At 44.2% G+C, this 50,838-nt stretch carries 43 protein-coding genes, 1 pseudogene and 1 other annotated feature; of the genes and pseudogenes, 32 read left to right on the top strand and 12 right to left on the bottom strand.

Annotated features, from left to right (window positions below):
* The first annotated feature begins 77 nt into the window (after window positions 1–77).
* The 18 genes from ACWJJX_RS14700 to ACWJJX_RS14615 all read left to right on the top strand — a co-directional run bounded on the left by ACWJJX_RS14700 (window position 78) and on the right by ACWJJX_RS14615 (window position 23,666).
* A complete protein-coding gene (locus tag ACWJJX_RS14700) occupies window positions 78–4,313 on the top strand; it encodes an amino acid adenylation domain-containing protein (RefSeq protein ID WP_454023081.1) in 4,236 nt (1,411 codons plus the stop codon).
* A gap of 37 nt (window positions 4,314–4,350) precedes the next feature.
* Complete coding sequence (locus tag ACWJJX_RS14695; RefSeq protein WP_454023078.1) at window positions 4,351–7,113, top strand: beta-ketoacyl synthase N-terminal-like domain-containing protein; 2,763 nt, start codon at window positions 4,351–4,353, stop codon at window positions 7,111–7,113.
* Window positions 7,114–7,122: 9 nt separating this feature from the next.
* Window positions 7,123–8,235, top strand: a complete 1,113-nt coding sequence (locus ACWJJX_RS14690) for an ArsR/SmtB family transcription factor (RefSeq protein WP_454023077.1) — start codon at window positions 7,123–7,125, stop codon at window positions 8,233–8,235.
* A 6-nt stretch (window positions 8,236–8,241) separates the two neighbouring features.
* On the top strand, window positions 8,242–9,891 hold the full coding sequence (locus ACWJJX_RS14685; RefSeq protein WP_044053545.1) for an AMP-binding protein: 1,650 nt from the start codon (window positions 8,242–8,244) through the stop codon (window positions 9,889–9,891).
* Between the two features lie 130 nt (window positions 9,892–10,021).
* On the top strand, window positions 10,022–10,294 hold the full coding sequence (locus ACWJJX_RS14680) for a YtzC family protein (protein ID WP_003152272.1): 273 nt from the start codon (window positions 10,022–10,024) through the stop codon (window positions 10,292–10,294).
* 346 nt (window positions 10,295–10,640) lie between these two features.
* Entirely contained in the window at window positions 10,641–11,033 is a 393-nt protein-coding gene (ytrA, locus tag ACWJJX_RS14675; protein ID WP_003152275.1) for a GntR family transcriptional regulator YtrA, read from the top strand.
* Window positions 11,026–11,904, top strand: a complete 879-nt coding sequence (locus ACWJJX_RS14670; RefSeq protein ID WP_003152276.1) for an ABC transporter ATP-binding protein — start codon at window positions 11,026–11,028, stop codon at window positions 11,902–11,904. The genes ytrA and ACWJJX_RS14670 overlap by 8 nt, the downstream gene beginning before the upstream one ends.
* Window positions 11,898–12,884: an ABC transporter permease subunit gene (locus tag ACWJJX_RS14665; protein WP_454023076.1), complete on the top strand. Its 987-nt coding sequence runs from the start codon at window positions 11,898–11,900 to the stop codon at window positions 12,882–12,884. The genes ACWJJX_RS14670 and ACWJJX_RS14665 overlap by 7 nt, the downstream gene beginning before the upstream one ends.
* 15 nt (window positions 12,885–12,899) lie before the next feature.
* Window positions 12,900–13,886 (top strand): ABC transporter permease, encoded by a 987-nt coding sequence (locus tag ACWJJX_RS14660; RefSeq protein WP_454023075.1) that lies wholly within the window; start codon window positions 12,900–12,902, stop codon window positions 13,884–13,886.
* A gap of 36 nt (window positions 13,887–13,922) precedes the next feature.
* A complete protein-coding gene (locus ACWJJX_RS14655) occupies window positions 13,923–14,906 on the top strand; it encodes an ABC transporter permease (RefSeq protein ID WP_454023074.1) in 984 nt (327 codons plus the stop codon).
* Between the two features lie 15 nt (window positions 14,907–14,921).
* Entirely contained in the window at window positions 14,922–15,617 is a 696-nt protein-coding gene (locus ACWJJX_RS14650) for an ABC transporter ATP-binding protein (RefSeq protein ID WP_003152281.1), read from the top strand.
* On the top strand, window positions 15,607–16,917 hold the full coding sequence (locus ACWJJX_RS14645; RefSeq protein ID WP_003152283.1) for an ABC transporter permease: 1,311 nt from the start codon (window positions 15,607–15,609) through the stop codon (window positions 16,915–16,917). The genes ACWJJX_RS14650 and ACWJJX_RS14645 overlap by 11 nt, the downstream gene beginning before the upstream one ends.
* 63 nt (window positions 16,918–16,980) lie before the next feature.
* A complete protein-coding gene (locus ACWJJX_RS14640; RefSeq protein ID WP_014305616.1) occupies window positions 16,981–17,676 on the top strand; it encodes a response regulator transcription factor in 696 nt (231 codons plus the stop codon).
* Window positions 17,669–18,673: a sensor histidine kinase gene (locus ACWJJX_RS14635; protein ID WP_071391470.1), complete on the top strand. Its 1,005-nt coding sequence runs from the start codon at window positions 17,669–17,671 to the stop codon at window positions 18,671–18,673. Before ACWJJX_RS14640 ends, ACWJJX_RS14635 begins: the two co-directional genes overlap by 8 nt.
* A gap of 102 nt (window positions 18,674–18,775) precedes the next feature.
* On the top strand, window positions 18,776–19,531 hold the full coding sequence (locus ACWJJX_RS14630; RefSeq protein ID WP_015387828.1) for an ABC transporter ATP-binding protein: 756 nt from the start codon (window positions 18,776–18,778) through the stop codon (window positions 19,529–19,531).
* Complete coding sequence (locus ACWJJX_RS14625) at window positions 19,528–21,468, top strand: FtsX-like permease family protein (protein ID WP_015418041.1); 1,941 nt, start codon at window positions 19,528–19,530, stop codon at window positions 21,466–21,468. Before ACWJJX_RS14630 ends, ACWJJX_RS14625 begins: the two co-directional genes overlap by 4 nt.
* A 107-nt stretch (window positions 21,469–21,575) precedes the next feature.
* Window positions 21,576–22,286 (top strand): YwaF family protein, encoded by a 711-nt coding sequence (locus ACWJJX_RS14620; protein WP_278071249.1) that lies wholly within the window; start codon window positions 21,576–21,578, stop codon window positions 22,284–22,286.
* Between the two features lie 195 nt (window positions 22,287–22,481).
* Window positions 22,482–23,666, top strand: coding sequence for an MDR family MFS transporter (locus ACWJJX_RS14615; RefSeq protein WP_014305612.1), 1,185 nt, complete (start codon window positions 22,482–22,484; stop codon window positions 23,664–23,666).
* A gap of 40 nt (window positions 23,667–23,706) precedes the next feature.
* Here ACWJJX_RS14615 and ACWJJX_RS14610 read toward each other — a convergent pair whose 3' ends face one another.
* Window positions 23,707–24,492, bottom strand: a complete 786-nt coding sequence (locus ACWJJX_RS14610; RefSeq protein ID WP_156735674.1) for an STAS domain-containing protein — start codon at window positions 24,490–24,492, stop codon at window positions 23,707–23,709.
* Between the two features lie 389 nt (window positions 24,493–24,881).
* Between ACWJJX_RS14610 and ACWJJX_RS14605 the strand changes: the two genes are divergently transcribed.
* From ACWJJX_RS14605 to ACWJJX_RS14590, 4 genes are all read left to right on the top strand, one after another.
* Window positions 24,882–25,217 (top strand): DUF4257 domain-containing protein, encoded by a 336-nt coding sequence (locus ACWJJX_RS14605; protein ID WP_015418038.1) that lies wholly within the window; start codon window positions 24,882–24,884, stop codon window positions 25,215–25,217.
* A 102-nt stretch (window positions 25,218–25,319) separates the two neighbouring features.
* Window positions 25,320–25,533, top strand: a binding site (T-box leader).
* 109 nt (window positions 25,534–25,642) lie between these two features.
* Window positions 25,643–28,057, top strand: coding sequence for a leucine--tRNA ligase (leuS, locus tag ACWJJX_RS14600; RefSeq protein ID WP_003152297.1), 2,415 nt, complete (start codon window positions 25,643–25,645; stop codon window positions 28,055–28,057).
* A 117-nt stretch (window positions 28,058–28,174) separates the two neighbouring features.
* On the top strand, window positions 28,175–28,486 hold the full coding sequence (locus tag ACWJJX_RS14595) for a rhodanese-like domain-containing protein (RefSeq protein ID WP_003152299.1): 312 nt from the start codon (window positions 28,175–28,177) through the stop codon (window positions 28,484–28,486).
* Window positions 28,487–28,570: 84 nt separating this feature from the next.
* The gene (locus ACWJJX_RS14590; protein WP_236823031.1) at window positions 28,571–29,047 is read left to right on the top strand and encodes a GNAT family N-acetyltransferase; all 477 of its coding nucleotides are present in this window, start codon (window positions 28,571–28,573) and stop codon (window positions 29,045–29,047) included.
* A gap of 36 nt (window positions 29,048–29,083) precedes the next feature.
* Here the strand turns inward: ACWJJX_RS14590 and melA are convergent, their stop codons facing one another.
* Genes melA through ACWJJX_RS14565 form a run of 5 tightly spaced genes read right to left on the bottom strand, consistent with a single transcriptional unit; the run spans window position 29,084 to window position 34,478 of the window.
* Window positions 29,084–30,382 carry an alpha-galactosidase MelA gene (gene melA, locus ACWJJX_RS14585; protein WP_454023073.1) on the bottom strand — a complete coding sequence of 433 codons (1,299 nt, stop codon included), beginning with the start codon at window positions 30,380–30,382 and terminating at the stop codon, window positions 29,084–29,086.
* 22 nt (window positions 30,383–30,404) lie between these two features.
* A complete protein-coding gene (locus tag ACWJJX_RS14580; protein WP_003152305.1) occupies window positions 30,405–31,226 on the bottom strand; it encodes a carbohydrate ABC transporter permease in 822 nt (273 codons plus the stop codon).
* Window positions 31,223–32,137, bottom strand: coding sequence for a carbohydrate ABC transporter permease (locus tag ACWJJX_RS14575; protein ID WP_454023072.1), 915 nt, complete (start codon window positions 32,135–32,137; stop codon window positions 31,223–31,225). Before ACWJJX_RS14575 ends, ACWJJX_RS14580 begins: the two co-directional genes overlap by 4 nt.
* The gene (locus ACWJJX_RS14570; protein ID WP_167860358.1) at window positions 32,134–33,411 is read right to left on the bottom strand and encodes an ABC transporter substrate-binding protein; all 1,278 of its coding nucleotides are present in this window, start codon (window positions 33,409–33,411) and stop codon (window positions 32,134–32,136) included. The genes ACWJJX_RS14575 and ACWJJX_RS14570 overlap by 4 nt, the downstream gene beginning before the upstream one ends.
* A 41-nt stretch (window positions 33,412–33,452) precedes the next feature.
* Window positions 33,453–34,478 (bottom strand): LacI family DNA-binding transcriptional regulator, encoded by a 1,026-nt coding sequence (locus tag ACWJJX_RS14565; protein ID WP_454023071.1) that lies wholly within the window; start codon window positions 34,476–34,478, stop codon window positions 33,453–33,455.
* 200 nt (window positions 34,479–34,678) lie between these two features.
* On the opposite strand from ACWJJX_RS14565, the gene ACWJJX_RS14560 reads away from it, so the two are divergent.
* Window positions 34,679–34,861, top strand: a complete 183-nt coding sequence (locus ACWJJX_RS14560; RefSeq protein WP_003152309.1) for a sporulation protein Cse60 — start codon at window positions 34,679–34,681, stop codon at window positions 34,859–34,861.
* A gap of 35 nt (window positions 34,862–34,896) precedes the next feature.
* Here ACWJJX_RS14560 and opuD read toward each other — a convergent pair.
* Window positions 34,897–36,433: pseudogene (gene opuD, locus ACWJJX_RS14555) on the bottom strand (glycine betaine transporter OpuD).
* Window positions 36,434–36,609: 176 nt separating this feature from the next.
* The gene (locus ACWJJX_RS14550) at window positions 36,610–37,875 is read right to left on the bottom strand and encodes a BaiN/RdsA family NAD(P)/FAD-dependent oxidoreductase (RefSeq protein ID WP_003152311.1); all 1,266 of its coding nucleotides are present in this window, start codon (window positions 37,873–37,875) and stop codon (window positions 36,610–36,612) included.
* A gap of 207 nt (window positions 37,876–38,082) precedes the next feature.
* Between ACWJJX_RS14550 and ACWJJX_RS14545 the strand changes: the two genes are divergently transcribed.
* Window positions 38,083–39,720, top strand: a complete 1,638-nt coding sequence (locus ACWJJX_RS14545; RefSeq protein ID WP_003152313.1) for a putative polysaccharide biosynthesis protein — start codon at window positions 38,083–38,085, stop codon at window positions 39,718–39,720.
* A gap of 56 nt (window positions 39,721–39,776) precedes the next feature.
* Window positions 39,777–40,496: a pseudouridine synthase gene (locus tag ACWJJX_RS14540; protein ID WP_454023070.1), complete on the top strand. Its 720-nt coding sequence runs from the start codon at window positions 39,777–39,779 to the stop codon at window positions 40,494–40,496.
* A gap of 127 nt (window positions 40,497–40,623) precedes the next feature.
* Here the strand turns inward: ACWJJX_RS14540 and ACWJJX_RS14535 are convergent, their stop codons facing one another.
* A complete protein-coding gene (locus tag ACWJJX_RS14535; protein WP_003152337.1) occupies window positions 40,624–40,845 on the bottom strand; it encodes a DeoR family transcriptional regulator in 222 nt (73 codons plus the stop codon).
* 279 nt (window positions 40,846–41,124) lie between these two features.
* On the opposite strand from ACWJJX_RS14535, the gene ACWJJX_RS14530 reads away from it, so the two are divergent.
* Window positions 41,125–41,829 (top strand): ABC transporter ATP-binding protein, encoded by a 705-nt coding sequence (locus tag ACWJJX_RS14530; protein ID WP_014418670.1) that lies wholly within the window; start codon window positions 41,125–41,127, stop codon window positions 41,827–41,829.
* Window positions 41,826–42,986, top strand: a complete 1,161-nt coding sequence (locus ACWJJX_RS14525; RefSeq protein WP_454023069.1) for an ABC transporter permease — start codon at window positions 41,826–41,828, stop codon at window positions 42,984–42,986. Before ACWJJX_RS14530 ends, ACWJJX_RS14525 begins: the two co-directional genes overlap by 4 nt.
* 32 nt (window positions 42,987–43,018) lie before the next feature.
* Here the strand turns inward: ACWJJX_RS14525 and ACWJJX_RS14520 are convergent, their stop codons facing one another.
* Window positions 43,019–44,323 (bottom strand): NCS2 family permease, encoded by a 1,305-nt coding sequence (locus tag ACWJJX_RS14520; protein ID WP_070082232.1) that lies wholly within the window; start codon window positions 44,321–44,323, stop codon window positions 43,019–43,021.
* Window positions 44,324–44,418: 95 nt separating this feature from the next.
* Here ACWJJX_RS14520 and pepV point away from each other — a divergent pair, with 95 nt between their 5' ends.
* Entirely contained in the window at window positions 44,419–45,810 is a 1,392-nt protein-coding gene (gene pepV, locus ACWJJX_RS14515) for a dipeptidase PepV (RefSeq protein ID WP_017418396.1), read from the top strand.
* Window positions 45,811–45,847: 37 nt separating this feature from the next.
* On the opposite strand, the gene cysK is transcribed toward pepV, so the two are convergent.
* The gene (gene cysK, locus ACWJJX_RS14510; RefSeq protein WP_454023068.1) at window positions 45,848–46,819 is read right to left on the bottom strand and encodes a cysteine synthase A; all 972 of its coding nucleotides are present in this window, start codon (window positions 46,817–46,819) and stop codon (window positions 45,848–45,850) included.
* 89 nt (window positions 46,820–46,908) lie between these two features.
* On the opposite strand from cysK, the gene thpR reads away from it, so the two are divergent.
* The 4 genes from thpR (at window position 46,909) to ACWJJX_RS14490 (ending at window position 50,469) form a co-directional block, all read left to right on the top strand.
* Complete coding sequence (gene thpR / locus ACWJJX_RS14505; protein ID WP_012118221.1) at window positions 46,909–47,460, top strand: RNA 2',3'-cyclic phosphodiesterase; 552 nt, start codon at window positions 46,909–46,911, stop codon at window positions 47,458–47,460.
* Between the two features lie 26 nt (window positions 47,461–47,486).
* Complete coding sequence (locus ACWJJX_RS14500; protein ID WP_153986680.1) at window positions 47,487–48,419, top strand: hypothetical protein; 933 nt, start codon at window positions 47,487–47,489, stop codon at window positions 48,417–48,419.
* 52 nt (window positions 48,420–48,471) lie between these two features.
* Window positions 48,472–49,401, top strand: coding sequence for a YegS/Rv2252/BmrU family lipid kinase (locus tag ACWJJX_RS14495; protein ID WP_454023067.1), 930 nt, complete (start codon window positions 48,472–48,474; stop codon window positions 49,399–49,401).
* Between the two features lie 270 nt (window positions 49,402–49,671).
* Window positions 49,672–50,469 (top strand): phosphotransferase family protein, encoded by a 798-nt coding sequence (locus ACWJJX_RS14490; RefSeq protein ID WP_003152355.1) that lies wholly within the window; start codon window positions 49,672–49,674, stop codon window positions 50,467–50,469.
* On the opposite strand, the gene ACWJJX_RS14485 is transcribed toward ACWJJX_RS14490, so the two are convergent.
* Window positions 50,470–50,748 carry a YtzH-like family protein gene (locus ACWJJX_RS14485; protein WP_003152357.1) on the bottom strand — a complete coding sequence of 93 codons (279 nt, stop codon included), beginning with the start codon at window positions 50,746–50,748 and terminating at the stop codon, window positions 50,470–50,472. It lies immediately after the preceding gene.
* Window positions 50,749–50,838: the final 90 nt, after the last annotated feature.

Here is a 50,838-nt window from a genome sequence, read left to right as displayed (position 1 = left end):
TGGGGGTCTTGACGCAAGAGGGTTATATTGAGTTTTTGGGACGGAAAGATCATCAGATTAAAGTTCGTGGATATCGCGTGGAGTTAGGTGAAATAGAAAGTGTAATATTAGAGCACCGACAGGTGAGAAACGCGGTAGTCATTAATCAAAAGGATGCCAGAAATCAAGATGTGTTATATGCGTACGTAGCGGGGCACCAATCCTTACCGCCAACTGATCTGAAAGAGTTTTTAAGCCTGAAAGTGCCGGAATATATGATACCTAGCTATATCGTACAGATTGAAGAAGTTCCTTTAACAAGTAACGGAAAAGTTGATCGTAAAAAACTGCTGGCTTTAGACGTTACAGATCAAGCATCGATTGGAAGGAAAATCAAAGAGCCTCGAACAGAAATTGAGAGAGACTTAGTTGATATCTGGAAAAGCGTTCTGAAAACAGATGAGATCAGCATAGATGACAACTTTTTTGAATTAGGCGGCAATTCCATATTGATCATTAATTTAATTACTGCTATTGAGGATCGTTTATTTATTAAATTAGATTTTAAAAATTTTATATCCAACAGTACCATTGAGAAACTAGCAAAAGTAATCAGTGTTTCTGAAAGAAAAAGTAAAACAAATAGTAATGTGATGGAAATCCAAGCTGATATTAAGAATAAAAATACAGAATTCGATTTAACTAACGTTCAAATGGCTTATCTTATGGGGAGAGATAAACAATTTGAACTTGGTGGCACTTCCACGCATGCTTATTTAGAAATTGAGACTGAGCTGAACATTGAAAAACTCAACAAAAGTTTACAAAAAGTAATAGATTATCAAGACATGCTGCGTGCGGTCGTTCTTCCGAATGGAAGGCAAAAGATTCTTCAACAAGTCCCTCAGTATGAAATATCTGTACAGGATATTAGTCAATTAAGTGATATAGAACAAGAGAAGAAAATAGTAGAAGAAAGAGACAGAACATCACATCGTATCTTTAATCCAAATGAGTGGCCTTTATTTGAATTCAAAGCCTTGAAAATTCAAGGGGATAAACATAGATTATTTTTCGGTATCGATATGTTAATAGCTGATGGTGCCAGTATCCAGCTTTTATTTAAACAGATATCTGAATTTTATAATGGAAAAGATGAAATGGTGCCATTGGAAATAAGCTATAGAGATTATATGTTAGCATACCAAAAAGTCAAGACCACTCACAAATATGAAAATGATAAAGCCTATTGGTTAAGTCAGCTCGAAGGTTTTCCAAAAGCACCTGCGGTGCCATTAAAAGAAAGATTAGATGCAATAAGCAAGCCAACTTTCAATAGAAAATCTAAAATAATTGACAAGCCTCTATGGGAAACACTTTGTAAAAAAGCTGCAAGCTATAATATTACACCTGCAATAATATTATTTACAGCCTACGCAAAAGTGTTGTCGAAGTGGAGTAACCAACAAAACTTAGCGGTAAATACAACAGTATTTAATAGACAGCCTTTCCATAAACAAGTTAATGATATAATAGGTGATTTTACATCGCTGATTATGTTAAAAGCGAGTTTTGAGAAAAAAATGAACTTTTGGGAGGAGGCAAAAAAGGTTCAGGTTACTTTCATGGAAGCACTTGAACATAGAGACTATGATGGAGTTGAATTTATAAGAGAATATGCTAAATATAATAATCTAAATCACAAAAGTGCGACAATGCCAGTAGTGTTCACCAGTATGTTATTTGGAAACATGTTTAATCTTAATAATAATGATCTATTAAATATTGGTGAGTTAAAAATGGCAGTCAGTCAGACATCACAAGTTTATCTGGATCATCAAGTGATAGAACTCAATGATGGAGTCATGCTTAGCTGGGACTATGTTTCAGAGGCTTTTGAAAATGACGTAATTGAGTCAATGTTTGAGGAATATACCCACATTATTGACCAATTAACGTCCGGTGAGATGATGTCTTCTGAAGACACAGCACTGGAACAAGCAATTACTGATTATAATCAAACTGAGAAGGCCATCAAGCCGGATACTTTATATCACTTGTTTGCCAGACAAACAGTAAAAACACCTGAGAATGTTGCGATTGAGTGTCAAGGAAGAGCAGTTACCTATCAAGAGTTACAGGTCATGTCCAACCGCATATCTAGTTTTTTGGAAGAGAAGGGAATTCAGCCAAATGAGTATGTTGGGGTTATTGTTGATCGTGAGATCGAGACAATCGCCAGTATCCTCGCAGTGTTAAAAATTGGAGCTGCCTATATCCCAATTAATCCGGAATTCCCAAAAGAAAGACAAACATATATTGCGAAAGATGGAAATTGTAAAGTTGTATTAACAGCTGAACTGGCAAAAACTATTGTGGCAAGCTATAAAGAGTCTAAAAGAGAAAGTGTGGCAGTGCCGGAACAAATAGCTTATGCGATATACACTTCAGGAAGTACGGGAAAACCTAAAGGTGTAATCATAAAGAATGAAGCAGTAACTAATACAATATTAGACATCAATGAAAAATACAGTGTGAATGAAACAGACCGGTTTATCGGATTATCATCTATGTCCTTTGATTTATCAATATATGATATTTTTGGTGCTTTTTCTGCAGGAGCAACATTAGTAATGATCGAAGATCAGAGAGATATTAAAAAGATTCATGACATCGTAAAAGAGGAAAAAATTACAGTCTGGAACTCCGTTCCCATGATCATGGAAATGTTAGTAAACTACATGGATGAAACAGAAAACAAATCTAATGCTGGAGTTATTAACTATGACGAGCTTCCTGAATTAAGACTGGTATTATTAAGCGGGGATTGGATACCTGTTCATCTTCCTGAGAGGATTAAGGATCACTTCGTTGAAAGTGAAGTCATAAGCTTAGGCGGGGCTACTGAAGCGTCAATTTGGTCGATTTATTATCCAATTAAAACAGTCAAGGCTGAATGGACCAGCATTCCTTACGGTTATCCATTATCAAATCAAACTTACTATGTTTTAAACTATGAAAATGATCCTTGTCCAATCGGAGTTAAAGGTGAACTTTACATAGGAGGAAAAGGCGTAGCAGAAGGCTATTTAAATGATAAAGAAAAAACTGAAGCTTCATTTATTGATCACCCAGATTTCGGAAGAATTTACCGTACGGGGGATATGGGGGTCTTGACGCAAGAGGGTTATATTGAGTTTTTGGGACGGAAAGATCATCAGATTAAAGTTCGTGGATATCGCGTGGAGTTAGGTGAAATAGAAAGTGTAATATTAGAGCACCGACAGGTGAGAAACGCGGTAGTCGTTAATCAAAAGGATGCCAGAAATCAAGATGTGTTATATGCGTTCGTAGCGGGGCACCAATCCTTACCGCCAACTGATCTGAAAGAGTTTTTAAGCCTGAAAGTGCCGGAATATATGATACCTAGCTATATCGTACAGATTGAAGAAGTTCCTTTAACAAGTAACGGAAAAGTTGATCGTAAAAAACTGCTGGCTNTAGACGTTACAGATCAAGCATCGATTGGAAGGAAAATCAAAGAGCCTCGAACAGAAATTGAGAGAGATTTAGTTGATATCTGGAAAAGCGTTCTGAAAACAGATGAAATCAGCATAGATGACAACTTTTTTGAATTAGGCGGTAATTCAATTTCACTTTCAAATGTATACACTAAAATAGAAAAAAAATATTCAGATTTGAATATAGTTGATTTATTCAAGTATCAAAAAATTAGTGAATTATCACATTTTATTAGTGATATGAAAGAGGAGAATAAGAATTTAAAATTAAAATCAGTAAAATTACCTCCCAAAATTCTTGCTAACAGAAAAGATAATAAAAATGAAAAGACTATAATTTTAGAAAAACAGTTGGACATTAAGGTTAAAAACGGCTTAGAAGAAGTAAATAACAAAGTAATAAATACATTTTTATATTTATTTAGTAACTTTATAGAAAACGATGAATATTATGTATCCATTTTAAAAACGAGTAATATAGATTTGGAAAAAATAAATATAGAAGAGTATAGTGATTTAACCGAGTTTATAAAAAACATAGAGGAGAATAATATAAAAAGAAAGATAGTATCCAAAATAACTTTACGTAGCAACCTGGGTTTTGAGAGAGATAATGCTCATATTAATGTTTTGATAATAGATAAACAAAAAGTCAAAAATAATATTAGCGAATCTTATGAATTTATATTTACTTATTTAGTTAATGATAAGAATGTAAATCTCGAATTAATATTTAAAAATAATAAACTGCGGGAAATATCAGTAGAAAAGTTTTTTAATACTTATATAAATATTATTTCTGATTTAATATAAAAGTAGAAAGGGCACCTTTTTTAGGTGCTCTAAAAAGGTGAGTGATGTTTTTATGTTTAATGTTTTTGAACAACTAGATAAAAACGAAATTAAGTTCACTAAAAAAGAAATAGAAACCAAAGTCGCTATAATTGGTATAAGCTCGAGATTACCTAAATCCAATAACTTCAGAGATTTTTGGTATAATTTAGTAAATAAAGTTGATTGTATTGGAGAAATAGACAGCCAGAGAAAAAAGGATTGCGATTATTTTTTTGAAAATAAAGGAATAGATACGAAAAAAATAAACTATCAGCAAATGGCTTTTGTAAACGATGTGGATAAATTTGATTACAAATATTTTAATATTCCTTATCAAGAAGCATCTTTGATGGACCCTCGTCAAAGATTATTTCTAGAGTCAAGTATTCATGCATTATTGGATGCAGGATACCCAGAAAAAAAAGTTAACGGAAGTAATATTGGTGTATACGTTGGTAGCAGTAATAGTGATTCAATATATAATTATGATAAGGTTATATATGATTCATCTATTCGAAATCCTATAAGTATTGTTAATAACCTTCCTTCAATGATTGCTAGTCGGGTTTCTTATTATTTGGATTTAAAAGGACCTAGTATGACTCTAGATACTTCTTGTTCCTCCTCTCTTGTAGCAGTTCACGAAGCATGTAAAGCTATAATTCATAATGAATGTGAGATGGCTATTGCAGGGGGATGTAACTTAAATCTTATTCCTCTTCAGCATGAAGTAAGACTCGGTATTGAATCGAGTACTTTTAGAACGAGGGCTTATGACAATGACTCAGATGGGACAGGATTTGGAGAAGGTATTATTACATTTATTTTAAAACCTTTATTCAGTGCTTTAAGAGATAATGATAACATTTATTCTGTGATAGAAGGAAGTAGTGTTAGTAATCAAGGGTTTTCTTTTGGGGTTGCTACTCCAAGTATTGAAGGACAGGAAAACCTTATTTCAGAAAATATTAACAAGTCCAATATAGATATCAATGATATTTCGTTTATAGAAGGGCATGGAACAGGAACTGCAATTGGAGATGTAATAGAGATAGAAGCAATCAATCGTGCTTTCTCCGAAATTAACAAAAAAAATTATTTGCCTATGGGGTCTGTAAAAAATAATATAGGTCATTTATTAAGTGCGTCCGGAGCTGCTGGATTATTAAAAAGCGTGCTTGCTTTAAAAAATCAAATGTTTCCACCAACGATAAATTATAATACTCCTAATAAAAATATAGATTTTAGTAACTCACCTGTGTTTATTAATACTGAGAAAGTAGAGTTGCATAAAAAAGAATTGCTGTTAGGATGTATAAGTTCATTTGGTATGAGCGGCACTAATTGCCATATGATTATTTCTAATTACAACAAAAAGAGAAATATTCCAAATAATGAGGATTGTTTAGAGCCTCAAATATTCACATTTTCTGCAAACGATGTGGATACTTTAACTTTTCTATTAAGTGATTTATATAATTTTCTTCTTGAAGAGAATCTGATGCTACTAAGTGATATTGGATATACATTGAATTGCAGAAGAGATCATTTAGCAAATAGAGTGGCTATAATAGCATCATGTAAGGAAGATTTATTAGAAAAATTAAAAGAAGCATTAAATAAGATTCAACAAGGAAATAAAATTATTAAAGATAGTGAAATTTATTTTAACGTTAGTGATATAACCTCTAATGTAAAAGAATTGTCTTTAGGAGATGAGTCTCAAGACGATTTAAGGCAAATTTGCAGAAGGTATATTATGGGCGGTGAAATAAATTGGGACATGTATTATAAAGAACATAATCAAGTTGTTTCATTGCCTGTTTTCACCTTTAAGAGAACTCGGTGCTGGTATAGTGAAGAAAAAATAGACTTTGTCTTAAATGACGATGTTATTTTAAATGAACAAGAAAAAATTGTAGTTGAAACATGGGCAAAACTATTTGGCCTAAATAAAATAGACTTTTCTCAAGATATTTACCAAGTAGGTGGAGATTCCTTGAGCTTGGTTAGTATGTATCATGAAATAGAGTCGAAAATACCCAATATTTCATTAGAAGTGTTTATAGAAAAAGAAACATTAAATGAAATTCTAGATTACGTTAATGAAGCATCACAAAAAAATAATGAAACAGATGAATTAATTTTTGAAAAGAATAATTGTAAAGTTTATAAATTCTCGAATGGAATAAATAATTCAAACACGTATTTAATTTGTAATCGTCATAAGAGTATCCTTATTGATTCTGGAGTTAGTTTAGAATATTTAACAGAGTTCTGTGAAAGATTGAAATTAAATCGAATAGATTATATTGTTCTTACACATGCTCACTTTGATCATACTTATTCTGCAAATGAAATAAAAGAAAAACTCAATTGCAATTTCATAATTCATGAAAGAGAAATAAATTTTGCGAGAGATATCATAAATAATGGACTTGCCCTTCTTGGGAAGAGTTTTAAGTTTGAAAGCGATGATATCCTAATTAAAGATAAATATACAGTTTTAAACATTGGAGATATTAGCCTCAAGATCATTCTCAGTCCGGGGCATACAACAGGTAGCGTATGCGTGCTTTATGACAAACTTTTATTTACAGGTGATACTATTTTTAAAGATAAAAAAGCAAAACCCGATAAAAAAACAGGAAATGAAGATTATTTAAAGAAATCCATTTCTTATTTAATTAATAATACTGAAGATAATACTATCATATGCCCTGGTCATGAAGATATTTCAACAATTTCATTTGTAAAAAAAAGAATTTATGATTTTTAATTTTATTTTATGAGGTGTTCAGATGTGAAGTTGGTGATTAGTGACAGTGTTTCGGATTTTTTTGATAAGATTTCTTCTCTGCTTTTCTTAAAACACGAAGGATTCTTCAAAGATTATAGCATTAAAATGGGTATAAACTTAGATAATGAATATTTTGTATTATTAGATGATCTTAAAAGAATAAAAGAGTTAGATAGTGAGTTTTTAAATTTTTATTTTGGCAGCTTTTGCGACTACAAAGATGTTAGGAATGCAAATATTTTTTGTTTAGCCACAACATTTTTTAAAATACCACAAATTTACACGAAAGATTTTTTTGAAATTATTGATTATTTGTCTGCAGTTACAGAAGAAGAGATAAGAAAAAATATTTTAGAGTCTCTAATTTATTTACAAAGAGATCTTAAAACCGAAACATCTACCCAACAGTATTTAAATGATAGGGAAAGTTTATTTGAGCTACTTAATAATCTAAATATAAAGCCCGAATACAAGTGGACCATATTTAAGGTAATGAAATCTCCTAAAACTTATGTAGATCAATTTTGCAATAAATTAATGTTGGTGAATGGTTATCTTAACGAGGCGATTTATAATTTAATTAAATTCAGAGATGAGTGGATGAATCAATTAAAAAACATAAATATAGATTTTCCAAAAAAGATAATCAGTACGTTAAAAGGTAAGGAATACTTATCTTGTAATTATATTAATATATATCCAACACTTTTACCTTGCACTGCAACTATTACGAAAAGTGAAGATAACATTTATGTTGGACTGGGTTATAAAGTTGATAAAATATTTGAAAATACATTAGAGAAAGCAGAGATTAATCACATCATTGATTTTTTGAAGCTTTTATCGGATAAAAGTAAGTTCAAGATATTAATCTTACTTAGTCATAAAAAAATGTATGCTAATGAGATTGCTGAACAGCTAAATTTAACCAACGCAACGATTTCACACCATATGAGAATTTTGACATTGCAAGGTTTAGTTGAAAGTACGAGAAATCAAAATAAAACATACTATTATCTTAATTCTTCTAAATTTCATTCTCTTCTGAATGGATTATTAGGGAAATTTAAATCTGCTTTAATTTTAGAGAAAGAGGAGTAAAATTAAGTGTATAAAACAGTTTATGATTTTATAGTTGATGCTGAAAATCGAGATGATAAAGGAATAACATTTATAAATGGATCCGATAATGAAGTATATATTTCTTATGCTCAAATATTTGAAAAATCCAGAAAAGTACTAGGAATTTTACAAAAAAAGGGTTTGAAAAAGAAAGATGAACTAATTATACAAATTGAGGATAATGAACAATTTATTAAAGTTTTTTGGGCGTGCATATTAGGTGGAATCATACCTATTCCTTTAAGTGTAGGGTATAATGAAGAGCATAAACAAAAAATACTTCGTATATGGAGTATTCTTAATAATCCTTATTGTATTTCTGATCAAAGAACATTACATTCATTTGAGAAAGTTGCGGATGCAGAAACTTATTCATCAATTGTAAAACGCTCAATTTATTTAGATGAAATTAAGAATTCTAATGAAGTGGGTGAATTAATTTCCCCAAAACCAGAAGAAATTGCTTTTATTCAATTCTCTTCTGGTACAACTGGAAATCCAAAAGGTGTAATATTAACACATAAAAATCTTATTACCAATATATCAGCATTAAATGAGGCTTGGGAGACATCGGAATCCGATTCCTCACTAAGCTGGATGCCTTTAACTCATGATATGGGCCTCATTGCTATTCACTTAGCATCAACGTATAAAAAAATTCAACAATATATAATTCCAACCTCCGTTTTTATCCGAAGACCGACTTTGTGGTTATTGAAAACACATCAACACCGTGTTACACAATTATACTCTCCTAACTTTGGATATAAGTTTTTGTTGGATAACTACAAAAAAAATCAAATCTATAACTGGGATTTAACTTGTGTTAGATTATTAGCTAATGGAGCAGAACCAATTTCTACTTCTTTGTGCCAGAGATTTTTAGAGGAAATGAAACAATTCGGATTAAAATATGAAACCCTAAATACTGTATATGGTTTAGCTGAGGCTACAGTTGCTGTTAGTGTGCCGAAATTAGGAAACCCTTTTGTTCCTGTAACCCTTGATAGGAGAGCTTTAGAAGTAGGTCATAAAATTCTAGAAACAGTCGAAGAAAAAAAGGGAGTAACTTTTGTTGAAGTCGGACCTGCTGTTCGTCATTGTTCTATCCGTATATGTGATTCTAATAATGAAGTTCTGGAAGATGATTTTATAGGTCATGTGCAAATAAAAGGGGAAAACGTAACGTCTGGTTATTACAACAATGAAACTGCTACTAAAGATGCTATAACTTCAGATGGCTGGTTAGATACAGGAGACCTTGGCTTTATACATAATAACAGTCTGGTTATTACTGGAAGGACAAAGGATATCATTATAAAGAATGGCCAAAATTATTATGCACATGACATAGAGAGGTTAGCAGAGAATGTAAAGGATGTTGAATTAGGAAATGTTGTGGCATGCGGGGTCACTAATGAACAGGAAGCGGAAGAAGACCTTGTGATATTTCTGAAATGTAAAAAAAGTTACGATATTACAACGACAGAGAAGGAATTGAAAAAAGAATTAACAAAACAATTAGGTTTAAATGTACATCAAGTTATACCTGTTAGAAAAATTTTTAAAACTACAAGCGGTAAAGTACAGCGTTCTAAAATGAAGGATTTTTATAAAGACTTCATTCTGTCTTGATTAAGTTTTACATTTAATCGTATTTTATGCCATCTCTGTCTTGTGAATGAATTACCTGATATTTCTTGTGAGAATTTATTTGGAATAAGAAATACTATTGATATGACATTATCAATAGGAGGACTGTTTAATGGCAACAAGACAATCAGTAGATGAACATCTCCAAAGAAGCGAACAGGCGTATGAATTTGCGAATGAGCAATTTATGACCGCTTCAAAACAAGAGCATTATAATGATAATGAGTACAGTGAAGCGCAAATGATGCTTGAAAACGCGGTGAATGAATTAAACAAGCTGTCATTATCTGCGAATGATCAGCAAAGAGAGCAGCTTTACCGAATGAGATTGCAGCTGCAGACCTTGCAAAACAACATGATTTTGCAGCGTAATTTTGATTACTGACCGCGCCGTTTCAAATGGTTCAGCAAACCTGCCGGAATCCCGGCGGGTTTTTTTGTATTTCTTTTAAAAAAGAATTGACAATAGGCCTGAGTGTGTTTATTGTATTACGTGTACTACTTGATGTAATACACATAAAACACTCGAAAAATGAATCGACATATAAATGTTAAGCATAGGGAAGGGGAACTTTCATGAAAAACAAAAGATCCGTAAAACAAGATGTGCCTCTTATTATCGCCGCCTCGGTTTTAGCCAGCAGTCTGTTTGTCGTTCTTGTCGTCATCGGTTTTCAATGGCAGAACATTTAAAGAAAGAGAGCAGCTCGTAAAAGAAAGAAGGGAAGTAAATGATTCAAATCGATCCGAGAAGCTCAACTCCGATTTATGAGCAGATCATACAGCAATTGAAAGAGCTTTGTTTAAAAGGGATCATGAAGCCGGGGGATAAACTTCCTTCTGTCAGGGAATTGGCAACGATCATTATCGCCAATCCGAACACAGTCAGCAAAGCGTACAAGGAGCTCGAACGCGATGGTGTCATTGAAACGCTGAGGGGAAGAGGAACGTATATATCGGAGAATGCAAAAACGACATTGGTTGAAGGGAAGATGACGATGATAAAAGAGCAATTGAAACAGCTCATCATCGATGCCCATTACGCGGGAGTTGAGCTGGAGAAGCTGCAGGAATGGATAAAGGAAATCAGCGCTGATGTGAAAGGAGGAAAGGATCATGATTGAATTGCGGAATCTCTCAAAAACGATAGACGGTAAAGAAGTGCTCAAAGATATTTCGCTCACCATCGGAAAAGGTGAAATTTTCGGGCTGCTCGGGCGAAACGGATCAGGGAAAACAACACTGCTCCGGCTCATTCAGCAGATTCTGCTGCCGGATCAAGGGACGGTTTTATTTAATCAGGTGGAAATAAAGCGTCATCCGAAAGTCAAACAGAATATCATTTATATGCCTGTTGAAAATCCTTTTTATGATAAGTATACATATAAACAGCTTGTTGCGATTGTAAGCAGAATCTATCCGAATTTTGATGTGACTTACGCCAATGAGCTGATGAACAGGTACGGCATTCCGGAAACGAAGAAATACCGTGAATTATCCACAGGCCTGAAAAAACAGCTTGCGCTCGTCCTTGCCTTTGCTTCACGCCCGGCTCTTATCCTTTTGGATGAACCGACGGACGGAATTGACGCCGTAACGCGTCATGACGTGCTTCAGCTTATGGTGGATGAAGTAGCTGAACGGGAAACGAGCATTCTGATTACCTCACACCGTTTAGAAGATATTGAGCGAATGTGCAACCGGATCGGGTTTTTGGAAGGAAATCAGCTGACGAATGTGATGGACTTGGATGATATGAAGGAAGAGTACATGAAAATCCAAATGGCATTTGAAGAGGACGTCGCCTTGAAGATCAGAGAACAAAATATACCGATTCTCGACCATGCCGGTGTGTTTTATACGGTGCTGATTCAAAAGAACGATGAGAAGAAAAAGAACTTTCTGCAAGAGCTGCAGCCGAAAGTATGGAACGAACTTCCTGTGAACTTAGAAGAAGTCTTCATCGCGAAGTTTGGAGGGAACCGGAGATGGTAGACAGGGGATTGCTGTACAGGGAATGGGTGCAGAATCGAACTGTTCTTGTGATGGTCGGCATTTTTTTAGCGGCGGTCAATCCATTTGAAGTGTTAAATACCTATCTGGTTTATCAAGGCTGTCTGGACACCCACGGAGCATATTGTAAGTTTTATGTGAATTCTTTGGATAGCGGAATGCTGAACTTAAACTGGGCGCCCGCTGTGATTTTGGCGGTTTGCTTATTCGGACTGGAGCGTACGAAAGGAACGATTGATGCGCTTTTCAGTCTGCCTTATTCCCGCGCTCAGGTGTTTCACACTAAATTTTGGCTCGGGGCGGCGGTCATTACCGGCGCTCAGGTGATCGGCTACGGGCTGGCTGAGCTGCTCATTCTTCTGTTAAAGCCTGAGCGCGTATATTTCTTCCACCATTACAGCGTCGGAGAGATTATTGTGAGTGTTTTGGCTTTTACATTGGTCGCGAGCGCAGGCTGCTTAACGGGGAATACGTTCGCCCAGCTGTTAACGGCGTTTGCCGTGTCGATATTACCATACCTGATCATTACGTTGCCGCTGTCCAATGTAGAAGTCATCTTCGGAGCCGGCATGTATGAGCTGATGCCGTCAGTGGATGCTTATATCAAAGTATACAATCTTTTTCAATATTTGAATCCGATCATGTACATGGATACAGATTGGGTATCTGCCAGCAAGTATATATTAATCATTCCGGCAGTGATGAGCATTGTATTTTATGCCATCGGGTACTTTTGCTATGTCAGGCAGCCGGTGGAACGGAACGGCCATTTTTTTCTCTGGAGACAGCTTGACCGGCCCATTCAGATTGTGGTGATCATCATCGCCGTTCTCGGTTTTGGTCTGGCGGGGTACTCGACGGGACAGACGATGACAGGGTATGTGGCCGGGATGCTGGTCGGAGGAGCGGTCGGATTTTTGGTCAGTTATTTTGCCATATATAAAAAAACGAAGCATGTGTAAGAAAGGAGGACCGGAATGATACCGCAGGGATTGTTGTACACAGAATGGAAGAAAAATCAGTGGTTGTTTATATGCAGCGGCATTCTTTTAATGGCGGCAAACCCTTTTTTGGTTTATAACAACTACTCAACATATCAAGAATGTTTGAATAACCAAGCTCTTCAAGATTGTGAATTCGTTGTCAATTATACGAATGGGTCGCTTCTTTCCTTCAGCTGGATTGTGAGTGTCATCATTGCCGTCTTCTTATTAGGCTTGGAACGGACAAAGGGAACGATGGATGCTTTGTTAAGCATGCCTTACAGCAGAGGCCAAATCTTTCAGACTAAATTCTGGCTCGGCGGGGCAGTCATTGTTGTTCCTCAGGCGATAGGCTATGGAGCGGCGTCATTGCTGATATCTTTGCTGAAACCGAGCCATACGTACGATTTTGATCATTTTTCAATCGGAATGATTGTCATCAGTTTTATGGCTTACGCCTTGTTAATGGCATCCGGAGCAATAACGGGACATATATTCGCCCAGCTGTTAACGGCGTTTACCGTAACGATTCTGCCTTTTTTACTCATCGGTCTGCCGGCCGCGAATTTGGAGGTCGTTTTCGGTTTTAGTGTCGGAGATCAATTTTCTTTTATCAGCAGTTATATCGAATCCCGTCTTTTTATATTTGTAACCCCTATTGGATATGTGTTTAACGAGTGGATCAGAGAAAGGGATTTGGTTTTAATCATTCCGATGGTGATGAGCCTTGTCTTTTATCTGATCGGTTACGTCAGCTTTCTGAAACATCCGAATGAACGGAACGGCAGATTCTTTCTATGGAGAAAATTGGACCGTCCGGTGCAGATTTTGGTGATTGCGTTTGCCGTTATGGGTTTCGGCGTTTTCGGATATGGGGTCACAGACACGATGTTCGGCTATTTAGCCGGCATTATCTTCGGCGCGGTTATCGGGTTTTTCATCAGTTATTTTACGGTTTACAGGAAGTCAAAGCATATGTAGATCCGTTTGAAAATGAGCAGTTTGGAGGAAGGCAAGGTGCCGATTAGCGGTTTGCTTTATAAAGAATGGAAGCAGCGGCAGACGCTGCTGCTGCTTACAGCGGGGTTCTTATCTATCTTAGGCCCTTTGGCAATTATAAATGAGTATTTTCACTATAAGGATTGTTTACGTGCACTTCAGCTGTACCCGGGGTCAGTTTGTACATTCAGCATCGATTACAGCAATTATCGGAATTTGATTGGGCTTCATTTCATTCCGCCGGTTGTTATGGGGCTTTTTCTGATAAGAGCAGGCCGGGCTGAAAGGATGTTTACACTGAGTCTTCCGTATTCGAGAAGCCGGATATTTCATACGAAGTTTTTCTTGGGAGCAGCCGTGTTAGCCGGCTCGCAGTTTGTTTCTTACGGAGTATCCGACATATTGTTTCTAGCGCTTAAACCTGACGCTGTCCATCATTTTCAATCATTCAGCGCAGGGATGCTGGTCATCAGCTTGATGATTTATGCATTAGTGACAGCTGCCGGCACGATAACGGGCAATTTAGCGGCGCAGCTGATCACAGCGTTCACGGTTTCCGTCTTTCCGATCGTGGTTATGACGATTTACCTGTTAAACGCTGAGTTCCTTTTTGGCAGGCAGGTTGTGCCGGATATTGATTTCCCTTGGAGCGGATTTCTGATCTATTTCATGCCTGCGGCTTACATCCATACATCATGGATGTATTACATGAAAAACGCATTGTTCATCTCCGCATTAATGGGATTTTGTTTCTATCTATTCGGCTATGTGAATTTCCTGAAAATGCCGAATGAACGAAGCGGACATTTTATCCTGAGCAAACACATTGAACGCATCATTCAAGTGCTCGTCATGTCGCTCAGTATGATGGGAAGTGCGGGGGTATGCGGATATGCTTATAACGGTTCGTATACCGGTTACATATTCGGCATGCTCATCGGTGCGGTTATCGGGTTTTTCATCAGTTATTACTTCATCTATAAAAAAACGAAACAGATATAAGGGGGAGTGGTGTACGTGATAGAGGTACAGCATATCGATCATTCATTTAAAATCGGCAGGAAAGGCAGAGAGAGTGAGGTTCCGGTACTGAAGGATGTCTCTTTGACCGTTGAAAAAGGGGAAATTGCCTGTATCGTCGGGCGGAGCGGTTCCGGAAAATCAACGCTTCTGAATTTAATTTCGGGATACATAGCGCCGACAAAGGGCCGTATCGTCATTAACGGCACTGATGTGACGGGTTTCAATGAAAAAGAGTGGGCGCAGTTCCGCCTCGGGCATTTCGGCTTTATTTTTCAAAGCTTTCAGCTCATTCCGAGTCTGACAACCTATGAAAATGTTGAAATGCCGCTTGCCTTAAAAGGCGTCAAACCGTCTGAACGCAAGCAGAAAGTCGCGGATATGCTGAAACGGGTCGGACTTGAGAATCATGCGAATCATTATCCGAATGAGCTGTCAGGCGGCCAGCAGCAGCGTGTCAGTATCGCAAGAGCCCTCATTTTAAATCCGTCAATTATTTTAGCCGATGAGCCGACGGGAAGCCTCGATTCAGAAACGGAACTTGAGGTGCTTGCATTAATTCAGCAGCTGAACCGGGAGCGCGGGATTACATTTGTCATCATTACGCATGACGATGAAGTCGCTTCGATCGCGCATTCAAAATTCCAGCTGCATGACGGTGTATTAAAAGGGGGCGTTACTGTTGAGATTTAAGGATCAGATTCACTTTATCAGAAGAAATATGAAGAAAAACCGGCTGCGTGTTTTCATGACGGTGCTGGCGACGACAATGGCGTGCGCGTTTTTAGTGGTGCTGGCTTCCGTCGGATTCGGCATCCAAAAAACGATTACAGACATTACCATGAGCCAGCAGATTGTTACGGAAATCAATGTGCTCGGCCAAGAGAACGGAAAAGCCGTGAAGAAATCAGACTTGGAAAAGTATAAAAATGTCAAGTCTGTCGTTGAGAGAACACAAGTGTATGAACCGAACAAAGCGTCATTGGGAAACCGAACAAATGAAGATTCAGCCATTGTGCTGACAAACATGAAAGATGAAGTCAAAGCCAATATGGAGCTTGATCAGGGAAGAGTCGCCCGCACAGAGAATGAAATCGTGGTCGGCTATGATTTTGCGAAGAACCTATTGACGAAAAAAGAGGCTGACGCTTACGACAAAGAGTTAAAGGATCACCAAGGCGACATGTCGGAGGTGAAAAAACCAAAAGGCTATACGAAAGACCTGCTTAATAAAACGATACAGCTGAGCATCTCCAAAACAAACAAAGACGGAGACGTTGAAAAAACGAAAACGTACGACTTCAAAGTAGTCGGAATTACAAAAAAACCGTCCCAAGATTGGATGGAGGATACAAATATTTTTGTGAGTGATCAATTCAAAAAAGACTTCTCGACATTCTTGGATCTGAAGAATGGAAATGCGGAAAAAAGCATCAATGTGTATGCGGACAAATTCGATCATGTCGATCAGCTTACCCATGACCTCACGGATGACGGCTTTTATGTCAGATCTGTCACAACCGAGCTGAAGGGCGTCAACACCTTTTTCCTCGTCTTTAAAATCGGCCTGATCTTTGTCGGCTTTATCGCCGTCGTGATTTCTGCCATCGGTATTTTCAATACGATGACGATGGCGGTGACGGAACGAACGCAGGAAATCGGGATTATGAAAGCGATCGGCGCAAGCCCGTCCATCATCCGCAGAATGTTCCTGATGGAAAGCGCCTATATCGGGATATTAGGTTCTGTCATCGGGATTATCATTTCTTACGGAGTGAGTTTTGCCGTCAATCTGGCTGTGCCGGTTATCTTGAAAGCGGTAGGGGGAAACACCGGAGCTGAAGATCTTCATTATACCTTCTCCTATATCCCGCTCAGCCTCGTTGTGATCGCCGTTGTCATTTGTGCGGGGGTCGCGGTGATTTCCGGTATGAATCCGGCCCGCAAAGCGACAAAAACCAACGTTCTGACCGCATTAAGAAGAGAACTGTAAAGGGAAAAAGCCGGCTGGACATCAGCCGGTTTTTCCTCTATCTATCAGAAAAGGGCGGATACCATGTTTCACATTTTGTTAATAGAAGATGATAACACTTTGTTTCACGAGATGAAAGAGAGATTAACGGGCTGGTCATTTGCGGTGCATGGAATAAAGGATTTCAGCCGGGTCATCCGGGAGTTTACCGAAATCAAGCCTGATTTGGTGATCATTGATGTACAGCTGCCGAAATTTGACGGCTTTCATTGGTGCAGAATGATACGCTCCCAATCAAACGTGCCGATTCTCTTTTTGTCCTCGCGCGATCATCCCGCGGATATGGTCATGTCGATGCAGCTCGGGGCAGATGATTTTATTCAGAAGCCTTTTCACTTTGATGTGTTAATCGCGAAAATACAGGCGGTGTTCCGCCGTGTGCACCAATACGGCACAGAACCGGCGCTGATGAAAAGATGGTGCGGGGCGGTCATTGACACAGAAACCAACACGGTCAGCCGTAAAAACGGTTCGGTCGAGCTGACCAAAAACGAAATGCTGATCTTAAAACTGCTGGCTGAACAGAAAAATAAAATCGTCAGCCGGGAAGAACTCATCAGAAGCCTATGGAATGATGAGCGTTTCGTCAGTGATAATACGCTGACGGTGAATGTCAACCGGCTGCGGAAAAAACTCGATCAATTAGGCATCGGGAAAATGATTGAAACCAAGGTCGGGCAGGGATACATCGCAAAGGAAGAAGACGGTCTTTATGATTAAATCATTTCTGCTCGAAAGAAAAAGCTGGATCGCGATGTTTCTTTTGCAGCAGGCTGTGCTCCTTTTTGCGGCATATATTGATCCGTCTATTCCGTTTTTTTCGGTGCTGTATTTTGTTTACCTGTCGCTTCTTGTGTTTCTTGTATTTCTCTTGTTCCGCTATCGTAAAGAGACAGCCTATTATAAAAGCTTAAGAGAGTGGGACGCCAATTTAGACATGTCTTATCTTAAAGCGCCTGACAGTCCGTTTGAGTCTATCGTTGAAGAAAGCATTGAAGGGCAGACACAGCAATTACGAAAAAGCTCACTTGATCTTCAGGCGGCGTCAGAGCATGAAAAGGATGATCTGATGTCATGGATTCACGAGGTCAAAACACCGTTGACAGCGATGCATCTCATGATCGAGCGCCTTGATGAACAGCCGCTGAAAGCCCCTTTGCTGTATGAATGGCTGCGGATTCACCATCTCCTGGACCAGCAGCTTCATCAGAAACGATTGTCCTTTATTGAAAATGATTTATCATTCCAGCGCATTCAGCTCAGACCGCTTGTTTTCAAAGAAATTAAAAATCTGCAATCATGGTGCATACAAAAAGGGATCGGGTTTGACATTCAGCTTGATTCACCGGACGTTCACAGTGACGGAAAATGGCTTTCCTTCATCATCAGGCAGCTGTTAAGCAATGCGGTAAAATACAGTGAAGCGGATGACATTACCGTAAAAAGCTATGAACAAAACGGCCGTGTGCATGTCGATATCGAAGACTGCGGCATCGGCATCGAGCCCAAAGATCTTCCGCGCATTTTTGAAAAAGGATTTACCTCGACGCGAATGAGGCGAGATCACGCGTCAACGGGGATGGGCCTGTATTTGGCTCAAAAAGCCGCGGCTCCTCTTCTCATCCAAATCAGCGTGCGCTCTGAGCCGGAAAGCGGCACGGTTTTTACCTTGGTGTTTCCGAAACAGAACGATGCCGTCAGCATGTTCAGCGTGTGACAAAAGTGTCACATGCTTTTCTCTTTTGTTCGCTTAATCAAACGAAAAAAACGGCTTCTGTTTTTAAAATAAAGATAACCAATGTAAAAGGAGAATCATAACGTGATGATTTTAGAAGCAGGCAATATCCAAAAAAGCTACGGAAACAAGCTGAATAAACAAGAGGTGCTGAAAGGAATTGATCTTCAGATTCACAAAGGGGAATTCGTCAGCATTATGGGCCCGTCAGGATCAGGGAAAACGACCCTTTTGAATGTGCTTTCCTCCATTGATAAAGTGAGCGCGGGCACCATTAAACTGAACGAGACGGAGATTACATCCATGAAAGAAAAACAGCTTGCCGAATTTAGAAAACGGCATCTCGGCTTTATTTTTCAGGATTATAATTTATTGGACACGCTGACCGTGAAGGAAAACATACTCCTGCCGTTATCCATTACGAAAATGTCTAAGAAAGAGGCGGACCTGCGATTTGCCGAGACGGCAGAGGAGCTTGGGATCTATGATTTGAGACATAAGTATCCGAGTGAAATTTCCGGCGGGCAAAAACAGCGGACGTCTGCCGCAAGAGCTGTTATTCACGAGCCGGGCATTATTTTTGCTGATGAGCCGACCGGAGCGCTCGATTCAAAGGCTGCCACGGATTTATTGAATAAACTCAGCCGTCTGAATCAAAAACGCCGCGCCACCATTGTGATGGTGACGCATGATCCGGTTGCCGCCAGCTATTCCGGACGTGTGGTTTTCATTAAAGACGGCCGTGTGTATACACAGCTGAATAAAGGCGGCCAGGACAGACCGGACTTTTTTCAGGATATTATGAAAACGCAAAGTGTATTGGGCGGGGTTCAGGCATGAGTATTCATCATTTGATCTTCCAGAACCTGAAAAAGAATATGAAAAACTATTATCTTTACGTTTTTGCGCTGGTGTTCAGCGCTGCCCTTTACTTCGCGTTTGTCACGATGCAATACGATCCGGCGCTTGATGAAATGAAAAGTTCCATAAAAGGAGCGGCGGCAATCCGGGCCGCCTCTGTACTGCTTGTGGCGATCGTTTCGGTATTTCTTTTATACGCCAACACCATTTTTATTAAACGGCGCGGCCGGGAAATCGGCTTATTCCGATTAATCGGAATGACGAAAATGCACATTTTCCGCATACTCAGCGCAGAAAATTTCATTTTGTATTTCGGATCGATTTGGATCGGTATTTTTGCCGGCTTTTCCCTCTCGAAATTATGTATGATGATGCTGTTTCATACAGTCGGTGTGAAAGCCTCTGTCTCACTGTTTTTTTCAAGCAAGGCGCTCGTTCAGACGTTAATTGTGTTCGGGGCAATTTACGTGCTGATTATGATGATGAATTACTTATTTATTAAACGGCAAAGCATTTTGTCTTTATTTAAAACCGCGTCATCGTCAGAAAGCGGCATAAGACGGCTTTCTTGGGTGCAGATGTTGATCGGCGTTGTCGGTATTGCGGCCATTATCGCCGGCTATGCCGTGTCCGCGGATTTATTCGGAGGCAGTTTTACGAGCATGAATGAACTGTTTTCGGCAATGGTGTTTATTCTAGGCTCGGTCATTATCGGAACCTATCTGTTTTATAAAGGTTCGGTCAGCTTTCTGGCAAATCTCATCCGGAAATCAAAAGGCGGGTATCTGAATGTCAGTGAAGTGCTGTCTTTGTCATCCATCATGTTCCGGATGAAGTCAAACGCCGTGCTGCTGACGATTATTACGACTCTTTCGGCGCTGGCAATCGGTTTACTGTCTTTAAGCTATATCTCGTACTACTCCGCGGAAAAATCGGCTGAGCAAAATACAGCTGCGGACTTTGCGTTTGATAACCAAAAGGAGACTGACTCATTTACCGCTTTATTGAAGAAAAACGGAATTGAACACAAAGTAAAAACAATCAAGACCATTCAAGCCGGTGTCAATATGAAGAACATCATAAACGGCGACATGAAAAGTTTTAAACAAGACCCGTCCAGCCTGGCGCTGCCGATTATAAGCGAGAAAGACGCAGAAGGGACGGAGCTTTCTGACGGAGAAGCCGTGTTTACCGGATATAATGATATGATGAAAAGATTTCTCGACCTGAAAACGTCAGGTTCCATTGATATAAACGGCAAAACGGATAAAATACCGCTGGCGTATAAGGGCTTGAAGAACGACTTCCTCCTGTCATATACATTTACAAGCGGAGGGCTGCCGACCGTTATCGTCACGCAGCAGGTATTCGACCGGATCGAGAAAGATATCGACCCGTCCATTCAGGGAAAATCAAATCGGTTCTTCGGCATTACACTCAAACGAGAAGAGGACATCCAAAAAGCTGATGGTCTGTTTCAGGCGCAGCACTATTCAGACGGCGCGCTTTCACAATTTGAAACGGCTGACACGCAAAAGAAAAACATGGGGCTGATCATGTTTATTGTCGGCTTTTTGGGATTAACCTTTCTGATCACCTCAGGCTGTATCCTTTATTTTAAACAAATGGGCGAGTGTGAGGATGAGAAGGCTGATTATACGATATTGCGGAAGCTCGGCTTCACAACGGGAGATCTGCTGAAAGGCATCCGCCGGAAGCAGGCGTATCATTTCGGAATTCCGCTCGTTCTCGGGCTGTTCCACAGCTATTTTGCCGTTCAATCAGGATGGTTTTTATTCGGAACGGAAGTGTGGACGCCGATGATCATCGTCATGGCGCTGTATACGCTGCTGTACTCCATCTTCGGCATGCTGTCGGTGCTGTATTATAAAAAGGTCATTCAATCCGCCTTGTAAAACAAGTTGAGAAGCCTCCGCATAAGCGGAGGCTTTTTTTGTATGAATAGAAGAAAGCGATTTTTAAAAGAATAGACATACGTCATTTTTTCGCACGGGGGAGCCTTATGCAGAAGTATTTTCAATTGAAATCTGAAACAGGGGCCTTTCATCTTTTTTCCAAGGAACACATTTTCACGCTGTTGATCATCGGATTGCTGGGGGCGGGCGTGATCGTATTCCGGAAAAAGCTCAACCAGAGCCGCATGATCCGCTATGTACTATTCATTCTCCTTGCCGTGTCGCAGATCAGCTATCATATATGGCTGCTTTGTCATCATGCATGGTCGCTGAAAACAGCTCTGCCGCTGCAGCTGAGCGACCTTTCCGTCTATTTGGCGATGCTGATGGTCATGACAAAAAGCAAAAAGCTGTTCGCCTTCCTCTATTTTGCCGGTTTGGGCAGCGCCGTACAGGCGATGGCAACACCTGATTTAGGGGCGTATTCTTTCCCGCATTTTCGGTATATCGTGTTTTTCGTCTCCCACGGCTCTGTTTTTCTCACCTGTCTATTCATGGCAGCTTCAGAAAGGTACAGGCCGTCGGCGCGCGGGCTGTGGGTATCGGTGCTGATCGTAAATCTGTACGGGGCGTGTGTCTTTTTTATTGATCGTGTGCTGAATGCAAATTATCTATATTTAATGAAAAAACCGAAGACCGCTTCGCTTCTGAATGTTTTCGGACCTTGGCCGTGGTATCTTCTATCAATGGAAGCGGCGGTGATATTGAGCTTTTTCATTCTGTATATTCCGTTTTGGCTGCTGAGGAAAAGAGCATGAAGCCGGTCTGTTTTTGCGAATCCAATCATTTGTAATTTTTTCAACATTCCGGCATTATTTTTTTCAGATTCTGATGTTGAAAAAAGACGTCCGCGGCGATAGAATGAATGTGCTATGATAACGTGATCGATACGGAGCCGCGGCTTGCGGTTTCCGTTTTTTCATGGGGTTTTTTATAGAGAGAGGGGGATCGGTATGCCGCGCGCTTTGAAGATATTAATCATCGGAATGTTTATCAATGTGACGGGCGCATCTTTTTTGTGGCCGCTGAATACGATCTATATTCATAATCATTTAGGGAAATCGCTGACTGTTGCGGGGATTGTTCTGATGCTGAATTCCGGGGCCAGTGTGGCGGGGAATTTATGCGGCGGATTTTTGTTTGATAAAATCGGCGGATTCAAATCCATTATGCTGGGCATTATGATCACATTGGCAAGTCTTCTCGGACTCGTTCTGTTTCACCAATGGCCCGTTTATATTTGGCTGCTCATCATTGTCGGCTTCGGTTCCGGTATCGTGTTTCCGGCCAGTTACGCCATGGCGGGAGCGGTATGGAAAGAAGGCGGGCGGAGAGCTTTTAATGCGATTTATGTAGCTCAGAACGCAGGTGTCGCCGTGGGCTCGGCACTCGGCGGGATGGTTGCAGCATACTCGTTTACGTACGTGTTTTTAGCCAATGCTTTGCTTTATGTGCTGTTTTTCCTTATCGTATTTTTCGGGTTTCGAAATATCAAAACCGGAAATGCGAGCCAGGTTTCTGTTCTGGACTACGAGCCTGTCAGCAGCAGAACGAAATTTACGGCGCTTCTCATATTGAGCGGCGGGTATGTTCTCGGGTGGATTGCCTATTCGCAGTGGTCCACAACCGTTGCGTCACATACTCAAAGCATCGGTATGCCGCTTTCATTATACAGTGTGCTCTGGACCGTAAACGGAATATTAATTGTCGCCGGACAGCCTCTCATAGGAGCTGTTCTGAAAAAATGGTCCGGCGCGTTAAAAACGCAGATGGTCATCGGCTTTTGTATTTTTATCGTTTCGTTCGGCGTGCTTCTTAGCGCCAAGCAATTTCCGATGTACCTCACCGCAATGGTGATTTTAACCGTCGGAGAAATGCTTGTCTGGCCTGCCGTGCCTACCATTGCCAATCAGCTTGCGCCTAAGGGGAAAGAAGGGTTTTACCAAGGATTTGTCAACAGTGCGGCGACGGGCGGCAGAATGATCGGGCCGCTCCTTGGCGGTGTGCTGGTTGATCAGTACGGCATGAGCGTGCTGCTGTTGATCCTGATGGTGCTTCTTGTTGTCAGCATCGCAGCGACGGTGCTGTACGACAAACGCCTGAAAACCGTTAATAAACAAAACGTCCAAGTGCGATGACGACATAAAAAATCCCGCTGTTTCGGCGGGATTTTTTTGTTTATACGACCGGAAGCACGTTGACGGCGTCCTTAACGTTTAAATATGTCTTTAATGAAGAAAAGCTGGCATCAAGCTGATTCATTCTCATGGCGAGGGAAGGCTTGATACCCGTGATAATCAGTTCTGTGCCGATTAATTTAAGCAGGTGGTGCAATTTGAAAATCCGGTCTGCGGTCTGTTCGTTTACCTCGGCCAAACCTGATAAGTCTATAATTAAGTAATCATCTTTAGATGCGGTTAATATGTCCGTCAAAGTTGTCACAATTGAATCAAATCGTTCTTCCGTTAAGTTTCCCACTAACGGCAAGGCGGAGATGCCGTTTCGGATCGGAACAATCGGTGTTGAAAGCGTCGTGATTTCTGTGAGGGAATCCTCAAGGAGCTTTTCGTATTCTTTCTGCTCTGTAATGTCTTTTTGAAAACCGACAAAATAGAGCTTGTCTTCAACATACAGAGGATCAATGTTGAGTTCATTCCAAAACGGGGTGCCGTCTTTTTTGATATTTTTCAGCCGCACCGTGATCTTTTCTTTCTGGTTTAAGCTCTTTCTTATTTTCGCGACTTGTTGACGGTCGGTTTCTTTGCTTTGCAGAAATCTGCAGTTCTTACCTAATATCTCTTCGGAAGAGTAGCCTGTCATATCCATAAATCCCTGATTTGTATATATGATGGGATTGTCCTCAAGAGAGGGGTCTGTAATCACCACGCCGATGCGTGCGTGATCAAGCGCCTTTTTGATAAGCTCCAGCTGCTCCAGTTTTCCGGATACATTTGAGTCAGCCATGTAAAACCCCCTTTTGGCCGTAAAGCTGCGCGCTTTTTTCAGCCGTTGTTTCTCCCCTTTTTAAATGAATCTACAGTAACCGTAGCATAACATATGTTCTGATTCAAGCAGCCGAAGTTTGCAATTTGTCATTCGGGCTTGTCCTCATATACACTGAATATATAAGGGGAAGGCACATCATCGCTAAGTAAGTGACTAGGTCATTGTCACTGGGTGAAAAATGAATCTAATGCATCAAGCTTACCGATCATGTGTTCACATATAATGGAAGAAACAAGCTTTTTACATTCCTGTTCAATCGCCGGTATGTAGATATCGAAAATCATCGTATTCGTAAGGGGGCTGGATGGCCTGAAGTCGCTTTACTAAATAAGGGCTTTAGGAAGGTGATGAAGATGCTGCATCAGGTAATAATTGCTTGTGTAATTGGAGGCATCATGGGGGTTCTCGGCCATGTGAAAAAGAGAGGCAGGCTGGAGAAACCCAGAATGACAAAGCGGTTTATCTATCTCGGTTTTTTGGAAGATGGTTTTATCGGAATGGCTGCTTCCATCTTACTTGTCTTATCCGCTGACCCCGATTCAGGAATTCAACTCGTCATCTTATCCATAATCGCAGGCTACGGCGGAGAAGCTGTTCTCAGGAGCTTTGATTTTGTCAGAGAACAAAACAGTGATTCGGCCGAAGCAAAACCACACCAGCAAAAAAATCCTCCATCAAAATAATATCCCCGCTCACGACCCGTTCCGGGTACATTCCCATTGTATACAAACCTGCTTGCACTTATGAACAGAATTCTATAAAATACAGGTAAGATTACGGTAGCGATAAGAACAGTGAAGAGGAGCAGTAAGAAGCAGATTTCGCACTCAGAGAGTTGACGGCCGGTGCAAGTCAATCAAGTCTGTTTCCGAACTCGCCTCAGAGTTGCAGCGGCAAAACCGCTGACGCATAACTGCGTTAAAAGTATCAAGTGAGTGCGGCTTAAAACCGCGCTAACGAGGGTGGTACCGCGGGAAACAAAAATCTCTCGTCCCTTTTAGGGATGAGGGAGTTTTTTTTAGTTTTAGAATAATCTGAATATAATCTTCCTCATCCCGTCAATACTTGGACTACATACGCCGTATTCAATCAGAAGGAGGTTTTTACGTTGAGTTTTCAGCACGAAAAAATAGAAAAGAAATGGCAGAATTACTGGTTGGATCATAAAACGTTCGCCGTCAGTGAAGAGAATGACAAGCCGAAGTTTTACGCGCTTGACATGTTTCCGTATCCTTCAGGAGCCGGCCTTCATGTCGGACATCCGGAAGGCTATACGGCAACCGATATCCTTTCTCGCATGAGACGCATGCAAGGGTACAATGTGCTTCATCCGATGGGATGGGACGCGTTCGGGCTTCCTGCCGAGCAATACGCGCTTGACACGGGAAATGATCCGGCTGAGTTCACAAAACAAAATATAGATAATTTCCGCCGCCAGATCCAATCACTCGGATTTTCTTATGATTGGGATCGTGAAATCAATACGACTGATCCGGACTATTACAAGTGGACGCAATGGATCTTCACCAAGCTGTACGAAAAAGGGCTCGCATACGTAGACGAAGTGCCGGTCAACTGGTGCCCGGCGCTCGGAACGGTGCTTGCGAACGAAGAAGTCATTGACGGCAAAAGCGAGCGGGGCGGCCATCCGGTTGAACGCCGCCCGATGAGACAATGGATGCTGAAAATCACCGCTTATGCGGACAGGCTTCTTGAAGATTTAGAAGAACTTGACTGGCCTGAAAGCATTAAAGACATGCAGCGCAACTGGATCGGACGCTCAGAAGGCGCAAACGTGCATTTCGCGATCGACGGCACTGATGACACGTTTACGGTGTTTACGACAAGACCGGACACGCTGTTCGGCGCGGCTTATGCCGTACTGGCTCCTGAGCATGAGCTTGTGGAGGCCATCACGACGCCTGAACAAAAAGAAGCGGTAGACGCTTATGTTAAAGAAGTTCAGGCGAAAAGTGACCTGGAACGGACGGATCTTGCGAAAACAAAAACGGGCGTCTTCACAGGTGCATATGCCGTAAACCCTGCAAACGGGGAAAAGCTGCCGATCTGGATAGCGGATTATGTCCTCGCCTCTTACGGAACGGGCGCTGTAATGGCCGTGCCGGCGCATGACGAACGGGATTTTGAATTCGCCAAAGTGTTCAGCCTGCCTGTCAAAGAAGTCGTAAAAGGCGGAAACACGGAAGAAGAAGCGTACACGGGAGACGGAGAACATGTCAATTCCGGCTTTCTGAACGGACTGAATAAAGCGGAAGCGATTGAAAAAATGATCGCCTGGCTTGAAGAAACGAAAAACGGTGAGAAAAAAGTGACATACCGTCTGCGTGATTGGCTGTTCAGCCGCCAGCGCTATTGGGGCGAGCCGATTCCGGTCATTCATTGGGAAGACGGCACGTCAACAGCCGTTCCGGCGGAAGAGCTGCCGCTGATTCTGCCGAAAACCGATGAGATCAAACCGAGCGGAACAGGTGAATCACCGCTTGCCAACATTAAAGAGTGGGTGGAAGTCACTGATCCTGAAACGGGCAGAAAAGGCAGAAGAGAAACGAACACGATGCCGCAATGGGCGGGAAGCTGCTGGTATTTCCTCCGCTTTATCGACCCGAAAAATCCGGATCAGCTCGCTTCACCTGAGAAACTGGATAAATGGCTGCCCGTTGATATTTACATCGGAGGAGCGGAGCATGCCGTGCTTCACCTTCTGTACGCTCGTTTCTGGCATAAATTCCTCTATGATATCGGTGTCGTGCCGACGAAAGAACCGTTCCAAAAGCTGTATAACCAAGGGATGATTCTCGGGGAAAACAATGAAAAAATGAGTAAATCCCGCGGAAACGTCGTCAATCCGGATGAAATTGTAGCGTCTCACGGAGCAGATACGCTCCGCCTGTACGAAATGTTTATGGGGCCGCTTGATGCATCTATCGCCTGGTCTGAATCAGGCCTTGACGGAGCGCGCCGCTTCCTTGACCGCGTATGGCGTTTGTTTATCGAGGAAAACGGCGAGCTGACGGGTAAAGTGACAGAAGGCGCGGGCGAAACTCTTGAGCGCGTCTATCATGAAACGGTCATGAAAGTGACAGAAAACTTCGAAGCCCTTCGTTTTAACACGGGCATTTCTCAGCTGATGGTCTTCATTAATGAAGCTTACAAAGCGAATGAACTGCCGAGAGAATATATCGAAGGTTTTGTGAAGCTGCTTTCTCCTGTTGCGCCGCATTTGGCGGAAGAACTGTGGGAAAAACTCGGCCACGAAGGTTCGATTGCATATGAGGCTTGGCCTGCTTATGACGAATCAAAACTGGTGGACGATGAAGTGGAAATCGTCGTCCAGCTGAACGGAAAAGTAAAAGCGAAATTAATGGTTCCGGCTGATGCTGATAAAGCAGCGTTAGAACAGCTCGCACAAGCTGACGAAAAAGTAAAAGAGCAGCTTGAAGGAAAAACGATCCGAAAAATCATTGCCGTACCGGGCAAGCTTGTCAATATCGTGGCAAACTGACCGGACGAAGCCCCCTCTCTTACAGAGAGGGGCTTTTTTATCAGGCCTCTATCATAGAAATTGCACCGCGGGCTTTGGTATACTTAACACCATAAAGATGAATGGGAGTGTCACGCATTGAAAATAAATGAAATCAGCACAGCCGCACTGGAAGAAAAATTAAAAGCGGGAGAAGAGCTGTATCTGATTGATGTCAGAGAAGACGAAGAAGTTGCCGAAGGAATGATTCCGGAGGCCGTTCATATCCGCATGGGGGACATCCCTGAGAAGATGGATGCGTTAGACAAGGACAAGGAATATGTATTTATCTGCCGTTCCGGAAAAAGAAGCATGAACGTTTGTATGTATTTACATGAGCAGGGCTTCCGTACAGTTAATGTTGAAGGCGGCATGCTGGAGTGGGAAGGTGAAACAAAGCCGAAGAAATAACGCTTTGAAGTGAAAGAAGAAAAGGGACGTGCGTCTTTTTCTTCTTTTTTTATAAAAAAACGGGAGGCGAATCAGGTGAAACCGATGATCCGCGCGATGAAAACAAACGATATCAAACAGGTCCGGCAAGTCGCAGAACGAAGCTGGCATCATACGTATGAAGGGATTATTCCCAGACACATTCAGGATCAGTTTCTCGAATCCGCCTATCAGGATGAGATGATGGAACGCCGGCTCTTGCATTCTTTGTTCTTTGTGGCAGAAGAAGAGGGGCGAGTGCTCGGTTTTGCAAATGTCACCCCGGTTCAAAAAGACGGAAATGCGGAGCTGACCGCCATCTATATTGACCCGGATTGCCAGGGAAGCGGGATAGGCACGGCACTTCTTAAAGAATGCATCAGGCAGTCCGGCGGGGTAAAAAAGCTTTATGTCCATGCAGAAAAAGAGAACCGCATCGCCTTGTCCTTTTATCAAGCGAAAGGGTTTCAAAGGGTATGTGAATTTGAAGAAGATTTTAAAGGACACACCTTACAGACGGTCAAACTGGTGCTGAACATATAAAAGCGTCCGGCCCGCCCAGGACCGGATCGCGAATGATCAATGATAAGCCGGAAGCCGGTCTTTGTGCGCTTCAAATAAGTCATCGCACAAAGAGATGATGTCATTCATGGAAAGCTCGGCGCTCGTATGCGGATCAAGCATGGCCGCTTGATATAGGGCTTCCTTTTTTAATGTAACGGCTGCTTCGATGGTTAAAAGCTGTGTGTTAATGTTTGTTCTGTTGAGCGCCGCGAGCTGCTCCGGAAGTTCGCCGGAATAGCACGGCATAATTTGGTTTTTGACGGCGGCGCACGGCACTTCAACGACCGCTTTCGCCGGCAGATTCGGTATCAGCCCTGTATTCAGCACATTGCCGCCGAATGTGAACGGACGGCCCGTCTCCATCGCTTCTATAATTCTCGAACCGTATTCTTTCGAGCGTTCATGCGTCAGGTTTTGGTTGTTGATGATGCCGTCTCTCATCGTTTCCCAATTTTTGATTTGTTCCGCGCATCTCCTCGGATATTCATCAAGCGGAATTTGGAGTTCATCTATCAGCTCCGGATACCGGCTTTTTATAAAATACGGGTGATATTCGGCATTATGCTCAGATGATTCCGTTACGTAGCAGCCGAATTTATCCATCAGCTCAAACCGCACCATGTCCTTATGTTTCGTCTTTTGTTTTTCGCGTGCCCGTCTTTTAATTTCCGGATATAAATCAATTCCGTCTTTTTTAATCTCCAAAAGCCAAGCCATATGGTTGATGCCGGCAATGCGTTCTTCCGTACCTTCGTGATCCATGCCGAGTGAGTCAAACAGATCTTTGGTACAGACCTGGACGCTGTGGCACAGGCCGACCGTTTTGACATTTGTATGTCTGAGCATCGCTCCGGTCAGAGAGGCCATCGGATTTGTATAGTTTAACAGCCACGCATCCGGGCAGACCTCTTCCATGTCTTTTGCGATGTCAAATAAAACGGGGATGGTGCGGAGGGAACGGAAAATGCCGCCTATTCCGACGGTATCGGCAATCGTCTGGCGGAGACCGTACCGTTTCGGGATGTCAAAGTCAATGACCGTCGCGGGTTTATAGCCTCCGACCTGAATGGCGTTTATCACATAGCCGGCGTGTGTAAGCGCCTGTTTTCGGTCATCGTAGGAGATGATGGATATACTCGGATTGTAGCGGTCTCTCATGTTTTCCAGCATGAGCTGAGATTCTTTCAGCCGTACAGCGTCAATATCATAAAGCGCGAATTCAAATCCGTTTAATGCTTCAGTCAGTAAACAGTCCCCCAATACATTTTTTGCGAAAATCGTGCTCCCCGCTCCGATAAACGTAATTTTCTTCAACAGAAATTCCTCCCTTTTCTTCTCAGCCTTTGACTGCCCCGGAGGACAGCCCTGAGATAAAATATTTTTGAAGTGCCAAAAACAATACGACCATCGGCAGCATCGCCATAATTGCGGCTGCGGCGACTAAGTGAAGATTGTTCGCGTTTTCGCCGAAGAATCCCGCCATGGCCACGGTCAATGTCTGCACCTTTTGATCTTGTAAAAAGAAAATCGCAAATTGGTAATCGTTCCAGATAAACACGCAGGAAATAATACAGACCGTTGCGGTAATCGGTTTCAACAAAGGAAACACGATCGTATAAAAAGTCCTGATCAATCCCGCGCCGTCCATCCTGGCGGCTTCCTCAAGTTCTTTCGGAATAGAGGAGCGGATAAACCCTGAATATAAGAAAACGGTCAGCGGCATATATGCAGCCGTATTAATGAGAATGGCTGCGGCATGCGTATTGACCAGCCCCGCATCAGCGACCATCTTGTATAAAGGAACCATGGAAGTCAAAGGCGGGATGATCATGATTGAAATCAAAAGGCCGAAGACGATTTTGTTCAGCTTTGTATTTCTTCTTGCGAGCGGGTATGCGGCAAGCGAACCCATGAAAATTAGCAAGGCGGCGGAAACGGCTGTAATGATGATCGTGTTCAGAAAGGATTGCCCGAGAGAGGCACGCTCCCATGCTTCACGAAAATTCTGAAATGAAAAGGCGGATGGCAGCGACCATTTTGAACTGTAGTCTCCTTTTGCTTTTAATGACGTGGTCAGCAAAATATAAAAGGGGACAATATGAACGCACGAGATAACGGCAGCCAACAGCGTAAAGATCCGCATTCGGGCTGTTTTCATGACATTTCCGTCTCCTTTCGCTTGAAATACACGAGAGCCGAAAAGCTGATGACAAGAATAATAACGGACATAAACACGCCTTGGGCGGCGGCATATCCCGCATCCTGCCGTTTAAAATATAAATCATACATAAACGTCGACATCGATTGAGAGGAATTGCCCGGCCCGCCTGCGGTCAGCGCGAAAATGACATCAAACAGCTTCAGCCCTCCGATGATATTGATGACCATGTTGATGGTGACAGCCGGCATCAATAATGGCAGGGTGATGGTGAAAAACGGCTGAAGACCTCCCGCGCCATCCATTTTTGCGGCTTCGTAATAATCTTTCGGAATGCTTTGCAGCCCCGCCAAATATACAATCATCGCAATGCCTGCGTATTGATACGTGTTAATCATGACGATAATCCAAGGGTTTGCCGCAGGGCTTGCCAAGGCGTTGACAGGACCGAGTCCCAGTGCGCCAAGTACATCATTCAGCGCACCCCCGTCATATGAGAAAATAAAATACCAAATGTATCCCATAATCAGGGGACTGATAATGACGGGCAGGTAGACGATCGTTCTTGTGAGCGCCTTCATTTTTAAGCTCTGATTCAAAAGCAGCGCATATAAAAGTCCGAGCATATTCTGAAAAAAAGTGCTTCCGATGCCGTAAAGCAAAGTGTTTTTCACAACAAGCCACGTGTCCGGATCTGTAAAAAGCCTTTTATATTGAGTGACCCCCACCCATTGATACGTCTGTGAGAAGCCGTTCCAGTTTGTAAATGTGATAAAAGCGCCTTTGACAAACGGAAAAATCATAAAAATAAAAACCGTGGCAAGAGCGGGAACGTACATCCACCACAGTGACGCGGGTTTTACCGGCTTTTGATGCTGAAATCCTTGGGTTTCTCTTGCAAGATCACTCATTCTTTTTCAGCTCCTTGTGAATCAGATTGAAGACGGAGCCGCTTATATTCCCTGCCGAGTTTCGCCGAAATTTCCGCGGGGGTTAAGATATCGGCCATCAGCTCCTGCCCGGCTGTCCCCATCACATCCCACATTCCGTTCGGCAAATAAAGGCGGTCAAAATAAGGCTGCACCTTAATATGCTGATAGCGCTTATAGTCATTTGCGTAGAAAATGTCCGTTTGCACATTCACTAATCCGGCCGGAAGCGAGGTCGCTTCGGCAATTGATTTCGCATGCTCGGGACGGGCCATAAATGCGATGAACTGTTTCGCTTCTTCAAGCCGCGGGGAATCCTTGAATGCCGCCAGCGTGTAACGTTCGCCTCCGATCCAAACCGGCGCGTCTCCCTTGTGGATGGCCGGAGTCGGTATGATGCCGACTTTTACCTTCGGATTGATTTGAGCGACGTCTTGGCCGAGGGTGCCGCCCTGCAGCGTAAAGGCGATTTTGTTTTGCGCCATCAGTTCAATGAGCTGGGACCGTTTTGCCGTCACGGCATCTATATTGAGCAGGTTTTCCTTTTGCATCTCTTTCAGTTTGTCAGATAAATAGGTGAAGTGTGTCCAGCGGAAGGTTCCGTTTAACAGCTGTTTTTTGAAACGGTGTGCGGGATCTGTGATGAGAAGCGGTGCGGCGAATTGATCGTAATATTGGGCAAATGAGCTTTTCTCATAGCCGGGAAACCAAAAGGGGGTGACTGTTCCGCCGCTTTTTTCTTTAATCTGTCTCAGTGCCTTCATAAAATCATCCATTGTTCCCGGCGGTTTGATTCCGTATTTTTCCAACATTGTGCGGTTGTAGGCCAGTCCGTCCTTTGCCTGATTCAGAGGGAAGGCGTATATTCTGCCTTTGGCGTCTTTGAGCATGCTGTTTAAATTCGGATCGAGCCGCTTCGTCCAAGACATGCCGCTGAGGTCGGCGGTATATTCTCCGTAGCGGATTTTGGCCCAGCCGTGTGTGTCGAAAAGATCGGGCATGTCACCGGCCGCCATTCTGACCCTCATCATATTTTCGTAGTCATTGCCTGGGAAATGAACGTTTACTTGAATGTCCGGATGTTCTTTTTGGAATGAATCAGCCAACTTTCTGAATACGGCGCGTTCGCTGTCTGAGGATATTGTGGAATAGACTGTCAATGTTTTCTGCTTTTCTCCGGCGCCGCTCCGTTCTGCCGAGCAGCCGGGAAGTATCATGCAAGTAAAAGAAAGAAACAAAGCCAGTAAGCGTTTCATCTTTTCCTCCTTTAAATATGATATAAACGCTGCGGGACATGTCACCTCCTTTCTTGTGAGCCGCAGCTTTGTCTGACAATCAATGAAGTGGGGAGCGTCACGGCCAGCGGGACGGTTCTGCCGTTTAAACGGTCGAGAAGCAATTTGACACCCGTCCGGCCCATCTCTTCCGTGTATACTTTTACCGTTGATAACGGCGTGCTGGCGTATTCTGCCTCATCAATTCCGTTGAAGCTGACAATTGCCGTATCGCGCGGGACTTGAAGGCCGGCTTCCTGCAAGGCTTTTAAAGCGCCGACAGCCATCGAATCACTTGCGATAAAAAAGGCATCGGGGAGACTTCCGCCTTTGATGGCTTCATTCATCAGCCGGAACCCTTCGTGCATGCTGTATTCGCCGATCAGTACATGCTCCGGCCCGGCGCCGGCCATTTGTAAGAAAGCGGTCAGACGCTTATCCTCAATCGTTTTATTGCTGTTTACACCGTCTATGACGGTATGCTCCCGCTCCCGGCCGCCGATATAACCGAGCCGCTGGTAACCGAGCGACAGAAGATGTTCTATCGCCTTTTGCGCTGCGGCATAAAAATCCACGCTGACGGAATCGTAGCGGACGGGATCGGGGGTGCCGTTAACAAATACCGCGTGCCTGAAAGCGGCGCTGATATTCGTAAGCGCCTCGTCTTGCAGGCTGCCGATTACGATCACGCCGTCCAGATCGTGAAACATATGCTCTTGAAAAGACCCGAGATGGATAGAAGATGTGATAAAAACTTTTTGCCGAAAGCATTCTTCCTCAATGCCTTTTCGGATCGCTGAAAAATAAGGATCCTGCCGTTCTTCTTCCGGTGACAGACAGCTGACAACGCCGATCAGGGGCGCTGAATCGCTGCGGCTGCGGTTCTTCCGTTTTTTTGCCGACGGCTGATAGCCCAGCTCATCGGCGATCCTCAGAACTTTTTCTCTTGTTTCATCAGTCACGGCCAAAGAGTCATCCTTATTCAAAATTCTCGATACTGTCGCGCTGGATACAGATGCCTGTAAGGCAATATCTTTGAGACGGACCATTTCGCATCTCCTTTTTACTAAATATTTACTAAACAGAAATGACCTGGTTATTGTTAAAATGATATTATCATATGTTAGTAAGCGTTTTCAACACCTATTTTTGGTTACTTTTAGTAAAAATCAGTAAAAAAGAAAATCTGTTTTTCTCTATCATATTTCAATTGAACCGGAATAAATTGATAGAGAAAGGAGAGGGTGATGTGCTGAAGATAGCTGTTTTTGATGAGGAGCATGAAAAGGATCTGCAGACTGAAGTCAATACATTTTTAAAGGGGATTTCTGATGAACAGCTCGTTGATATTAAATATACGGTAGCGGCGGCCTGTGATCCTGAAGGTGAGCAGCTTTATTGTTTTTCCGCTCTCATTTTATACCGAAAATAAAAAAGCCCGGATGAAATGCCGGGCTTCTTTGTGCATTATGCTTTTTTGACGCGGGGACTTCTCGGTTTTTGGTATTTCTCCGCTTGTTTGATTCCTTTTCTTTCGCTCGCTAATGACTTGTACAGAGACACGATCATCAGAAGGATCACGACTGAAAACGGAACCGCGGCGAGAATGGCCGTGTTTTGCAGTGCGGCCAGACCGCCGGAATATAATAATACAGCTGCCACGGCGGACTGGATGACGCCCCAGATGATTTTCACCCGGTTTGACGGGTCCAAAGAGCCGTAAGACGTTTGCATTCCAAGCACAAATGTCGCTGAATCCGCTGATGTAATAAAGAATACAGCGATCAGAACAAGCGTTAATACGGATGTCACCATTGTCAGCGGATAGTGGCTGAGTGCGCCGAACAGCATCGTATCCGTTGACATTCCCGCGACATTGAATACGCCTTTCTGCTGAAGATCCATCGCGGATACACCGAAAATCGCAAACCATAAGAAAGCCAATATACAAGGTGTCACCAACACCCCGATTAAAAATTCCCGGATCGTCCGGCCCCTTGATACACGGGCGATGAAAATGCCGACAAACGGCGACCAGGATATCCACCAGGCCCAATAGAAAATGGTCCAGCTGTTAATCCATTCGCGTTTTTGGGGATCATTCGGAGACAAGCGAAAGCTCATCTGCACGATATTTTGGATGTATTGGCCGATAGAATCGGTAAATGAGTTCATAATCAGCACCGTCGGGCCTGCAATGAGCATAAAGATCATTAAAATAGCCGCGAGCGCCCATGTTGGTATTGCTTAAGTATTTAATCCCTTTGCCGATTCCGCTCCACGCAGAAATCAAAAATAACACGGTCACGACAGCGATCAGGATCAGCTGAATGGAAAATGTTTTCGGAATGCCGAATAAATAATGCAGGCCGCCGTTGATCTGAGTCGCTCCGAGCCCTAAGCTTGTCGCCACACCGACAACGGTCGCAAACACCGCGATACAGTCAATTGCTTTGCCGATCGGCCCGTTTACTTTATCGCCCAAAAGCGGTGTCAGTGTGCTGCTGATCAAACCGGGCGCGTCTTTTCGGAATTGAAAATATGCGATACATAAAGCGACGACCGCATAGATGGCCCAAGCGTGCAGCCCCCAGTGGAAAAACGTGTACCGGAGCGCATCACGAAATGCTTGGGGTGTTTCTGTTTCACCTGAGGGAGAGCTGATGGCGTAATGGCTGATCGGTTCCGCAGCCCCGTAAAATACCAAACCGATTCCCATGCCCGCGCTGAAAAGCATGGCAAACCATGATAATAAGCCGAATTCCGGTTTTTCCCCGGGTTTTCCGAGTTTTATTGTGCCGATCGGACTCACAATGAGAAAGAGACAGAAACCGACAAATATAGAAACGACCAGCAGATAATACCAGCCGAAAGAATCCGTAATAAATTTTTGTGCCGTATCAGTGACTTGCTGCAGGCTGTCAGGAGAAATGGCCCCCCATAAAACCGCAGCGGCTGTGATGACAATCACAATCCAAAAAACACTGGAGATGTTCTTCTTCAAACGTTCTCACCCTCTGACTATTTTTTTCAATACGCCACTTTTTAGTATGGTCGCACGATTGCAGATCATTCCTTTCTTCCTGTTCCCTCAATCAGGTGAAACAAAACGCAGAAAACTGTATCATGCTTTTGGTCAATTATCAACGGGGACGCTCAGGTAAATGCGCTTTAAACCATTTACAGCGAGCGTGAGAAACGTCCTGCATTCAAACCGGCGAGACGCCCCGTGACAAAGGCTGAAGTGATATTGTAGCCCCCGGTATAGCCGTGAATGTCGAGTATTTCTCCGCAAAAATATAAGCCTTCCATTTTTTTAGACGCCATTTGTTTCGGCTCAATCTCTTTTACGGAAACACCTCCGCCTGTGACAAACGCTTTGTCCAAAGAAAGCGTTCCGTCAGCGGCAACCGTAAATTGTTTGCAGTCTTTGACAAAAGCCCTGAATTGATCCTTCGGCAGTTCCGTAAAGCTTGTCTGCGGATCAAGACCGTTCCGTTCCAGAAGAAAAAGCAGATACCGTTCCTGCATCCACGGCTTCAGCGCGTTTTTGAGCGCTTTTTTCGGTGCGTCTTTCAGTTCCTTGTGCATCTTTTGAAATAACTCTTCCTCGTTGATGCCGGGAAACAGATCGATGCGTAGTTTGACATCGGGCTGCTTTTTCAGTTCTTTGACGACAAACTGGCTGCAGCGGAGAATGGCGGGGCCTGACAAGCCGAAATGGGTAAACAGCATGTCCATCACGTGTGTGACGATTGGTTTGCCTTTTTTATTCAGGACGCTGACGGCCGCGTTTCTAAGGGACAGCCCCTGAAGTGTTTTTTGTTTAATAAACGGTTCTGACGACGTAACCGGCACTTCCGTCGGAAAGAGTTCGGTCACGGTATGACCGGCCGCTTCCGCCCATGCATAGCCGTCTCCGGTGCTGCCGGTATGCGGGACTGATTTTCCGCCGACCGCGATAATGACAGCGTCTGCGTTAATGTGTTCGTCATTGTTTGTCGTAATGCCCGCTGTCCTGCCGTTCTCGTACCGCACCTCTTTGATTTTTTCATTTGTGCGGATGGTGACATTCAGTTGTTTTAATCGGTTCAAAAGCGCATCGACAACGCTTTGCGCTTTGTCCGTCACCGGGAACATGCGCCCATGGTCTTCTTCTTTCAGCTGAATGCCGAGTTTTTCAAAAAAGGCGATGATATCTTCATTATTAAATTCGGAAAACGCGCTGTATAAAAAGCGGCCGTTGCCGGGGATGTGTTTGATGATTTCTTCAACAGGTAGGCGGTTGGTCACGTTGCAGCGCCCGCCGCCGGAAATCGCCAGCTTCCGTCCCAGCTTGTTTCCTTTATCGATTAATAATACGTCCGCCCCTTCTTCGCCTGCCGCAATCGCAGCCATTAAACCGGACGGGCCGCCGCCGATCACAATGACGTCATAATGTTTCATATTTCATCAACAACTTTCTTTTTCACGTATAATAGGCGGAAAAGTCCGCTTTCTGCTATTATAGCGAAAGAAAGGGATTCCTTAAACGTATTTTGTTTTTTAAAGAGCTTTCCCAAAAAGTTTCCCGCTGTAATTATTACCGTCTAATTGCCCAGTTGTGTTAAAATAGAAAAGTTGAATCTTCGTAGAAAATGGTGATGAGGAAACATGTCAAGCAAATTGTTAAGGGGCACGTTCGTGCTGACGCTCGGCACCTATATATCGCGGATTTTAGGGATGATTTATCTGATCCCGTTCGGAGCGATGGTCGGAGCGACGGGCGGAGCTTTGTTTCAATACGGATATAATCAATATACACTGTTTTTAAACATTGCCACGATGGGATTTCCCGCCGCGGTTTCAAAATTTGTCTCGAAATATAACTCCAAAGGAGACTATGAGACGAGCAGGCGGATGCTGAGAGCGGGAATGTCGGTTATGCTCGTAACCGGGATGATCGCTTTTTCAATTCTTTATATTTCGGCGCCGTTTTTTGCGGAAACATCTCTCGGCGGCACGAGTAACAACGGACTTACGATTGACCACGTCGTTTATGTCATCCGGATGGTCAGTCTGGCACTTTTGGTCGTGCCGATTATGAGTCTTGTGCGCGGTTTTTTCCAAGGTCATCAGATGATGGGGCCCACAGCCGTTTCACAGGTTGTGGAGCAGCTTGCCCGGATCATCTTTTTATTGGGCGCAACGTATTTGATTTTAAGAGTGATCAACGGCGGCCTTGTCATCGCAGTCGGATACGCGACTTTCGCGGCGCTGATCGGATCATTCGGAGGGCTTGTCGTCCTTTATATTTACTGGAATAAGCGGAAGGGCGATCTTCTGGCGATGAAGCCGAATCTCGTCCCGTCTGCGAACTTAAGTTATAAAAAAATGTTCATTGAGCTTTTCAGTTATGCCGCTCCTTACGTATTTGTCGGACTGGCGATTCCTTTGTATTCATATATCGATACGAATACGTTTAATAAAGCGATGATTGCGGCGGGCCATAAGGATATCAGCCAGGACATGCTTGCGATTGTCACCCTTTATGTGCCGAAGCTTGTGATGATCCCGGTTTCTCTGGCGACCGCTTTCGGTCTGACGCTGATTCCGACGATTACTGAATCGTTTACGAGCAGGAATTATAAGCTTTTGAACCAGCAGATTAACCAGACGATGCAAATCATTCTGTTTTTGGTTATTCCCGCCGTTGTCGGGATGTCCGTGTTATCGGGTCCGGCCTATACGTTCTTCTACGGCTCTGAAAGTCTTCGCCCGGATATCGGACAGGATATATTGTTCTGGTACGCGCCTGTCGCGATTCTGTTTTCTCTGTTTACCGTAAACGCCGCGATCCTGCAAGGGATTAATAAGCAGAAATTTGCTGTCGTGAGCCTTTTCATCGGCGTCATTATAAAAGTGGTGCTGAACGTGCCGCTGATCAAGCTGTTTCAGGGAGACGGGGCCATCTTGGCAACGGCGCTCGGTTATATCGCTTCTCTTCTGTACGGTTTTATCATGATTAAGCGCCATGCGGGCTATTCGTATACGGTACTTATAAAACGGGTCATTTTAATCGCAGTCCTGTCCGTCGTGATGGGAGTCGCGGTCAAGCTGACTCAATGGCTGCTCAGCTTCTTTGTAACATACCAAAGCGGCCAGGTGCATGCGGCGATTGTCGTCTTTGTCTGCGCCGCTGTCGGCGGTGCGGTGTACATGTTTGCCGCGTACCGAATCGGATTTTTACAGAAAATGTTTGGAAACCGTCTGCCCCGCGTTTTGAGGAGAGGCAGGCATTCCGCCCATTGAGAAATAATAAATAGTCCGCTTATCGCGGGCTTTTCTTTTTAAAGGAGAGGATCAGGATGAGACTTGATAAGCTGCTTGCCAACAGCGGATTCGGCTCAAGAAAAGATGTGAAAAAAATCGTCAAGGCCGGGGCTGTCATGATTGACGGAGAGCCGGCGAAAGATGTGAAAACCCATGTCGACCCGGAAAAACAGGACATCACGGTATACGGAGAGCCGGCAGACTATCGTGAATTTATTTATGTCATGATGAATAAGCCGCAAGGAGTGCTGTCCGCTACAGAAGACAGCCGCCAGCAAACGGTGGTTGATCTGCTGACGCCTGAAGAACAGCGATTTGAACCGTTTCCGGCGGGACGTCTTGATAAGGATACGGAAGGCTTTTTGCTTCTCACCAATGACGGGCAGCTCGCTCATCGCCTCCTTTCTCCGAAAAAGCATGTGCCTAAAACATATGAGGTCCGGTTAACTTCACTTCTGTCACCGGAAGACATTGTTCATCTGGAAAGAGGCGTCGTCATTGAAGGAGGCTATAAGACGAAGCCGGCAGCCGTTGAAATCATTACAGAAAGCCCGGATGAAACGGTGATTCACTTGACCATTACAGAAGGCAAATATCATCAGGTGAAGCTGATGGCAAAGGCTGTCGGAAATGAAGTGGCTTATTTGAAGCGGCTTTCGATGGGGGCTGTTTCTCTTGACCCGGATCTTAAACCGGGAGAATTCCGCGAGCTGACTGAAGAGGAGCTCGAAACGCTGAGAGGCGCTGAAGTGTAATCGATATCAGAAAAGCCCAAAACAGATTTGTTTTGGGCTTTTTATATAGAGGAACAAAAAACAAGGCAAAGACGCTGCTTTGCCTTGCAGCATGTCAGGCCGAAAAGGGCCTTATGTAATTGTTCGCTTAAGATGTAATTTTCACTTTTTTTCGTGTTGTCTCCCACTTGCCTCGGCTAGGACTATGAACAAGATCATTGTATGCTAACACATTTAAGTCTCGCTGAATGGTTCTAGGTGTAATGCCGAATTCATCAACCAGTTCCTGTGTTGTCACAAGGCCTTTTTCCTGGATGAACATGTAAACTGATTTAATCCGAGTCAGCATACGATTTGTTGAAGGTTTCAAAAAACCACTCCCTATCATAAGATCGGATGGACTTGATATACCACAACTTTCGACTCTAAAACTTCGTACGAATAAGCAACAAAGGATGACATTCTGTTTTTTCTCTTTTAACTGCCTCCATTATACACGATATGGACGACATGAATCTAGGAATAAGCGCAGGTAATTTTTTCAAATGGGTGCAGCCTTGGTGCATTACTATGTCCGGCCCGCTTTTATTATTATGGAAACTGAAACTTTTTTTATACATGTCCGTATGAAAACGGGGGAGTGAGAAGTTTGGGAGAATTATTGAATGCAAACATTGTCTGCGCCGGTTATGCTGACAGGCCGAAGGTGATTTCTGATGTATCTCTGTCAGTCAACGCTGGTGAAATTGCCGGTTTAATCGGAGCGAACGGCGCGGGGAAAAGTACAGTGATAAAGGCGGTTCTCGGGCTGTCCCGGGATATTGAAGGCGGTATTGAGTGGAATGATTCGTCTTATGCTTACATACCGGAGCGTCCGAGTTTTTACGATGAACTGACGCTTTGGGAGCACCTCGAGCTGACCGGGTCATTGCGGGGTATAGAAGGGGAAGAGTGCCGTGAGCGGGCAGGGCGGCTGCTTGAAGAGTTTTCGCTGACGTCTGTAAAACATGATTTGCCTTCCGGTTTTTCAAAAGGGATGCAGCAAAAGCTGATGCTCATACAGGCATTTTTGGCGAAGCCGGATATTTACATCATTGATGAGCCTTTTATCGGACTTGATCCGATCTCAACAAAGCTGTTTACCGACATGCTGATTGCTGAGAAAGAAAGGGGCGCGGGGATTTTGATGTGCACGCATGTTCTGGATACGGCGGAAAAAATCTGCGACCGATTTTATTTGCTGGATCAGGGCGCTCTGCTTCTTCAAGGCACATTAGAGGAGCTTCAGGAAAAAACGGGGAGCCGTTCACTGCTGGATTGCTTTTATTCAGCGGTTCGGAGCAGTCAGCGATGACCGGGCGGGCTCTGTTTTTTCAAAGGCTGTTTCATTATTGGCGGTATCAATGGAAGGTGTTTCAGACGGTCATTGATTGGACGGTCGCGCTGTATATCGTTCTTCCCGCTGCCGCATTTGCCGTTTATCAATATGCTGAATGGCTGAACGGCAGGGGGCTTCTTAATGGAGCGGCAGGTGTATTGGGATGGGGCTGGCTGTATGTATTCAGTGCCCTGCTGTTGTGCACGGGTTTTATTCATACCTTTTTGCTGGAAGCGGATCACGTGTTTTTGGTGCATGCAAAACATCTGATGCAAAAGCTGAAACGGTACGCGCTTTTGTATTCGATGTTCCTTTCCCTTATCAAATGGGGTGCGCTTGCCGTATTGTTATTTCCCTTATGGCTCCAGTACGGTGACTGTACCTTACCGGCATATTCAGGTATGTTTTGCTGTCTGTTCGGCTTCCATACCGCGATATTAGCGGTGCACCGGCACAGAAAAAACAGCAGGCGGACATTCGGGAATCAGGCGGCGGGCTGGCTGAAAGTGATGGTTCTGATGGCGGGTGCGTTTTTTATGATCGCCTTTGCCGCCGAATGGTATTGGCTTTGGCCGGCGGGATGTATATTGTTCATCTGCTCCGCTTTTTTGACTTGGAAAGGGACGGAGACATTATCAGCCTTTGAGGAAGAAGTGCTTGAGGAGAACAGGCGGAAGCTTTCATTCGCGGCCTCTGTTTTGATGCTCAGCCATGATGTGCAGCTCCCGAATGGTAAAAATAAAGGGCGGAACAAGCCGTTTTTATATCCCGGCTCAAAGCACATCTTTACAAAACGGTCGGCGTATACGGCGTGGAAAGAATTGTTCTTTAAAGTACTGATCCGAAACGGCGGGTATCTCCGGCAGCTTTACCTTTTAACCGCGGCTTTTACGGCTCTTATTCTCGTTCTTCCGCTCTTAGTGAAGCCGGCAGTCCTTATTTTATTTGCGATCGTCAGCCGCTATGCCGCGTCACTTTTATTTGACCGGATCACGGATAAACCGGTTTTAAGCGGTATCAAGAGAGACAGCGATGACTATTTCCGGGCGCGAAACAGCGCATTAACCGTCATTCAAATTATCTGTTCCGCCTGGTGTCTCATTGCCGCGATTCTTTCCGTTCTTTATATGTAAAAATCCCTTTCCGAAAAGGAAAGGGATTTTTCTTAATGTCCGTTCAAAATAAAAAGCTGAATAAAAAACAGCACGGCGAAGATGAGGACTAGAGGATGGATTTCGCGCCATTTTTTCTTAGCTGCTTTAACAAGCGGATATGAAATGAAGCCGAGAGCGATTCCGGTTGAAATACTGGACGTTAAAGGCATTGCCAAAATGACGAGAAAGGCCGGGAACGCTTCGTCAAGCTCATTCCAGCGGATATTCGACACAGCACCCATCATCAGGCTGCCGACAATAATCAGAGCCGGTGACGTAATCGCGGACACTTCCGATAAGACACTGACAAGCGGGCTGAAAAACATGGAAACGGCAAACATAACGGCAATCGTCAGCGCTGTCAGACCCGTTCTTCCGCCGGCGGCCACACCTGCTGAAGATTCAACGAACGCGGTCGTCGGGCTGGTGCCGAAGATGCTTCCGACCGTCGTAGCTGTCGAATCAGCCAACAGCGCTCTTCTGGCATTCGGCAGCTGATTGTTTTTGATCAATCCCGCCTGTTCGGCGACACCGATCATGGTGCCGGTCGTGTCAAAAATCGTAACGAGAAGAAAAGAAAACACAACGGCGTACAGACCGTGATGCACGACATCCCCGAGGGCACCGAACGGATTTGTGATCAAAAGCCCCTCCGGCAGGCGCGGGAATGAAACGAACCCTTTCGCAAAATGGATCTGTCCGGTCAAAAAGGCAATGACGGCGGTCAGCGCCATTCCGATGAACAGAGCCCCGTTTACATTCAGCACCATCAGCACGATACTGATGATAAGTCCGATAAGCGTTAAAATGACGGCGGGCGAATGAAGATCGCCGAGTGCGACCAGATTGGATTTATCAGCCGTGATGATTCCGGATTGGCGTAAGCCGATAAAAGCGATAAATAAGCCGATGCCGGTCGTAATTCCGTATTTTAAATTGTCCGGAATCGCTTCTATAAGTTGTTTTCTTAAAGGCGTTAACGATAAAATAATAAAGATGACTCCCGCGATAAAAACGGCGCTGAAAGCCGTCTGATACGTAATGCCGCTGCCTGTGCCGACAACGTGAAAGGCGAGATACGCGTTTAAGCCCATGCCGGGGGCAATGGCGATCGGAAAATTCGCAGCGAGAGCCATCCATAAAGTTCCGACAATGGAAGCGATAATCGTCGCGGTGAACACCTGGTCAAACGGAATTCCCGCATTGGAAAGGATCACCGGATTGACGACAATGATATACACCATTGTGAAAAAGGTGGTCAATCCCGCGGTAATTTCTCTTTTTATTGTCGTTTGATGCTTGTCGAGATGAAACATAAGTACCTCCAATGACGAACGTTTTTTCAAAACATCATCTATATTATTCGTTTTATCGACATTTTGCAAGTCTTTATCAAGAAAGGGGATTTGTGATGAACTGGGAAGTTGAAGTCATCAGAAACAAAGAAGATCTGATCCGTGACACGCAGAAGTTTTTGCAGATCAACAGCGTAATGGACGAATCAACAGCCGGTCCCGGCCGGCCGTTTGGAGAAGGCGTCAATGCCAGCCTGACGTCACTGCTGGAATTCGGTAAAAAAGAAGGCTTCACCGTAAAGAATCTTGACGGCTATGCGGGCCATATTGAATGGGGAACGGGTGACGAAATCGTCGGTGTTTTGTGCCACGTCGATGTCGTTCCGCCCGGAGACGGCTGGACGAGCGATCCGTTTTCAGCCGATATCAGGGCCGGCCGGATATATGCCAGAGGCGCCATTGATGATAAAGGGCCGACAATGGCGGCGTTTTATGCGCTGAAAATCGTCAAAGACATGCAGCTTCCTTTATCCAAACGCGTGAGAATCATCATCGGAACGGATGAAGAAAGTGATTGGAGATGCGTGGATCACTACTTCAAACACGAAAAAATGCCTGACATCGGCTTTGCTCCTGACGCAGATTTTCCGATCATTAACGCGGAAAAAGGAATTATAGATGCGTCACTGCGCATTGCAAAAAGCGCTTCTGACAAAGACGCAAAAAACGTGCTTCTGTCATTCCGTTCAGGACTGCGCTTGAACATGGTGCCGGATGCGGCTGAAGCGGTTATTGAAGGGAACGGTCTTGATGCCGTGCACGCATATTTCAGCAAATGGCTTGAGCAGTCAAAAACACAAGGTGAAGCAGTTTCGGAAAATGGAAAACTGACGCTTCGGGTGTACGGAAAATCATGCCACGCGATGGAACCGGATAATGGTGTCAATGCCGGCTTAAAGCTTGCTGAATGCCTTAACGGAACAGAGCTGGATGGAGCCGGAAAGCGCTTTGTCAAAACCGTCAGTGACTATTTTTCAAATGATACACGAGGCAAAAAGCTGAAAATTGATTGCAGGGATGACATCAGCGGAGAGCTGACATTGAATGTCGGCACCTTTACATACAGAAAGGGTGAGGAAGGAGAACTCGGCATCAACATCCGTTATCCCGTCACTTCAGACAGCAAAGCCATCCGTGATGCTTTTACGTCTGCTGAAGAATTCCGGCTTGAAGAATTTAAAGACAGCAAACCGCACCACGTTTCTGCCGATCATCCGCTCGTAAAGACGCTTCAAAAGGTTTACGAAGGACAAACGGGAAAGAAAGCGGATCTGATTTCAATCGGCGGAGGAACGTATGCGAGATCCCTTTCGGCGGGCGTCGCGTTCGGGCCGCTGTTCCCCGGCCGGCCTGACAGCGCGCATCAAAAGGATGAGTACATTGAAATCGATGACCTTCTCAGGTCAACGGCTTTATATGCCGAAGCCATTTATGAGCTTGCCAAGTGATAATAAAAAGGGACGCCGAATGCGGCATCCCTTTTTATCATTCAAATGACCATAAATCCGTTGATAAATAACGTTCTCCCGTATCGGCCGTCATACAGATGACGATCTGTTCGGAAGGGAGGCGTTTGGCGGTTTCAATGGCGGCAAAGCAGGCGGCGCCTGAAGACGGGCCGACGAGTATGCCTTCTTCCCGGGCCAGACGCCGTGTTGTCGTATACGCATCTTCATCAGATATTTTCATGATTTCATCGTAAACGTCCTGATTCAATATGCCGGGAATAAATCCGGGGCTTGTCCCGACAAGCTTATGAGCGCCGGGTTTTCCGCCAGACAGGACGGGAGATCCCGCAGGCTCGGCGACATGAACAATCATATCCGGGAAAAGCTCTTTCAGCGTTTCTCCGGTTCCGGTAATGGTTCCGCCCGTTCCCGCCGTTGCCACAAAAGCACCGAGCGGTCTGTTGAGCTGCTGAACGGCCTGATAGATTTCAATGGCTGTCGTTTTTCGGTGGGCATCTGGATTTGCGCCGTTATCGAATTGCATCGGGATAAAACTTCCCGGAATCTGTTCGGCGAGTTCTTTCGCTTTTTTGATGCTGCCGGGCATTCTTTCCGCCCCCGGTGTTAACACAACCTCCGCGCCGTACGCTTTCAGGAGGTTGATGCGTTCTTTCGTCATCGTGTCAGGCATGACGAGGATTGCCTTGTAGCCGCGCGCCGCCGCGTTCATCGCCAGGCCGATGCCTGTGTTGCCGCTTGTCGGTTCGATGATGACAGAGCCGGGTTTTAAATGCCCGCTGTTTTCCGCTTCAATGATCATATTGAAAGCCGCTCTGTCTTTGACACTGCCGCTCGGGTTAAACGATTCTAATTTTAAATAGACCTGTGCTGCATGTTCTGGCTGAAGGCGATTGAGCTTTACGATCGGTGTGCCGCCGATCAGCTCCGCCGTGCTGTTTACGATTTTCAAGGCCGGCTCATTCCTTTCTGTATAAAACGTTCGGTACATAATATCCTATCATAATGAGCGGACAGGGTTCTCCTCTCCGCTTATCCGTTTTATAATAACACCATAACCAAAGAGGGGGAGATCCTCGTATGAAAGCTTCATTGCCGCATTATTTTATCGGCATTCCGATTCCGGCTGATATTGCTGAACCGATTTGGGAAGCAGCCAAAAAGGAGCCGGCGTTATCATTCAAAAAATGGGTGCACCCGCATGACTATCATATTACACTCATTTTTCTCGGAGCCGCGGATGAAGAACGGCTTGCGAAATTATCGTCTCTGCTCGCAGATGCTGCGTCGGCAGCGCAGCCGTTTACCGTACAGTTTCAGCATCTGGATATTTTCGGCGACCGCAGACAGCCGAGAGTGCTTCACCTTGAGCCCGAACGGAATGAACTGCTCTTTGATTTGCGGGAAAAAACAAAACAGGCTGTTTTGAAAGCCGGTTTTCAAGTGGAAAAACGGCCGTATCACCCTCATATGACGATGGCGCGGAAGTGGGCGGGAGACCGGCCGTTTCCTGACGATGTGCCGTTTGAAAGCGGCAGGGTGCAAAGTGCCGTCAGCCGGTTTTCCCTGTTTCAGACCCATCTTGACCGGTCGCCTAAATACGAAGAAATCGCACAGTTTCAATTGACATAAACAAATATTCGGAGTGGAGAAATCACATGGCACAGATCATCAAAATTCACGACTGCATATCCAGATATGAACTTGATCCATACCATTATATGAACCAGTTTATCCGGCTGAAGAAAGAACGCTGGGAGGCGCTTCTTGAAGCGTTTGACCGGATAACGGAAGAAACGGAAACGGAAACGGCTGCCGGCGGGGAAACCGATCAAGCGCCGGCCAGGAAAAAATTTTCCTTAAAAAAGAGAAAAGAAGAAAATACGGCCGATATAAATGAAAAGAGGCACCAATGGTTTGATGAACCGGAGGGAGAAGAGGCGCTGTTCGGGAATCTTCCGTCTCAAAAGTCTGAGCTCGCGCCTTTTTTCAAAGATCAGCTGTATGACTTTCAATTAAAATGGGCGAGCTCCACGCTTTCTCAAAAGTCTGAGCTTTCGCAGGCGGTCAAAAGGGACAGGATGTTAAAAATGCTGGCTCAAAAGCTGCCCGATTCCTATTTTGTGATGTATCATCCGGTTCTGCAAATTCAGCAGGCGTCCGTCGAACTGAGCATTATCATCATCTCGCCGCTGGAGATTTTCTGCGCCGCTTTTATGGAAGCGGAAGAGGACAGCGTATATATCGGATCAAAACACCGTTTTTGGGAAGAAAGAGGCTCCGGCAGCACGCGCCAAGTATTGAATCCGTCTCTCAGCCTGCACCGGACGGGCTCGGTCGTTTCGCAAATCATAAAAGAAAAGCAGGCCGACATTCCCGTGCGGAAGCTTTTGCTCAGCAGAACGTCTTATATTGATTACCCGGAGCCGCCGTACGGGCTGGAAATAGCTGATAAACGGACTGCCGCAGGGTGGCTGGAAAAGCAGCAGAAAAATACGGCGCCGATCAAGCACCACCAGCTGAAGGCGGCGAAGGCTCTTTTGTCTTACGGCTTGAGCGATTCAAGCCGGAGACAGGAATGGCTTGATTAAAGCGGACGTTTGCCGGCTGTCTCTTCATCTATGAAGCAGGTGAGAACAAACGATGAGTCAATGGTTTTTTATTATTAATCCGGTCTCAGGAGGCGGGCGGGGCCGGCGTGTCTGGAAATCAGTTCAAAAAGAGCTGACCAGGCGCGGGGTCAGCCACCGCTCTTTTTTGACCGGGCATCCCGGACATGCGGAGGTGCTGGCGAGACAGAATTCAATGATGCAGGATCATAAGCTTAAGCGGCTGTTCGTCATCGGCGGTGACGGGACGATGCATGAAGTCATTAACGGACTGAAAGGAACGGATCAGATTGAGCTGACCTTTGTGCCCGCCGGTTCGTACAATGACTTTTCCAAAGGGCTCGGTATTAAGAAGTCGGCGCTCCTCCAAGAAATCAAAAGTCTGCACCGCCCGCTCACACGGAAATTTTTTGCGGGAAACATCAACTTTTTTCATGACAAAGCGCAATCACTTTATTTTATTAACCACCTGTCTGTCGGTTTCGATGCCTCAGTTTTGAAGGCAGCCGCGAATTTTCCGTTATCGCGCGTTCTTCGGTTTTTGCGTCTCGGTTTTGTGATTTACCCGCTCGCGCATTTACATACGGCCTCGGGGTTTCAGCCGTTCAGATTTGTTTGCACGGCAGACGGCCAGAGGCGTGAATTCCGCAATGTCTGGTTTGTCATTGCGGCTAATCATCCTTATTACGGAGGCGGCATGAAAGCGGCGCCTTCAGCAAATCCCCGTCAAAACCATTTTGATATTGTCATTGCAGAAAACCTGTCCTTTTTCTCGCTGTATCGTTTTTTATGGGCGATGAGCTTCGGCCGGCATATCAAAATGGACGGAGTGACGATGATAAAGGGGAAGGAATTCGTTTTTGAAACAGATGGGAAAATTCCGTTTCACGCTGACGGCGAGCTGATCGGAACGACGCCGTTTCGGCTTATGCCGGGCGGCGCGCCGTTGAAAATAAAAACATAATAAACAAATGAAACCCGTCAAATGTTTCACGGCAAAGAGCGGTTCGCGGCATAAATCTTCAGAATTCACAGGTGTTCTTGCTAGTTTTGCTTGACGAAGTTTGTGCTGTAGCGCTAAAATTTATAGGACGGCTATTGATTAGCATATGAGACTCTCAATAGCTGTCTTTTTTATTCTCATGAAATTGTTTATGACAGGCCGCTCCGCCAATAGAGAAAGGCTGGAGGCCTATTCTAAAATATTTTAAGAAATGATGGGTTGAACATTGATATGAACTGGTTGGGACAATTACTAGGTAGCGATTGGGAGATCTTCCCCGCCGGAGGAGCTACAGGAGATGCATATTATGCGAAACATAACGGCCAACAGCTTTTTTTAAAACGTAATAGCTCGCCCTTTTTAGCCGTGTTATCCGCCGAAGGCATTGTTCCGAAGCTGGTTTGGACAAAACGGATGGAAAACGGAGACGTCATTACGGCTCAGCATTGGATGGCGGGCAGGGAGCTGAAGGCAAAGGATATGAGCGGACGCCCGGTGGCTGAGCTGCTCCGCAAAATCCACACATCAAAAGCTTTGCTCGACATGCTGAAAAGATTGGGAAAAGAACCGCTTGATCCGGGCGCCCTTTTGTCGCAGCTGAAGCAGGCCGTCTTTGCTGTGCGGCAATTTTCGCCGCTTATTCAGGAAGGCCTTGCTTATTTGGAAGCTCATGTGGATCAGGTGCAATTCGGTGAAAAAGTCGTTTGCCATTGTGATGTGAATCATAATAACTGGCTTCTGTCAGAAGACAACCAGCTGTATTTAATAGATTGGGACGGCGCCATGATAGCCGATCCGGCCATGGATCTCGGCCCTTTATTGTATCATTACGTCGAAGAGCCAGCGTGGGACAGCTGGCTTGGGATGTACGGCATGAAGCTCACGGAAGGGCTTCGGCTGCGGATGGCGTGGTACATGTTATCGGAGACCATCACCTTCATCGCCTGGCACAAATCAAAAGGAAACGACAAAGCGTATCATGATGCCATGGAAGAGCTTCATGCCCTGATGAAGCGGATTGTCAAGTAGTCAGGAGTACGAATCCATCTGCTCCACCCATTGGGACAAATGGTTTTGGTGCTCCTGAATATGCGTGTCGATGGAATCGGCCGTGATGCCGGACTGGCTGTAGCGGTAGACATCCTCGAGCACGTTTTTTATATTTGAATCAAGCCCGGTGTTGGCCATCAGTGATTTGATGACGCGCTCCAGCTGTTCATACTCGGCAACCGTGCCGCAGCAATCCAATTGATGGTCGGCCAATATGTCCTTTAATAACCGGACCTGATGTTCGCTTGTTAAGCCCATGATTCATATACACATCCTTTCTGTGTCATACATTGTGCAAAGCGGTGCGGTTTTATGCATCACATGAGTGTTCCGGACCGGGGGAGCCTC

The organism is Bacillus sp. YH3-2-B2, assembly GCF_053663335.1.
Note: the sequence above shows the minus strand (reverse complement) of the source record. Positions and strands in the feature narration are given on the sequence as shown.

Coding starts and splice junctions, on each gene's coding strand:
- ACWJJX_RS14690 (WP_454023077.1), top strand. CDS start 7,123: ATGAGGTGTTCAGATGTGAAGTTGGTGATTAGTGACAGTGTTTCGGAT.
- ACWJJX_RS14680 (WP_003152272.1), top strand. CDS start 10,022: ATGGCAACAAGACAATCAGTAGATGAACATCTCCAAAGAAGCGAACAG.
- ytrA (WP_003152275.1), top strand. CDS start 10,641: ATGATTCAAATCGATCCGAGAAGCTCAACTCCGATTTATGAGCAGATC.
- ACWJJX_RS14670 (WP_003152276.1), top strand. CDS start 11,026: ATGATTGAATTGCGGAATCTCTCAAAAACGATAGACGGTAAAGAAGTG.
- ACWJJX_RS14665 (WP_454023076.1), top strand. CDS start 11,898: ATGGTAGACAGGGGATTGCTGTACAGGGAATGGGTGCAGAATCGAACT.
- ACWJJX_RS14660 (WP_454023075.1), top strand. CDS start 12,900: ATGATACCGCAGGGATTGTTGTACACAGAATGGAAGAAAAATCAGTGG.
- ACWJJX_RS14640 (WP_014305616.1), top strand. CDS start 16,981: ATGTTTCACATTTTGTTAATAGAAGATGATAACACTTTGTTTCACGAG.
- ACWJJX_RS14635 (WP_071391470.1), top strand. CDS start 17,669: ATGATTAAATCATTTCTGCTCGAAAGAAAAAGCTGGATCGCGATGTTT.
- ACWJJX_RS14625 (WP_015418041.1), top strand. CDS start 19,528: ATGAGTATTCATCATTTGATCTTCCAGAACCTGAAAAAGAATATGAAA.
- ACWJJX_RS14620 (WP_278071249.1), top strand. CDS start 21,576: ATGCAGAAGTATTTTCAATTGAAATCTGAAACAGGGGCCTTTCATCTT.
- ACWJJX_RS14615 (WP_014305612.1), top strand. CDS start 22,482: ATGCCGCGCGCTTTGAAGATATTAATCATCGGAATGTTTATCAATGTG.
- ACWJJX_RS14610 (WP_156735674.1), bottom strand. CDS start 24,492: ATGGCTGACTCAAATGTATCCGGAAAACTGGAGCAGCTGGAGCTTATC.
- ACWJJX_RS14605 (WP_015418038.1), top strand. CDS start 24,882: ATGAAGATGCTGCATCAGGTAATAATTGCTTGTGTAATTGGAGGCATC.
- ACWJJX_RS14590 (WP_236823031.1), top strand. CDS start 28,571: ATGATCCGCGCGATGAAAACAAACGATATCAAACAGGTCCGGCAAGTC.
- ACWJJX_RS14580 (WP_003152305.1), bottom strand. CDS start 31,226: ATGAAAACAGCCCGAATGCGGATCTTTACGCTGTTGGCTGCCGTTATC.
- ACWJJX_RS14575 (WP_454023072.1), bottom strand. CDS start 32,137: ATGAGTGATCTTGCAAGAGAAACCCAAGGATTTCAGCATCAAAAGCCG.
- ACWJJX_RS14570 (WP_167860358.1), bottom strand. CDS start 33,411: ATGAAACGCTTACTGGCTTTGTTTCTTTCTTTTACTTGCATGATACTT.
- ACWJJX_RS14565 (WP_454023071.1), bottom strand. CDS start 34,478: ATGGTCCGTCTCAAAGATATTGCCTTACAGGCATCTGTATCCAGCGCG.
- ACWJJX_RS14550 (WP_003152311.1), bottom strand. CDS start 37,875: ATGAAACATTATGACGTCATTGTGATCGGCGGCGGCCCGTCCGGTTTA.
- ACWJJX_RS14545 (WP_003152313.1), top strand. CDS start 38,083: ATGTCAAGCAAATTGTTAAGGGGCACGTTCGTGCTGACGCTCGGCACC.
- ACWJJX_RS14540 (WP_454023070.1), top strand. CDS start 39,777: ATGAGACTTGATAAGCTGCTTGCCAACAGCGGATTCGGCTCAAGAAAA.
- ACWJJX_RS14525 (WP_454023069.1), top strand. CDS start 41,826: ATGACCGGGCGGGCTCTGTTTTTTCAAAGGCTGTTTCATTATTGGCGG.
- ACWJJX_RS14520 (WP_070082232.1), bottom strand. CDS start 44,323: ATGTTTCATCTCGACAAGCATCAAACGACAATAAAAAGAGAAATTACC.
- pepV (WP_017418396.1), top strand. CDS start 44,419: ATGAACTGGGAAGTTGAAGTCATCAGAAACAAAGAAGATCTGATCCGT.
- cysK (WP_454023068.1), bottom strand. CDS start 46,819: ATGTACCGAACGTTTTATACAGAAAGGAATGAGCCGGCCTTGAAAATC.
- thpR (WP_012118221.1), top strand. CDS start 46,909: ATGAAAGCTTCATTGCCGCATTATTTTATCGGCATTCCGATTCCGGCT.
- ACWJJX_RS14500 (WP_153986680.1), top strand. CDS start 47,487: ATGGCACAGATCATCAAAATTCACGACTGCATATCCAGATATGAACTT.
- ACWJJX_RS14495 (WP_454023067.1), top strand. CDS start 48,472: ATGAGTCAATGGTTTTTTATTATTAATCCGGTCTCAGGAGGCGGGCGG.
- ACWJJX_RS14490 (WP_003152355.1), top strand. CDS start 49,672: ATGAACTGGTTGGGACAATTACTAGGTAGCGATTGGGAGATCTTCCCC.
- ACWJJX_RS14485 (WP_003152357.1), bottom strand. CDS start 50,748: ATGGGCTTAACAAGCGAACATCAGGTCCGGTTATTAAAGGACATATTG.